This window comes from Caulobacter sp. CCG-8 (assembly GCF_037402475.1).
Taxonomy (GTDB): domain Bacteria; phylum Pseudomonadota; class Alphaproteobacteria; order Caulobacterales; family Caulobacteraceae; genus Caulobacter.
Window position 1 is genome coordinate 1 of the sequence record NZ_JBBEUD010000020.1, and the last position, 54,119, is coordinate 54,119.

Below are 54,119 nucleotides of genomic sequence, written 5' to 3' on the forward strand. Positions count from 1 at the left end.
GGCTTCGGGGCCGGGATCGGCAGGGTCGAGCCCAGGCTGTGCAGGTAGGCGATCATGGCGATCCGGTCTTCCTGCTTCTTCAGGCCGACGAACGTCATCTTGGTGCCCGAGACGTCCTTGCCCGGCGCCTTCAGGAAGGTGTCCAGCTTGTCGTAGTCCCAGACCGGATTCTTGTTGCCGTAATCGACCATGGCCGACGAATAGGCGAAGCCGGCGTGGGTGCCGGGCTTGCGGCCGACGACGCCGAACAGGCCGGGGCCGGTGTGATTCTCGGCGGTGAAGTTGTGGCACGAGGCGCACTTGGCGCTGACGGCCTGGCCGGCGGCGACGTTGGCGGGGGTCAGGACGCTGCCCCAGTCGGGCGCGACCTCGGCGGCGGCGCCGCCTTCACCGGCCTCTTCGGCCACGGCGATCGCGTAGCCCGGCTTTTCCAGCTCGTGCTTGGCGAAAACGATGTCCGAGCCTTCCTTGAGACCGAAAATGATCAGGCCCGTCAGCAGGACGCCGCCGAAGATCTTGTTGAACGTCAGGTCGCTCATCTAAAGCCTTACCAGCCTCTTGGGGGCCGTCCGACGACAGGCCCGAATTCCGCGCCCGGAGGTTTCCCCCGCGCGCTCCATGTTGCGCTCGCGTCTCTTACACGCTACCGCCCGGGGCGCAACCGGGCAGCAACGGTTTTGACCCCGCATCGGCCTCTCATGAACCCCATCGTCGTCATTCCGGCCCGCATGGCGGCCACCCGCCTCCCCGACAAGCCGCTGGCCGACATCGGCGGCGTGTCGATGATCGTGCGCGTGCTGCGCCAGGCCCAGGCCGCGGGAATCGGCCCGGTGGCCGTGGCGGCGGGCGACATCTCGATCGTCCATGCGGTCCGGAAGGCCGGCGGCACGGCGGTCCTGACCGATCCGGGCCTGCCCTCGGGTTCGGACCGCATCCTGGCGGCCCTGGAGGAGCTGGATCCCGAGCGCCGCCACGACGTGGTCATCAACCTGCAGGGCGACATGCCGTTCGTGCAGCCTTCGGTGCTGAGCGCCTGCGCCGACCTGCTGGGCGCCCATCCGGGCTGCGACATCGCCACCGTGGTCGCGCCGGAAGCCTCGCCCGCCGACCGGTCCAATCCCGACGTCGTCAAGGCCGTGCTCGCCATGGAGCAGGACGGCCTGTCGGGTCGGGCCCTCTATTTCACCCGCTCCACCCTCTACGGCGACGCGCCGATCTGGCGGCACATCGGCATCTACGGCTATCGCCGCGCGGCGCTGGAAGCCTTCAACGCCGCCCCGCCCTCGCCGCTGGAGAAGCGCGAGAAGCTGGAGCAGCTGCGCGCCATGGAACTGGGCCTGCAGCTGCGCGCCGCCGTGGCCGCCGAGGCCCCGATCTCCGTCGACAATCCTTCCGACCTTGAAGCGGCCCGCGCCTACGCGGCCGGAAAGTCAGCATGAGCATCCTCAAGAAGATCGCCTTCCAGGGCGAACCCGGCGCCAACAGCCACGAGGCGTGCCGCACCTATTTCCCCGACTACGAGGCCGTGCCCTGCGCCACCTTCGAGGAGGCGTTCGAGGCCATCAAGTCGGGCGCCTGCCAGCTGGGCATGATCCCGATCGAGAACTCGATCGCCGGTCGCGTGGCCGACGTCCACCATCTCTTGCCCGCCTCGGGCCTGAAGATCATCGGCGAGCGCTTCAAGCCGATCCGCTTCCAGCTGATGGCCAACAAGGGCGTGACGCTGGAGACGGTGAAGATCGCCAGCTCGATGCCGATCGCGCTTTCCCAGTGCCGCCAAAGCCTCAAGAAGCTGGGCCTGGCCCACGAGAGCGCCGGCGACACGGCGGGCGCCGCCAAGGCCCTGGCCCTGAAGCCCGACCCGACCCGCGCCGCCGTGGCCCCGGCCCTGGCCGCCGAGATCTACGGCCTGGACATCCTGGCCAAGGACATCGAGGACGAGCGCAACAACACCACGCGCTTCCTGGTGATGACGGCCGACAAGTCGCCGGCCGCGCCGCCGTTCACCCACCGCTGCGTGACCAGCTTCGTGTTCAAGGTCCGCAACCTGCCGGCCGCCCTCTACAAGGCGCTGGGCGGGTTCGCGACCAACGGCGTCAACATGACCAAGCTGGAAAGCTACATGGAGGGCGGGGCCTTCACGGCCACCTTCTTCTACGCCGAGGTCGACGGCCGCCCCGAGGACCGACCCCTGGCCCTGGCCTTCGACGAGCTGAAGTTCTTCTCCGAGAAGTTCGAGGTTCTGGGCGTCTATCCGGCCGACCCTTTCCGGGATCGCGTCTAGGCGGCGTTGCGACCCTCGGCGGTTGTCTCTAGCTTGACCTTGGCGCGGTCGCTTCCGGCCGCGCTCGGGGGACTAGAGTGATGAAGAGCTTGCCGTGGATTCTGGGCCTCGCGGGCGGCGCGGTGCTGGTCGGGGCGATCGGCCTGGCGATCTGGGCGGGCATGCCGGCCAATCCGCTGACCACCTTCGGCCTCCTGGTGATCACGGCCGGCCTGCTGACCAAGATGATCTATCTGGTGTTGATCGGCCTGGGGATCTGGATCGCGGCCCTTGCGGTCGGCAGCCTGACGAAGGCGCGCGCCGACGATCCCTCGGCGCTGTCGATCCTCAGCCTCCTGCCGCCCGGCCTGGGGCTGGTGGCGACGCTGTTCACGATCCTGTCCATCGTCCGGGCCGTGCAGGCCACGCACACCAGCGAGCTGATCGTGATCGCGCCCAGCCTGGCCGAAGCGCTGGCGCCCCTGGGCGTCGGCCTGCTGCTCGGCGCGGTCCCCGCCGCGATCCGGGCGCGCTTCTCGCCCGCGGCCTGATCTCGCCTGATCTCGCCTGACCGGGCCTGACGTCGCGGCAGGCTTCGCCATAACGGCGTTCCGCGACTAACCTCCCCGGCACAAGCAAGAGTTCCGGGGAGGGAACGACAATGAACACCCTGATCGCGCCGGTGATGGCGCTGGTGGCCTGGTCGCTGGTCATCTGGCTGTGGATGTACGTCCAGCGCATGCCAGCCATGAGCAAGGCCGGGATCAAGCCGCAGGACGCGGCCTTTCCGGGCAGCCTGAACGGCCTGCCCGCGCCCGCCCGCCAGGCGGCCGACAACTACAACCACCTGATGGAGCAGCCGACGATCTTCTACGCGGCCGCCCTGGCCATCCAGGTCGCCGGCCACGGCGATCCCCTGGCGGTCAAGCTGGCCTGGGCCTTCGTCGCCCTGCGCGTGCTGCACAGCCTGGTGCAGGTCAGCGTCAACATCGTGCTGGTGCGCTTCCTGCTGTTCTCGCTGTCGACCATCGCCCTGGCGTGGATGGTGGTGCGGGAGCTGCTGGTGCTGTTCGGCTAGAAGATCCTCCCCCCTTGGGGGAGGTGTCGCGGAGCGACGGAGGGGGCTTGCCGAGCCGGCGGGTGAAACCCCCTCCGGCCCTGCGGGCCACCTCCCCCTGAGGGGGAGGATCTAGTCCTCCCCCTCCGCCCAGGCCTTGATCAGCTGGTGCGCGATGGCCAGGGGCGGCGGGGCGAAGAAGCCTTCCAGCTCGCCGCGGATCAGGGCCTTGGCCTCGTCCTTGGTGAACCATTTCACCGCTTCCAGCTCGGTCTGGTCGGGGGCGGCCACGTCGCTGTCGACGTCGGCCATCAGGCCCATCATCAGCGACGAGGGCCACGGCCAGGGCTGGCTGGAGTGGTAGCGGACGGCGACGGCGGTGAGGCCCGCCTCCTCCATCAGCTCGCGGGCGCAGGCCTCCTCGATCGTCTCGCCGGGCTCCACGAAGCCGGCCAGGGCCGAGTACATGCCGGGCGGCCAGCCGGCCTGGCGGCCCAGCAGGCAGCGGCCCTCGTGCAGGGCCAGCATGATCGCCACCGGGTCGGTGCGCGGGAAGTGTTCGGTCTGGCACGAGGAGCACTGCCGCTTCCAGCCGCCGTCGGTGACGTTGGTCTCCTGGCCGCAGTTGCTGCACCACTTGTGCTTGCGCCGCCATTCGAACATCGACTTGGCCGTGGCCAGGATGCCGGCGTCGGGCGGCGGCAGGGTCAGGGCGACGCCGCGCAGCTCCTCGAACCGGCCCAGCCCCTGCAGCGGCCCCTCGGCCGGATCGGCCCCGCCCTCCAGGTCGACGGCGAACACCGCGATGTCCTTCCACAGGCCCAGGAACAGCAGGCGCTCGGGCGTGGCCGACAGGTCCTTGGCCATGTCGGCGCGCAGATAGGCGATCTGGGCCCCGCTGACCTTGCCCTCCTCGTCCGTGATGTCCTCGACCAGCGCCTTGCCGTTCCAGATGGCCACGGCCAGCGAGTGCGGGTCGTCGGCCTTCTCGGCCAGCCAGGCCTCGTCGCCCCGGCGCTCGCTGGCGCGGTCGAGCGGATTGCCGGCGAAGATGTTGGTGATGATCGAAAGAGCCATGACGAATCTCTAACATCCGCGACGAAGAGTCGTCACGGCTCCGGAGCTTGTGACTTGCATCGCGGGCGTTGAGTCGCGATATAGGCCTTGGAGATCGGCGACGGGCGGAGTCCTCGCCAACCTGGTCAGGGCCGAGAGGCAGCAGCCACAACGAGTTTCGCTCCGGGTCGTCTGCCGGTCTCCACCTTTCCCCAAATTCCGACAGCAACAACGCCCCAAGCGCGGCGCGAGCCTTTTGCTGCGCCCTTCCGCACACTACACTCACGCCATGGCCGACCACGACGACCTCACGACCGATTCCGCGCCGCCGTGGGATGAAGAGCCCGCCGAACGCGACGAGAACACCGTCGACATCTTCGGCGGTCCTCCTGCTGACGAGCCGCTGCAAGCCGGTACGCCCGACTCCGCGCCCGCCGCCCCGGCGCCGGCCGCGCCGCCGACGGCCGAGAGCCTCAGCGATCCCGACGCCGCCTACACCGTGCTGGCGCGCAAGTACCGGCCGCGCACCTTCGAGGACCTGATCGGCCAGGAGGCCATGGTCCGCACCCTGGCCAACGCGTTCTCGACCGGCCGCATCGCCCACGCCTTCATGCTCACCGGCGTGCGGGGCGTCGGCAAGACCACGACCGCCCGCCTGCTGGCCCGGGCCCTGAACTACGAGACCGACACCGTCCACGGTCCCTCGGTCGACCTGACCGTCGAAGGACGGCACTGCAAGGCGATCATCGAAGGCCGGCACATGGACGTGCTGGAGCTGGACGCCGCCAGCCGCACCAAGGTCGACGAGATGCGCGAGCTGCTGGACGGGGTGCGCTACGCCCCGGTCGAGGCGCGCTACAAGGTCTACATCATCGACGAAGTGCACATGCTGTCGACGGCGGCGTTCAACGCCCTGCTGAAGACGCTGGAAGAGCCGCCGCCGCACGCCAAGTTCATCTTCGCCACCACCGAGATCCGCAAGGTGCCGGTGACGATCCTGTCGCGCACCCAGCGCTTCGACCTGCGCCGGGTCGAGCCGGACGTGCTGGTCAAGCACTTCGGCCGGATCGCCGCCAAGGAGGGGGCCAAGGTCGAGGAAGACGGCCTGGCCCTGATCGCCCGCGCCGCCGAGGGTTCGGTGCGCGACGGCCTCTCCCTTCTGGACCAGGCCATCGTCCAGGGCGAGCGCGGCTCGACCGTCACGGCCGCCGTGGTCCGCGACATGCTGGGCCTGGCCGACCGCGGCCAGACGATCGCCCTGTTCGAGAACGTCATGAGCGGCAAGCCTGGCGAGTCGCTGAAGGGCTTCCGCGCCCTCTGGGGCTTCGGGGCCGATCCGGCGGTGGTCATGCTCGACCTGCTGGACCACTGCCACGCCGCGTCGGTGGCCAAGGCCCTGGGGCCCGACGCCCTGTCCATGCCCAAGGAGCAGGCCGCCCGCCTGACCGCCATCGGGGCCCAGACCTCGCCGGGGACCCTGGCGCGCCTGTGGCAGATGCTGCTGAAGGCCCATGACGAGGTGCGCCGCGCGCCCGACGCCATGGCCGCGGCCGAGATGGCCATCATCCGCCTGTGCTACGCGGCCGATCTGCCCGGTCCCGAGGAAGCCCTGAAGGCCCTGCGCGACGGCCAGCCGGTCGGCGGCGGTCCGGGCGGCGGTGGTGGCGGCTCGATCGGCGGCGGAGGCGGCGGGGCCGTCAACCCCCAGGCCCGGGTGATGGCCGCGCCGATGGCCCCGGCCGCGCCGGTCCTGGCCTCGTTCGAAGACGTCGTGAAGCTGATCGCCGAGAAGCGCGACATCGGCCTGCGCCTAGACGTCGAGCAATATGTCCGCCCGATCAGCTTCCGTCCCGGGGCGATCACCTTCGAGGCCGCGCCCGGCGCGCCCGGCAACCTGGCCGGACGCCTGGTCCGCGCGCTGAAGGAGTGGACCGGCCAGCCCTGGCTGGTGGCGGCCGAGGGCGGCGGCGGGGCCGAGAGCCTGATGGAGCGCCAGAAGCGCGAGCAGCGCGAGGAGATGGACGCGATCCGCTCGGATCCCTTCGTCGCCTCGGTGCTGGACGCCTTCCCCGGCGCCGAGATCGTCGAGGTCCGCACGATCATGACGCCCGAGGCGCCGCCGATCGAGCCGGACGAACTGGAAGAATGACGCGCGCGCGTCCCCTAGACCTGGAGTGACCCCATGAAAGACCTCGGCGGCCTGATGAAGCAGGCCCAGGCCATGCAGCAGAAGCTGGCCGACGCCCAAGCCAAAATCCTGGAGCTGACGGCCGAAGGCGCCGCCGGCGGCGGCATGGTCACCGTCACCCTCCGGGGCTCGGGCGAGCTGTTGAAGGTCGTCCTGGACGAGGAGCTGATCCAGCCCGGCGAGGGCGAGGTCATCGCCGACCTGGTCGTCGCCGCCCACGCCGTGGCCCTGTCCAAGCTGAACGGCCAGCGCGAGCAGATGCTGCAGGAAGCCGCCGGCCCGATGGCCGGGATGATGGGCGGCCTGCCGGGTATGAAGTTCTAGGCCTTTCCGGTTCGCTCCATACTCCGCTCATCCCGGCGAACGCCGGGACCCAGATCCCAAAGCGGAGAGGTTGACGGGAAGGGTTCCGAGCCCAAGGCGTCAGTCGCACCGCCATTCCATCTGGGTCCCGGCATTCGCCGGGATGAGCGGGATCAAAGAAACCAGGAGATCAAATGCTCCATTTCCGTACCGCCCTGATCGCCCTGGCGCTGACCGTTCCGGGCGGCGCCCTGGCCGCGCCCCTGCCGGCCGACCTGGCCGCGGCGGCGCACGCGTATGACGCGGCCCAGGTGAACGGCGACCGCGCGGCGCTGGAGCGGCTGGTGGCCGACGACTACGTGCTGGTCAACGGCGCGGGCCAGGTCCAGGACAAGGCGCGGCTGATCGCCGACTACGTGGCCCCCGGCTTCAAGCTGGACCCGTTCACGATCGAGGAGCCGGTCGAGAAGGTGTTCGGCGACACCGCCCTGCTGGGCGGCCGGGTCAACATGACCGGGACCGACGGCGGCCAGCGCTTCGCGCTCGTCGTGCGGTTCGTCGACACCTGGGCCAAGCGCGACGGCCAGTGGCGGGTGGTCTATTCGCAGGTCACGCGGGTCGCGAAACCCTGATGGCCGCCTCCGCCGGACCCGAGATCGAGCGCCTGATCGCCCTGCTGTCCAAGCTGCCGGGCCTGGGTCCGCGCTCGGGCCGGCGCGCGGCCCTGGCCCTGCTGAAGAAGCGCGACACCCTGCTGGCGCCGCTGACGGCGGCCATGGTCGAGGCCCAGGCCAAGGTGCGCACCTGCTCGGTGTGCGGCTCGCTCGACACCTCCGACCCCTGCGCCATCTGCTCGGACGCCACCCGCGACAACCGCCTGCTGTGCGTGGTCGAGGAGGTCGGCTCGGTCTGGGCCATGGAGCGCGGCGGCTCGTTCAAGGGCCGCTACCACGTGCTGGGCGGCCTGCTTTCGGCCCTGGACGGCATCGGTCCCGAGGCGCTGCGGGTGGGCGAGCTGCTGGGCCGGGCGAACGCCAGCGAGATCGCCGAGGTGATCCTGGCCCTGCCGGCCACCGTCGACGGCCAGACCACGGCCCACTACCTGGCCGACCGCCTGGCCCCGACGGGCGTGTCGGTGACCATGCTGGCGCGGGGCGTGCCGGTGGGCGGCGACCTGGACTGGCTGGACGACGGGACCATCGCCCAGGCGCTGCGGGCGCGTCGGCCGGCTTAGGTCGGTGGCTCACCCCCTTGCCCCCACCTGACCGCTTCGCGGTCTGTCCGCCCCCGTAGGGGGCGGAGCCTTCGAACCGCCGGCGCCGTGCGGCTCCGCCCCCTACGGGGGCGGACAGGCGACGCAGTCGCCAGGTGGGGGCAAGTAAGTGTGCGACTAACGCTTCAGGGCCTCCGCCACCGCCCCCAGCGCCAGCCCCGGCGTCTTGCGCCGCGCCAGCTCGACCGTCTTCCGCCCCAGCGCCGCATAGAGCTCCGCCAGCCCCGCGTCCCGCGCCGCCAGCGCCTCCACCTGCGCCGCGACCGTCGCCGCATCCCCCCGCGCGATCGGCCCGGTCAGGGCGGCGACCGGGCCCTTGTCCAGGATCGCGTCCAGGGCGTCGCGCAGGATGGGCGACAGGATTTTCAGGGCCGTCTCGCCGTCGATCCCCGCCGCCGCGTGGGCGTCCAGCCCGGCCTGGACCAGCGCCGCCAGGTAGTTCGAGGCGAACACCGTCCCCGCGTGATAGAGCCGCCGGTCGACGCCCTGCGGCAGCACCACCGGTGCGCCGCCGATGGCCGCCACGGCCGGGGCCAGCACCGCCAGGGCCGCCGCATCGCCCTGCAGGGTGCAGACCACGCCGTCGAAGGTGGCGACCTCGCGGGCCGGATCGGCGAAGGCCTTGACCGGATGCAGGGCCGCCACCGCCGCCCCGCGCCGGCGCAGGGGCTCCAGCGGCGCCAGGTCCCGCGCCCCGCTGCAGTGGAAGACGACCAGCCCCGCCGGATCGACGCCGTCGGCCAGGGCGGCGGCGACCGCGTCGATCTCGCCGTCGCGGGTGGAGATCATCACCACGTCGCCGGTCGTGGGCGTGGCCGCGTCCGCCGCCTGGCCGCCGCCGATGAAGGCCCGCGCCGCCTCGGCGCTCGCCCGCGCCCGCCCGACGATCCCGGCGACCGCGAAGACGCCCCGGTCATGGAACAGCCGTCCCAGGGTCCTGCCGACCGCGCCGGGTCCGATGATCCAGAGTCGTGACATGGCCCCTCTCTAGCCGCTCGCCGCCGGGCTTTCGAGCGCGCCCTTCCTGGAACCGGCGACTCCGGCTAAGAACGGAGCATGAACTTCTCCGATCCGTTCCTGATCCTCGCCCTGGTCCTGCTGCTGGCGGCCGTCGCCGCCGGGGCGTTCGCCGTCTGGGCCCTGGGCCGCGCCACCCGGGCCGAGGCCAAGGCCTGGCAACTGAACGAGCAGCTGGTCCAGGCCGGCGAGCGCGCGCGGCTGCTGGAGGACCAGGCCGCCACCCAGGCCGAACTGATCCGCGCCCAGGCCGCCCAGCAGGCGACCATGACCGCCAACACGGTGGCCGAGGCCCTGATCAAGCGCACCGAGGAGAACTTCAAGAGCCGCGAACTGCTCAGCCAGCAGCGCCTGGAGGCCCAGCTCAAGCCCGTGGCCGAGACCCTGGCCAAGTTCGAGGCCCAGGTCACCGCCGTCGAGAAGGCGCGGGCGGAAGAGACCGGCGGCCTCAAGGCCCAGATCGCCGCCCTGATGGAGGCCTCGACCGCCACCCAGTTCGAGGCCCGCAAGCTGTCGGCCGCCCTGCGGCGCGGGGCCGGGGTCCAGGGGCGTTGGGGCGAGCAGACTTTACGTAACGTTCTTGAGGCCGCTGGCCTCAACAGCCGCTTCGACTTCGTCGAGCAGTTCAGCGTCGAGAGCGAGGAGGGCCGTCGCCGCCCCGACGTGAAGGTCAAGATGCCGGGCGGCGGGGTGTTCGTGATCGACGCCAAGTGCTCGCTGAACGCCTTCCTCGAGGCCCAGGAGGCCACCGAGGAGCATCTGCGCGAAAGCGCCCTGGCCCGCCACGCCGCCAGCGTCCGCGCCCACATGCAGGGCCTTTCGGCGAAGGCCTATTGGGACCAGTTCGCCAGCGAGGGCTCGCCCGACTTCGTGGCCATGTTCGTGCCCGGCGACGGCTTCCTCGCGGCCGCGCTGGACCGCCTGCCCGACCTGATGACCGAGGCCATGGACCGCCGGGTGCTGCTGGTCACCCCCACCACCCTGTTCGCCCTGTGCAAGGCCGTCGCCTACGGCTGGCGGGCCGAGGACCAGGCCAAGAACGCCGCCAACATCGTCGCGGTGGGCCGCGAGCTCTACAAGCGCATCGCCGTGATGGGCGCCCACGCCGGCTCGGTGGGCAAGGCGCTGGAGGCGGCCGTGGGCCGCTACAACCAGTTCGTCGGCTCGCTGGAAAGCCAGGTCCTGACCCAGGCCCGCCGCTTCGAGGACCTGTCGGTCGACCACGAGGGCAAGGAGATCAGCGAGCTGACCCCGGTCGAGGGCTCGGTGCGGCCGCTGATCAAGCTGGCGGCGGACGAAACGCCGAAGCTGCAGGCCAAGTCCTAGCGCCCTCCATCTCCGCTCATCCCGGCGAATGCCGGGACCCAGATCCTAAGGCGGAGCGGTTGATTGGAAGGGCGCTGAGGTCGTGGTGTCCGTCCCACCGCCATTCCATCTGGGTCCCGGCATTCGCCGGGATGAGCGGATTTTTGAGGAGGTGCGGCCACGGGCCGCGTCCCTCCGTCGCCTTGACCCCGGGCGGCGCGGCGCTTACCTGACAGTCGTTATGGCCATCCGTCGCATCCTCACCGTCGATAATTCCGCCGATCTGGCGATCCTGAAGCAGGTCTCCAAGGACGTGCCAGCCGTCACCGACGCGCTGCGCGCCCTGATGGATGACATGCTGGAGACCATGTACGACGCCCCGGGCATCGGCCTGGCCGCCGTGCAGGTCGGCGAGCTGGTCAATGTCATCGTCATGGACCTGGCCCGCGAGGGCGAGGAGCCGGCCCCGCGCTACTTCGTCAATCCGAAGATCACCTGGGAGTCCGAGGAGCTGTTCTCGTACGAGGAAGGCTGCCTGTCGGTGCCCGAGGTCTACGACGCCGTCGAGCGCCCGGCCCGCGTGAAGCTGACCTATCTGGACTACCAGGGCCAGCCGATCGAGGAAGAGGCCGACGGCATGTTCGCCGTCTGCATCCAGCACGAGATGGACCACCTGAAGGGCGTGCTGTTCATCGACCACCTGTCGCGCCTGAAGCGCGACCGGGCGATCAGCAAGGTCAAGAAGGCCCGCCGCGCGGCCTAACTCAGCGGACGACGTGGGGGACACACACTCACCCCACGACCGCGCCCAGTCGGCGCAAGCCTTGCCGTGAGTGTGTGTCCCCTTCTTCGCGCGCCGACGCCTACTTCGTCGCCTCGTGGACTTCCTTCTTGGCGTTCGAACCGGCCTTCTTGGCGTCGGCGTTGATGTCGGCCGCGGCTTCCTTGGTTTCCTGACCGGCCTTGGCGCCGGCCTCCTTGGCCTTGTCGACCGCCTCGCCGGCCGCGACCTTGGCGTCGGCGGCGGCTTCCTCGGTGCTTTCCTTCAGAGCCGTGCCGGCTTCCTTGACGTCGGGGTCGTTCTTGATGTCGACGGCGGCCTGCTTGATCTCGGTGCCGGCGGCCTTGGCGCCTTCCTTGATCTGGGTGGCGTGCTCGTCCGAGCAGGCGGCCAGCGACAGGGCGGCCAGGCCGGCGACGGCGAAGAGGGCGATGGAGCGCATGGCGTTTCCTCCTGGAAATGGCGTCGCCCATAGAACGGCGGTCCATGGTCGAGGTTCCGACTCATGTCGCACCCCCCCTCTTCGCGCCAGCCTTTCTAAGAACGCCTGGGCCGTCTAAACGTCCGCCATGCGCCTCGCCTTCCTCGGAACCCCCGATTTCTCCGTCGCCTGCCTGGCCGAACTCGTCGCCGCCGGCCACGAGATCGCCTGCGTCTATTCCCAACCGCCCGCCCCGCGCGGTCGCGGCCAGGACCTGAAGCCCTCGCCGGTCCACGCCTTCGCCGAGAGTCTGGGCCTGCCGGTGCGCACGCCGGTGTCGATGAAGACCCCCGAGGAGATCGCGGCCTTCCAGGCGCTCGACCTGGACGCCGCCGTGGTGGTGGCCTTCGGCCAGATCCTGGTGAAGGCCGTGCTGGAGGCCCCGCGCCTGGGCTGCTTCAACCTGCACGCCAGCCTGCTGCCGCGCTGGCGCGGCGCCGCCCCGATCCAGCGGGCGATCATGGCCGGCGACGCGGTGACCGGCGTCCAGGTGATGCGGATGAGCGAGGGCCTGGACGAAGGCCCGGTGCTGATGGGCGAGCAGGTGCGGATCGACGCCCTGGAGACCGCCGGCAGCCTGCACGACAAGCTGGCCGCCGTCGGCTCGCGCATGCTGCCCGTCGCCCTGGCCGCCATCGAGCGCGGCGCGGCCCGCGAGGTCCCGCAGGCGGAAGAGGGCGTGACCTACGCCAAGAAGATCAAGTCGGCCGAGGCCCGCATCGACTGGACCCGTCCGGCCGCCGAGGTCGACCGCCACATCCGGGGCCTGTCGCCGTTCCCCGGCGCCTGGTTCGAGGCGCCGTCCGACAAGGGCCCTGTCCGCGTGAAGGCCCTGCTGTCGCGCGTCGAGGACGCCGACGGCTCGCCGGGCGCGGTGCTGGACGACGCCCTGCTGATCGCCTGCGGGGAGGGCGCGGTGCGCCTGCTCAAGGCCCAGCGCGAGGGCAAGGGCGTGCAGGAGGCCGAGGTCTTCCTGCGCGGCTTCCCGCTGGCGGCCGGAACGGTCCTGGCCTGATGCCCCGCTACCGCCTGACGATCGAGTATGACGGCCGGCCCTATAACGGCTTCCAGGCCCAGGCCTCGCAGCCGTCGGTGCAGGGGGCGCTGGAGGCGGCGGTGAAGGCCTTCACCGGCCAGGAGATCCGCGTGGCCGCCGCCGGCCGCACCGACACCGGCGTCCACGCGACGGGCCAGGTGGTGCATGTCGATCTCGAGCGCGACTGGCCGGCCGAGACGGTGATGAACGCCCTGAACGCCCACCTGACGCGCGAGGCGGTCAGCGTGTTGGACGCGTCGGTCGCGCCGGAGGGCTGGCACGCCCGGTTCTCGGCCGACGAGCGGCGCTACCTCTACCGCATCCTCAACCGCCGCGCCCCGCCGGCCCTCGACAAGGGCAAGGTCTGGCACATGAAGAAAGCCCTCGACGCCGAGGGCATGCACGCGGCCGCCCAGGCCCTGGTCGGGCTGCACGACTTCACGACCTTCCGCGACATGGCCTGCCAGGCGAAGTCGCCGCTCAAGACCCTGGACGTGGCCCGCGTCAGCCGCGTCGGCGAGGAGGTCCATCTGGTGTTCGAGGCCCGCTCGTTCCTGCACCGACAGGTGCGGTCGATGACCGGCACCCTGGTCGAGGTCGGGGTGGGCCGCTGGACCGCCGACGACCTCAAGGCCGCACTGGAGGCCAGGGACCGCACGGCCTGCGGCCCGGTGGCGCCGTCGGACGGGCTGTACCTGACGGGCGTGGGGTACGAGGGGGAGTAGGGGCGAAGAGCCCAAGCCTCTTTATGCCGACCCCACGGTTGTCATCCCGGAAAGCGCGCAGCGCTTGTCCGGGACCCAGGTGAACCGCACCGTATCAGCCCAGTCCCCTGGGTCCCGGACAGCCTCTACGAGGCTTCCGGGATGACAACGGTTTTGAGCTGATCCCTCGAGCCAATCTCACCGCTTCTTCGCCCGCTCGGCCCGCGCCGTCTGGATCTGGCCGACCGCCAGGGCCAGCATGAAGGCGCCGAAGGCGACGACCACGAGGGTGAGGAAAGGGGGCATGGAAGCTCTCCGTTGGGATGACGGCGAAGCTTCCCCGACGCGCCCGGCGTCGGCCTTGATCCAGCTCAAGACGCGTTACGGCCTACAGCACCGAACAATTCGTCAGCTGGCTGAACCGCTCCAGGGCCACGGTCCCCACCACCGAGGTGCCGAACCGGTCCAGCTCCGGCGACCACACGGCGATCGCCGCCTTGCCCGGCACGATGGCGACGATGCCGCCGCCCACGCCGCTCTTGGCCGGCAGGCCGACGCGGTAGGCGAAGCTGCCGACGCTGTCATAGATGCCGCAGGTCAGCAGCAGGGCGTTCAGGCGGCGCGACAGGCGCTCGGGGAAGATCGTCTCCTCGACGATCGGCGAGAAGCCGCCGGCGGCCAGGGGCAGCATGGCGCGGGCCAGCTGGCGGCAGCTCATGGTCAGGGCGCACTGGCGGCAATAGGCGGCGACCACGGCCTCGGGGTCGTGGTGGATCGTGCCCTTGCCGCGCATCAGGTTGGCGATGGCCCGGTTCTGCCAGGCGTTGGCCAGCTCGGACGCCGCCACCGTCTCGTCGATCTCGACCTTCTCGCCGGCCAGGAAGCCCGCGAAGCCGCGCACCAGGGCCGGCGGGTCCTTGAACACGTCCATCAGCTGGTCGCAGACGGCGATGGCCCCGGCGTTGATGAACGGGTTGCGCGGCACGCCTTCCTCGGATTCCAGCTGGGAGAGGTGGTTGAACGGCGTGCCCGACGGCTCCTTGCCGACCCGGGTCCAGACCTCGTCGCCGAAGCGGTTCAAGGCCAGCCCCAGCGAGAAGACCTTGGTGATGCTCTGGACCGAGAAGCCCTCGTCGGCGTCGCCGATCACCGCCTCCTCGCCCGAGACCAGCCGCACGGCCATGCCGAACTTGGTCGGCGGCACGCAGGCCAGCTGGGGGATGTAGTCGGCGGGGCGGCCCTTGCCGAAGTACGGCTTCACCAGCACGGCCACCTCGGCCAGGACGTCGGCGATCGAAAGCTCGTCCATGCGCGTCCCTAGATCCGAACCGCCACCAGCACCGCCCCCGCCGCGATCAGGGCCACGCCCAGCCAGTTCAGCGGCGACAGCTTCTCGCCCAGGAACACGGCGGCGATGATCGCCACGAACACGACGCTGAGCTTGTCGACCGGCGCGACCTTGGCCGCCTCGCCCAGCTTCAGGGCCCGGAAGTAGCACAGCCACGAGGCCCCGGTGGCCAGGCCCGACAGCACCAGGAACATCCACGAGCGCGGGGCGATCGAGCCGGGGGCGCGCCACTCGCCGGCCACGGTCAGGATCAGGCCGGCGAAGCCCAGGATCACCACCGTGCGGATGAAGGTGGCGAGGTTGGAGCCGACGCCGTCGATCCCGACCTTGGCCAGGATGGCGGTCAGGGCTGCGAAGACCGCCGAGGCGAGCGCCCAGAAGGGCCAGCTAGCCAGGGCGGCGCGGCCCATCAGGCGAAGGCCGCGAAATAACGGCCGATCAGGGCCTGGTAGATGTCGGCCAGGGCCTCGACCTCCTGGACCGGGACCCGCTCGTCGACCTGGTGCATGGTCGAGCCGACCAGGCCGAACTCGACCACCGGGCACAGGCTGCGGATGAACCGCGCGTCGCTGGTGCCGCCGGTGGTGGAGAGCTCGGGCACGCGGCCGGTGGCGTCGCCGACGGCGGCCACGATCACGTCGGTGAAGGCGCCCGGCTCGGTCAGGAAGGCCTCGCCGCTGATCTTGCACAGCGCCTCGACCCGGCCCGAAAAGCCCTCGGCGGCCTCGCGGCACTCCTGCTCGATCCAGGCGGCCAGGTCCTTGCCCTTGTGGGCCGGGTTGAAGCGGATGTTGATCCGGGCCTTGGCCGAGGCGGGGATGACGTTGGTGGCGGTGTTGCCGACGTCCACCGTGGTGACTTCCAGGTTCGAGGGCTGGAAGCCGGTATAGCCGTCGTCCAGCACCCGGCTCTGCAGGCGGGTGAGGATGTCGACCATCACCGGGATCGGGTTGGCGGCGCGGTGCGGATAGGCCACGTGGCCCTGCTTGCCGTCCACGGCGATCCAGGCGTTGATGCTGCCGCGCCGGCCGATCTTGACCATGTCGCCCAGCAGGTTGGCGCTGGTCGGCTCGCCGACGATGCAATGGTCGATGACCTCGCCCTCGGCGGCCAGGGCCTGGACGACCTTGACGGTGCCGTCCTCGGCCACGCCCTCCTCGTCGCCGGTGATCAGGAAGCTCAGCGAACCCGGCAGGTCCTGCGGCAGGCGCGAGACGGCGGCGACGAAGGCGGCGATGGCGCTCTTCATGTCGACCGCGCCCCGGCCGAACAGGACCCCGTCCTTGATCTCGGCCTCGAACGGTCCAGCGGTCCAGGCGGCGTCGTCACCGACGGGCACCACGTCGGTGTGGCCGGCGAAGCAGAGGTTGGGCCGCGCGGTCCCGCGCCGGGCGTAGAGGTTCTCGATCTCGCCGAACTTCATGCGGCGGCAGCTGAAGCCGAGCGCTTCGAGTTGCCGCTGCAGCACGTCCATCGCCCCCTCGTCGGCCGGGGTCACGGACGGACGGCGGATCAGCGCCTGGGCGAGGGCCACGGGATCGAGGGTGGGGGCGAGGCTGTTGTCAGTCATTGTCCTGGCTTTAGGCTTACCTCAGGCCCGACGCAAACCGCGCAAGCTTCTTCCACGGATCGCCATGCCCAAGATCGACATCGAAGCCGCGCCGCTGCGCGTGGGAAGCAACTATCCGCCGCCGCACGACGCGCCGTGCCGCGAGCGTCGCCGCCGGGCTCTCGGCGACGCGGCCGGCCTCGACCAGTTCGGCGTCAACCTGATGCGCCTGCCGCCGGGGCAGTGGAGCAGCCAGCGCCACTGGCACAGCGCCGAGGACGAGTTCGTCTGGGTGGTCGAGGGCGAGGTGGTGCTGGTCGAGGACGGGACCGAGACGGTGCTGCGGGCCGGCGACTGCGCGGGCTTCAAGGCCGGGGTCGCCAACGGCCACCACCTGGAGAACCGCTCGGACCGCGAGGCCGTGCTGCTGGAGATGGGCTCGCGCCGGCCGGAGCAGGACACCTGCACCTACAGTGACATCGACATGGTGGCGCGGGCGGGGGAGGACATCTACCGCCACAGGGACGGGACGCCGTACTAGGCGGGGACGGAGCCGGGGGCATGCCCTCGCGGCGTGTCCCCATCAGCATCCAGCGAGCCAAGCCGTGGGGACACGCCCATGGGCATGTCCCCGTCCGGGGCTCGTCAGGCGGCCAGGACGTCCAGGGCGTGGGCCAGGCTCGGCCGGGCGTGGGGGGCGGGGTTCAGGCAGTCGGCCAGCAGGGTCCGGACGGCGGGCGGGGCGGGCTGCACGGTCCGCTCCAGCAGTTCGCCCAGCAGCCGGCCCCAGGCCAGCACGTCCAGCCGGGCCAGCGGGTCGCCGAGGCCCTCCGGCAGGAACGAGGCGGCGCCGAAGTCGCTGAGCACCGCCGCGCCGGTCGCGCCGTCCCACAGCGTGTTGTGGGCGTAGAGGTCGCCGTGCGACAGGCCGCGCGCGTGCAGGTGCGCCGCGCCGGCCGCGACGTCCCGGGCCAGGCGGAGGGCGACGTCGAGGTCCAGCCGCAGTTCCGGGGCGTAGACGTCGCGGCTGCAGCTGGCCCGGCTGGGCGGCCCGGCCAGGGCCCGCCAGTCCTCCGGCAACAGCGGCATCAGCAGGCCCTGCGCGCCGTGGGGATGATCGGCCAGGCGGCCCAGGGCGCCGGTCAGGTTGGCGTGGACACCGGCGGCCAGGCAGGCGGCGATCTCGCGCTCGGGCAGGCCGTCGCTGGTCATGGCGTCCTTGAACAGCTTGAGGGCCACGGGACGGGCCGCGGCGCCGTCGGTCCACCGGGCCCGATGGACCTCGCCCGAGGCGCCCGCGCCCAGCAGGCGCTCGACGCTCAGGACGGACCAGGCGATCGCCTCGGGGGCGCTGGGCTCGCCCTGGTCGAACGGGTTCCCGGCCCAGGCCAGCCAGGCCAGGCTCGGCGCCTCGGCCAGCCAGGCGGGCAGGGCCTCCAGGCGGTTGGCGGCCAGGCGCAGCAGCTCCAGGTTCGCCGCGCCCGCCAGGGTTTCCGGCAGGGCCGTCAGGCGGTTGCCCGCCAGCAGCAGCTTCTGCAGCGCCGGCCGTTCGCCCAGGGCGTCGGGCAGGGTCTCGACGGCGTTGTCGGTCAGGGTCAGCCAGCGCGTGGCGGGCGGCAGGGCCTCGGCGGGGACTTCCCGCAGGCCGCACCCTCGGAAGCCCAGCTGGCTCAGCGCCGCGCAGTCGCCCAGGCCGGGCGGCAGGCGGTCGAAGCGGTTGTTCGAGCAGAACAGGGCCCGCAGGCGGCCCAGCCGGCCGATGTCGTCGGGAAGGCCGGTCAGGGCGTTGCCGCTGAGGTCCAGCACCTCCAGGGTGTCTGCCAGGTCGAGGATCTCGCGGGGGAACTCGGTCAGGCCCTCGCGCAGCGTCAGCTCGCGCGCGCCCGCCAGCGCGCCGCGACGCAGGGCGTCCAGGGTCTGGATCATGGACGCCCTCGTCTTCGACGCTTAGTCGCGCAACAGGTCGTTGATCGAGGTCTTCGACCGGGTCTTGGCGTCCACGGTCTTGACGATGACGGCGCACGACAGGCTGGGGCCGCCCTTCGGGTCGGGCAGGCTGCCGGGGACGACGACGCTGTAGGGCGGCACCTTGCCGATGTGGACCGCTCCGGTGGCGCGGTCGACGATCTTGGTCGAGGCCGAGATGAACACGCCCATCGACAGGACGCTGCCCTCGCCGACGACGACGCCCTCGACCACTTCCGAACGGGCGCCGATGAAGCAGTCGTCCTCGATGATGGTCGGGTTGGCCTGCAGGGGCTCCAGCACGCCGCCGATGCCCACGCCGCCCGACAGGTGGACGCGCTTGCCGATCTGGGCGCACGAGCCGACCGTCACCCAGGTGTCGACCATGGTGCTGTCGTCCACATAGGCGCCGATGTTCACGAACGACGGCATCAGGATGACGTTCTTGCCGACATAGGCGCCGCGGCGGACGATCGAGCCGGGCACGGCGCGGAAGCCGGCGGCCTCGAACTGCGGGGCGTCCCAGCCGTCGAACTTGTTGGGGACCTTGTCCCACCACGGGCCCACGGCGCCGCCCAGGGTCCCGGCGTGCATGACCTTGTTGGGGTTCAGGCGGAACGACAGCAGCACGGCCTTCTTCAGCCACTGGTGGGTGGTCCACTCGCCGTCGATCTTCTCCGACACCCGGGCCTTGCCGGCGTCGATCAGCAGCAGGGTCTCCTCGACCGCCGTGCGCACCGGGCCGGTGGTGGCGGTGGAGACGCCGTCGCGGGCCTCCCAGGCGGCTTCGACTTCGGCTTGCAAGTCGGCGAGGGTCAGGGCGGTCATGTCAGGCTTCCTTCAGGCGCGCCGAGGTCAGGAACCCGGCGAGGTCGTGCGTGCGGTGATGGACGAAGTCGGCGGTCGAGGCGGCCGCGTGGGCGCCGACCAGGACGGTGGTCATGCCCAGCAGGGCGGCGGGGGCGAGGTTCTTCTCGCTGTCCTCGAAGAAGGCCGTGGCGGGCGGGGCGAAGGCGTGGCGGGCCACCACCTTCTCGAACGTCGCCATGGCGGGCTTGGGGATGTAGTCGGCCGTCTCGATGGCGAAGACGTCCTCGAACAGGTGCGCCAGGCCCAGGTGCGCCAGCACCCGCTCGGCGTGGCCCAGCGAGCCGTTGGTGAACACCAGCCGCCGGCCGGGCAGGGCCGCCACGGCCGCCTGCAGCGCCGGGTCCGGCGTCAGCCGGTCCATCGAGACGTCGTGCACCTCGTCGAGGAACGCCTTGGGCTCCAGGCCGTGATGGGCCATCAGCCCGGCCAGGGTGGTGCCGTGCTCGAGGTAGTAGCGCTTCTGGATCGCCCGGGCCTCTTCGCGGGGCAGGCCGGTGGTCCGCTCCATGAAGTCGGTCATCTTGCCCTCGATCAGGGCCATGAACTCGCATTCGGCCGGATAGAGGGTGTTGTCCAGGTCGAACAGCCAGGTCTCGACATGCGCGAGATCGACCGTCATTTCGAGATCAGCGTACCCGCGCCATGCTCGCTGAACAGTTCGACCAGCATGGCGTGGGGACGGCGCCCGTCCAGGATGACCACGGCCTCGACGCCGCTCTCCACGGCGTGGATGGCGTTCTCCAACTTGGGGATCATGCCGCCGGTGGCGACGCCCGACGTGATCAGCTCGCGGGCCTCGTCCAGCGTCATCTGGCGGATCAGTTCGCCGTTGGCGTCGAGCACGCCCTTGATGTCGGTCAGCATCAGCATCCGCTTGGCCTTCAGGGCGCCCGCCAGGGCGCCGGCCACGGTGTCGGCGTTGATGTTGAAGGTCTCGCCCTGGGCCGAGACGCCGATCGGGGCGATCACCGGGATGTAGTCGGTTTCCGAGGTCAGCAGGGCCTGGATCAGGTGCGGGTCGACCTTGGTCGGCTCGCCCACGAAGCCCAGGTCGACGGCCTGCTCGATGTTGCTGTCCGGATCCTTGCGGGTGCGGGTCACCTTCTCGGCGGTGATCAGGCGGGCGTCCTTGCCCGACAGGCCCACGCCGCGCACGTCGGCCTCGGCGCCGGCCTGGGTGATCCAGCTGGCGATTTCCTTGTTGATGGCGCCCGACAGCACCATCTCGGCCACTTCCATGGTGGCTTCGTCGGTGACGCGCAGCCCGTCCACGAAGGTCGACTTCACGCCGGCCTTGTCGAGCATGCGGCTGATCTGCGGGCCGCCGCCGTGCACCACGACGGGGTGCACGCCCAGCAGCTTGAGCAGCACGACGTCGGCCGCGAACAGCTTGGCCACCTGCTCCTGGCCCATGGCGTGGCCGCCATATTTGATGACCACCGTCTCGCGGTCGTAGATCTGGATATAGGGCAGGGCTTCGGCCAGGGTCTTGGCCGTGGCCCAGCCCGCTTCCTCGGCGACGTCGGTCAAGGCGGCGGTCCTGTAAGGCGAAAGGCGCGCCTCGATAGCGGACCCCGTCCCCCCTGTCACCAAAAACGGCGGCTCAGGGGCGAGGCGCGACCGGGACCAACGGCGGCGGCGGGAGCGGCGTCATCGGCGGCTTGGCCTCGCCGGCCTTGCAGACGCACTCACAGGGCGCCGTGGTCATGACGGGGCTCTGGCCCGTGGGGCAGGCCTTGAAGCTGCATTGGGCCTTCTTGGCGTCGCATTGGAGGGCCTGGATCGCCTCCAGGCTGCCCGGAGCCGGCGACTGCTGCGCCCAGGCCGAAGTCGAGAGGAGCGCGGCCAGGACGGCGGCGCCGGCGAGATGTTTCCGGTTCATGGAAGGCCCCTGGGTGCGAGCGGCTCCCCCGAAAACGGCCGCTGCGATCCGACCCAGCCTCTACTGTCGCGCTTCCCGGATCAAGTAACGTTGTTATCGATCGGAGTCCTTGCGTCCGAACCGCCACTTCAGGGCCAGCACCGCGCCGGACATCAGCAGACAGGCGGTGTTGGAGGCGATCACCGGCCAGGCCTTGATCAGCACGCCGTAGGCAATCCAGCACGCGAAGCCCGTGACGGTGACCAGATAGGTGCGCAGCGACACCGACTCCGCGTCCTTCTCCTTCCAGATCTTGACGATCTGCGGGGCGAAGCTGGTGATCGACAGCAGGGCGGCGGCCGTCCCCACGACCGAGGCGATCAGCGGAACGCCCATCGCCTAGCCGGTGGCGCGGGCCAGGCCCGGCAGGCCCCAACGCTGGGCGTAGGCCGGGGCCAGTTCCAGGCCGACCGGCGGCGGGCCGGGCGCCTGGCCCTCGCGCAGGCAAACCGTCAGATAGGTCAGGGCGGTCTTCACGCCGTGCTCGGAATAGGGCTTGCCGATCACCCCGCAGGCGCCGGCGAAGTCGTCGGGCAGGCGCTTGACGTTGGCGGTCATGAACAGGGCCACGCCGCCGCAGTCGTCGTGGATGGTGCGCGCCACCTCGACGCCGGTCGGACCGTCGCGCAGGTGGACGTCGACCAGGGCCAGGTCGGGGCGCAGGTCGCAGGCCAGGGCCTTGGCCTCGTCCGAGCTCATGGCCAGGCCCACGGCGTGGCAGCCGACCTCCTCGACCAGGAACTCCAGTTCCGTGGCCAGCAGGACCTCGTCTTCCACGATCAAAACGTCGAGCGGACGCTCGGTCATCACCTAATCCAAACCTTGTCTCAGTGATGGACGCCGTTGACCGGCAGGTGCACCACCACGCGGGTTCCGGGATCGGCGGGCGTGGTCTCCGAGCGCGCCTTCAACTGCTGGCACAGCAGCTGGACGATGGTCAGACCGAATCCGCCCGACGACGCGGAATTCTCCACCCCAACGCCGTTGTCGGCGATTTCGATCCGGAATTCGGCGTCCTGGCGGGTGATCCGCACCAGGATCTCACCGGCGCGGCCGTCCACGGCCGCCCCCATGCTCTCTGGCGGGAAGGCGTGGCGCAGGGCGTTGGAGAACAGCTCGCTGATCACCAGGGCCAGGGGCGCGGCCTTGGAGGCGGCGATGTCGATGCGCTCCAGGTCCAGGCTGACCTTGATGTCGTCGCGCCGGGCCGCGCCCATCATGTCGCTGACCAGGTCGCGCACGAAGGCCGAGACGTCGAAGCGCTCGACGTCCTCGCTCTGGAACAGGCGGCGGTGGACGGTGGCGATGGCGCTGACCCGCTCCAGCATGCCGCGCAGGCTGTTCTTGACCCCCGGATCGGTGACCCGGCGGTTCTGCAGCAGCAGCAGGGACGAGATGAGCTGGAGGTTGTTCTTGACCCGGTGGTCGACCTCGTGGAGCAGGGCGGTCTTCTGCTGCAGGGCCTGGGTCAGGTCGGCGGTGCGGGCCGCGACGGCCGCCTCCAGCCGGTCGCGGGTGTCGTCCAGCTCGAACTCCACGCGCTTCTTGTCGCTGACGTTCAGCTGGGAGCCGAAGAAGTAGACGATCTCGCTGTCCTTGCCGCGCACCGGCGACAGGTAGAGGGCGTTCCAGAAGGTGGAGCCGTCCTTGCGGTAGTTGAGGATGTCGATGGCGATATCCTCGCCGTTGGCGACGGCCGCGCTCAGCTTCTCGATCGCGGCCGGATCGGTGTCGGGTCCCTGCAGGAAGCGGCAGTTGCGGCCGATCACCTCGTCGCGATGATAGCCGGTCAGGGCCAGGAAGGCGTTGTTGGCGAAGATGATCGGATGGTCGGGCTGGCGGGCGTCGGTGACGATCATGGCCATGCGGGTGGCGCGGATCGCCGCCGCGAACGGATCGCCGGCCCCATGCTCAGCCGCCAGTTCTTCCGCCGCCCGTTCCGACCGCAATATGTCCGTCATTCGCTGGACGCCCGACCTTTACGACATGCCCCGTGGCTCCCCAGAACGCCGTTTTGGCGGTCGGGTTCCAGACATTGACCCAAAACGCCGTCCCGCGAAACGCAAGACGGCGGAAACCCGAAGGTTCCCGCCGCCAGGGTCTGGAAGGTCGAGGCCGGCTTACCGGGGCTTGTAGATCCGGTCGAAGACGCCGCCGTCGTTGAAGTGGGTGGCCTGGGCCTTCTTCCAGCCGCCGAAGGTGTCGTCGATGGTCACCAGCGGGATCGACTTGAACTTGCCGGCGTACTTGGCGGCCGCCTGGGCGTTGCGCGGGCGGTAGTGGTTCTTGCCGATCAGGTCCTGGGCGATGGGGCTGTAGAGGAAGTTCAGATAGCCCTCGGCCACGACGCGGGTCTTGTGGCGGTCGACGTTCTTGTCGACCAGGGCCACCGGCGGCTCGGCCAGGATCGACAGCGACGGATAGACGATGTCGAACTTGCCCGGCAGTTCCTCCTGGGCGAGGTAGGCCTCGTTCTCCCAGGACAGCAGGACGTCGCCCAGGCCGCGCTGGGTGAAGCTGGTGGTCGCGCCGCGGGCGCCGGTGTCCAGAACGGGCACGTGCTTGAACAGCTCGGTGACGAAGGCCTCGGCCTTGGCGGGGTTGCCGCCCGGCTGCTTCAGGGCCCAGGCCCAGGCGGCCAGGTAGTTCCAGCGCGCGCCGCCCGAGGTCTTCGGGTTGGGGGTGATCACGTCGATGCCCGGCTTGATCAGGTCGCCCCAGTCCTTGATCTTCCACGGGTTGCCCTTGCGGACCAGGAACACGATCGTCGAGGTGTAGGGGGTCGAGTTCTGCGGCAGGCGCGACTGCCAGTTGGCCGGCAGCAGCTTGGCTTTGGCCGAGATCTCGTCGATGTCGTAGGCGAGCGCCAGGGTGACGACGTCGGCCTGCAGGCCGTCGATCACCGAGCGGGCCTGCTTGCCCGAGCCGCCGTGCGACTGGTTGATGGTCAGGTCCTGGCCGACCTTCTCCTTCCAGTACTTGGCGTAGGCGGCGTTGATGTCCTTGTAGAGCTCGCGGGTCGGATCGTAGCTGACGTTCAGCAGGGTCACCGGCTTGGCGCCCTGGGCGTGGGCCGAACCGGCCAGGGCGGCGGGGACGGCCAGGGCCGCGGCGCCGGCGGTGGCCGAGCCCAGGAGGCCGCGACGCGTGGGGGCTTTGAGATCTTTGATCATGGCGATGTTGCTCGCGTGAGAAGGTGGATCTTTTGAACGCTTTGCGACCAGCCTGGCCCGGACTGGCGACGCCGCGGGAGGCGCCGGCCGGCGCCCCCGCGACGCGGGGACGCCGGTTCGCCTATTCCTAGAACGCGTACTGGCTGCGCAGGTTGACGGCCTTGTAGCTCTGGCCGATCTGGGCGCCGCTGGCGTCGCGACGGTCGACGTCGACGTCCAGATAGTCCAGCGAGAACTTGGTCACCGAATTGGGGAACCAGTTCAGGCCGACGGTGGCGATCTCCTGCACGCCGCCGCGCACGCGGTCGGCCGCGACGGTGGCGTATTCGTGGTGGTTGACGTCCAGCACCGAGTAGCGCGCCGCCAGTTCCCAGGCGCCCCACTGGCCCTTCTTCGGATCGAAGGGATTGTCGATGGCCGGGGCGTCGAAGGCGAAGTTGGCGGGATTGTACTTGCGCTGCTCGCCGGTCAGCACCCAGCCGCCTTCAACGTACCAGCCGTAGAACTTCGGATCGGTGACGTTGGCCGGCTTGTTGCGGCGGTCCAGCGCGATGTCGAAGTACTCGCCCTGGATCAGGAAGTTCTTCTTCTGGGCGGCCAGTTCGAAGCCGTAGTGGCGGGCGCCCGACGAGTCGATCGCGCCGGAACTGACCAGGCGGGTGCCGTCGGTGCGCAGCTCGGGACGATCCTCGACCGTGATCGGATAGGCGCCGCCGGCGGCGATCTGGGCGGGCTGGGCGATCTTGCTGGCGTTGACGCCGACATGGGTCAGCCAGTCGTAGCCCTTGAACGGGATGAAGGCGACGCGGCCCACATAGCCCAGCTGCTCGTCGAAGGTGGCTCCGTCGCCGGTCTTGGCCCCGGTCACGGCGCCCGAGACGATCCAGCGCTCGCCGACGGCCTGGGCCTGCAGCGAGATGCGGCGGTCGGCGCCGGCCAGGCCGCGGGCGGCTTCGGCGCCGGCGGGGCGCTCGGGGAACAGCGAGCCGTTGGTCGAGGCGGCGTCCTCCAGGCCCAGGTTCGGCGCGAAGGCCCCGACCTTCACCTTGAACGGCGCGTAGTTGTACTGGAGGTAGATCTCCTGCAGCGCGCCCGGACCGTCGGTGCCCGAACCGCCGAAGTCCAGCAGGATGCCGTAGTCGAAGTTCTTGAAGGCCTTGCCGTCGACGCCCAGGCGGGCGCGGCGGAAGTTGGTGCCGCTGTTCAGGTCGCGGCCCACGGTGTTGGCCGGCAGGTTGCTGTCCTGGTTGTACCAGGTGGCGTCCAGCTGCATCACGGCGTGGATGTTGGCGCTGAAGGCGCCGTCGCCCGAGGCGATGGTGGGCTTGCCGTTGGCGACGCTGACGGTGGTCTGGGACTGGGCGGCGCGCACGTCCTTCAGGCTGGCGGCGGTCGCGGCCTTCAGGTCGGCGATCTGGCCGGACAGGGCCTCGATCTGGGCTTCCAGCGCCTCGATCCGGGCCTGCTGCTGCTCGGGCGTCAGGGTCTGGGCCTGCGCCGCGCCGGTCATGGCGACGAGCGAGGCTCCGCCGATCAGGGCCGCGCGCAGGGCTTTCTGTGTTCTGGTCATGGTCTTCCCCTCTCGACGCCCGGCCGGCGTCGCTGTTGCGGTGGACAAAAGACGATTATTCCTACGTGTTAAATAGAGATAAGGGCGCGGGGCTTTGAGTTTTCCTTCAGGCCCCTCGGCGAGGCCGATGTCGCCGTATGGTCAAGCTACTGGATTCCCGAACGAAAAAAGGCCCGCGCCGAAGCGCGGGCCTATTCGTCAGTGTTCGTCATGTTTGCCCCCGAAGTCCAGGGGGCGGCCCGAAGACTAGAACATCGCACGGCCGGTGAGCTTGAGATTGTAGCGTTTCTGCTTCTTGGCCGCCTCGGCGTTGGCTTCCAGCGCCAGATACGACATCGGCGTGCCGGCCCGCAGGGCGAAGCCCAGGGTGACCGCGCCGTCCTTGTCGTTGGCCGACGCCAGGGTCGCGGTGGGCGCGCCGGCGTAGGTGTAGCTGAAGGTCGTGTCGCCGATCTCGCCGGCCAGCAGCTGGCGATAGCCGACCCGCACTTCCGGACGCCACCACAGGTCGCGGCCGTAGTCGGCGCCGAGCACGATGCCGACGTCGCCGGTCAGGCCGTCGGATTTGCGCTTGTGGACGATCTGGTCGAAGCCGATCCCGCCGCCCGACTCCTTGCGCTCGCCTTCGCTCAGATAGAGGTAGTTCAGATAGCCTTCGGGGCGGACGAAGTAACGGCCGCCGAACTTGGCCTCGTAGGCCGTGCCGGCGAAGGCGTTGAAGGTGTAGCCGTTCCACTTGGCGGTGTTGTGCAGCTGGACGTCGGCCGTGCCGTTGCCGTCCAGGTCGCCGGTGTTGAACGTCCGGTCGCCGTCGTACCAGCCGTAGCCGCCGCCGCCGCCCAGGTTCATGCGCCAGCCGCCGATCGCCCGGCGCCAGTAGGCGCCCAGCTGCAGGTAGTTGCCGGTGGTCTGCTCGCCCACCTTGGCGGCGATGTCGTGCTCTTCGATGCTGACGAAGGCCAGGGTCAGGCCCAGCGCGCCTCCGGCGTCGCCCATGGCCTCGTAGCCGCCGACGAAGCCGAAGGCCTGGGTGTCGGAGCCCATGGAGGCGTCGGTGTCGCGCCGCACCAGGGTGTTGATCTCCTGGACCCACAGGCTGTCGGGCCCGTAGCGGTCGCCCGGATCGGGCCGGAAGGCCGTGGCGGTCGCGATCGCGTGGGTGACGTCCTGCATGGCGGCGAAGAAGCCTTCGCCCTGGTCGGGCATCATCTGGTCGTAGAGGCCCAGATAGCCGTCGTGGGTGGTCTGGGCCAGGTAGGCCTTGGCGATGTTGGCGTCCTTGGTCAGCGCCGCGTTGGTGACGTCGAAGGCCGAGGTCTGGGCCTTGTTCATGCCGATCTCGGCCGCCGTGCGCTGGCGCACGTCCAGATAGACGTTGTTGGTGTCGACGCGGCTGCTGGCCACGTACATGTACGGCGTGCCGCCCAGCAGGTCCTGGTTGATCGTGCCGGCCGTCAGCGTGCCCGCCGTGATGACGGTGTAGCTGGTCGGGGCCGTCAGCAGGCTGTTCAGCCGCAGGCCCAGCTGGGCGCCGGACGCGATGTTGGCCGCGCCCGAGATCACCAGGTGGGTGTTCGTGCCCGACGCCGGGTCGGCGGTGAACAGCAGCTTGCTTTCCGCGCCCAGGGTCAGGCTGGTGGCGTTGATGGTCTCGGCGTTGGCCAGGCCCAGCGAGCCCTTGCCGACATTGATCGCCAGCTGGCCGTCCGAGTCGCGCAGGGCGCCGACCACGGCCGCGCCGCCGCTGATGTTCAGGGCGTCCGCCCCGGCGCCGAAGCTGATGTCGCCGATGACGACGCCGTTCTGGACGTTGAAGGTGTCGGCGCCGGAGCCGAAGTTGATGGCCCCCACGATCGACGGCTCGTCCGCGTCGTCCACGCCGTCGCCGTCCGCGTCGGGGTCGGCCACGCCGTCCTTGCCGTCGTCGCCGTCGTTGACGCCGTTCTGGGTCAGGGTCACGCCGGTGGTGTTGTGGCTGACGTCGATGGCGATCGCCTTGCCGGTGATCACCTCGTTGGTGGCGTCGTTGTCGGCGTCGTCCTTGTCGTCGGCGTCGTCGGTCGCGACGACCGAGGCGCTGATCCGGCCGGTGTTCTCGATGGTGGTCAGCGTGCCGGAATTGTCGATCACGCCGTAGGCGTTGCCCTTTTCGCCGCCCAGGGTGGCCGCGATCGATCCGGCGTTGCGCAGGGTGGTCATGGTCGCGCCGGCGTCGATGGCGACCCCGCGGGCGTCGAAATTGCCTTCCGAGATGCCGAAGACCGAGATCTGGCCCTTGTTCCACAGGGTCGGGACCGACGCGCCGGCCTTGACCTGGAAGGCGGTGGACGTGGCTTCGTAGGCGGTCGCGGTGACCGTGCTGTCGATCCGCGCGCCGCCGGCGAGGGTGGTGGTCTGGCCGGCGTTGCCGCCGATCTGGATCGCGGTGGCCGAGACGCCGTCATAGACGCCGTTGGCCGTGACGCCGCCCTTGCTGACCAGGCCGTAGGCGTTGTCGCCCGTGCCCACCGCGCCGATGGCCACCGAATGGGTGTCCGAGCCGATCAGCAGGGTGGGGGCGGCGCCGTAGCTGACCAGGGCCGCCGTGCCTTCGCTGGCGTCGGCGACGCCGTCGCCGTCCTCGTCGGTCTTGGTCGAGTCGAGGTCCAGCGGCGGGACGTCCAGCAGCACGCCGCCGCTGACATTGGCGGTGACCCGCACGGCCGAACCGCCCTGCAGCAGGTCGTCGGCGTCGAGGATGGCGCGCAGTTCCTTGGTGGACGGGCGCGTGGTGTAGCGGTAGCCGGTCGCGCTCACGCCGCCCTGGACGACGAAGGCGCCGTTGATGTCGCCGTCGATCGCCACGCCGGTGGCGTTCAGGCCCGTCACGCTGGTGGAGCCGTTGATCGAGACCTTGCCGGTCACGGGGGCGGCCACGTGGACGCCGTAGGTGTTGTCGCCGGTGACGGTGATCGCGCCGCCGGTGGTCAGGTTGCCGACCAGGCCGCTCTCCAGCGAGATGCCGGCCGAATTGTTGCCTTCGATCGTGATCGAGCCGGTCGAGCTCTGGACGATGTCGCCGGTGAACACGCCCGGGCCGACCAGGCGGATGCCGTAGCGGTTGGTCCCCTTGGCGAAGGGACCGTCCAGGTCGCCGTCGGGCTTGGCCGCGCCGGAGGCGTCCTTGTCGTCGTCGGTCGGGGTGTAGTCCTCGGTCAGGCTGATGGCGGCGTTGTTGGTCACCGAGCCGGTCGTGCCGCCCTGGATCAGGACGCCCGTCGAGTTGTCGACGCCGACCGAGGTCAGGCCGTTGCCGCCCAGGGTGACCTTGTTGTTGCTGTTCACGGTGACCATCGGGCCGGCCGTGGTCAGGGTGATCCCCCCGCCCGTGTCGACCTTCACGTCGTCGGCCGTATTGGTCGACGAGGCCGTCGCGGTGGCGATCGGCGTCGTGCGGGCCGTTGTGATGACCGTCTCAGCATAAGCGCCGAACGCCATGGCCAGGAGAGGAGCGGTTGCGACTGTCGCGACCAGGACCTTGCGCTGCATTCCGAACGACACCTTAGAGATAAACCCAGACCCCAGATTGCGGCACGTTGCGGCGAAATTGCGGTGCTTTCCGTCAACGTCGCGCTACGAGGCGTTTGACGGTCTATCGCAAGCGTTCACAGGGCGCCATATCTGGATCGCCGAATCCTCCCTTCGCCGTAATCGAGACTGCCGCATGCCGATGGCCTCGCCGTCCTCGTCAGCCCGTTCCGACGGGTCCGCCAGCACGCCCCTGGGCGTCTGGGGCGTTGTCCTGGCCGGGCCCGGGGCCCTTCTGGCCCTGGCGGCGGCGGGCGGCGCCAACACCGCCGCGGCGGTGCCCCTGGCCCTGGCCAGCGGCGTAACCGGCTATGTCCTGGCCCGCCGGGCCCTGAGGCGATCCGCCGACCAGGCCGTCCCGGCGCCCGTTCCGGCCGCGCTGGACCAGCCGCCGCCGTTCGGCCTGATTCTGGAGACCCTGCCCGATCCCCTGATGGTCATCGCCGCCGAGGAGGCCGACGACCTGACCGGCCGGCGGTTCGTGTTCGCCAACGCCGCGGCGCGCGAGCTGTTCAAGCTGCAGCCGCGCGGCGGGCTGCTGGTCTCGGCCCTGCGCAGCCCGCAGGTGCTGGAGGCGGTGGACGAGAGCCTGTTCGGCGGCGTGCGGCGCTCGGTCGACTATGTCGGCGGCGGGGCCCAGGGCCGCGAATGGGCGGCGCACTGCGCGCCGCTGGGCGTGGACGAGCGCGGATCGCGCCTGGCGCTGCTGGTGCTGCGCGACGAGACCGATTCCCGCCGCAGCGAGCGCACCCGGGCCGACTTCCTGGCCAACGCCAGCCACGAGCTGCGCACGCCCCTGGCCTCGCTGTCGGGCTTCATCGAGACCCTGCGAGGCCACGCCAAGGACGACGTCGGCGCGCGCGACCGGTTCCTGGGCATCATGCAGGCCCAGGCCGAGCGGATGGCGCGGCTGATCGACGACCTGATGAGCCTGTCGCGAATCGAGCTCAACGAGCACATCCCGCCGCTGGGCCAGGTGGACCTGGCCATGGCGACGATCGACGTCCTGGACGCCCTGGCCCCCCAGACCAAGGACAAGGCCGTGACCTTCGACCCCGTCCTGCCGCCGCGCGGGGCGGCCGTGGTCGAGGGCGACCGCGACCAGATCGTCCAGGTGATCCAGAACCTGGTCGACAACGCCATCAAGTACACGCCGCGCGAGGGCGTGGTGCGGGTCGAGATCTTCTCGGGCCTGACCGCCGACATGGCCGCCGCGCCGCGCGACCCGGTCGCCGCCCGAATGTCGCTGCTGACCCCCGACCACGCGGTGGAGGAGCGCTACGCCTCCCTGCGGGTCAGCGACCGCGGTCCCGGCATGGCGCGCGAGCACCTGCCGCGCCTGACCGAGCGATTCTACCGGGTCGAGGGCCAGAAGAGCGGCGAGCGGTCCGGCACCGGCCTGGGCCTGGCCATCGTCAAGCACATCATGAACCGCCACCGCGGCGGCATGACGGTGGAGAGCGTCCAGGGCGAAGGGGCGACGTTCGGGGTCTATTTCCCGATGGCCCGGACCTCGTCCGAGCCTTCCGGCGGCCCCTCGGAGACCCCCGCTCCGGACGCCGTCCCGGGCGCTGTCGCAAAACTGTCGTGAAAACGTCGCATAAGGTCGGCGCCCGCCCGGCATAGATCGGCGTGGGCGGTACGGCGCGTCGTGCGCCGTCACCGCATCCCTTGCAAGACCCCGCCGCACGCATGCTGACCTGGCTCTCGCTCCTGTTCCTCGCCCTGTTCTCAGGCGCGGCCTTCATGGCCGGCCGAAGCCGCGCGCTGAAGTCCTCCGGCGGCTCCAAGGCCAAGCTGCACTCGCTGCCGAACTACTACGGCCTGTACGCCGCCCTGTGGGCCGGCGCCCCGGCGGCGCTGCTGCTGCTGCTGGGCGCCACCTTCGGCGGCCGGGTCGAGGACGCCATGCTGCAGGCCCAGCGGCCGGCGGCGGTCCAGGCCCTGACCCCCGACCGCCAGGACGTGTTCTTCAGCGACGTCAACGCCGTGGCCACCGGCCAGGCCGCCAGCGAGGTCAGCTATGACGGTCCGCTGCGGGCCGCCTTCGACGCCAAGGTCGTCGAGGCCAAGCGCATCGACGGCATCGTCAGCTATTCGGTCCTGGGCCTGGCCGGCCTGCTGGCCCTGGCCGGCTTCCTGTTGGCCACCCCGCGCATCAACACCGAGTTCCGCGCCCGCAACCGGGTCGAGGGCTGGATCGCCGGCGTGCTGATCGCCTGCTCGATCGCCGCCGTCCTGACCACGCTCGGCATCGTGATGTCGCTGATCTACGAGAGCTGGCGCTTCTTCGAGAGCGTCTCGCCGCTCAGCTTCCTGTTCGGCACCGAATGGGCCCCGCAGATCGCCATGCGCGCCGATCAGGTGGCCTCGTCGGGCGCCTTCGGAGCCGTGCCGCTGTTCGCCGGCACCTTCCTGGTGATGCTGATCGCCATGCTGGTGGCCGCGCCGATCGGCCTCTACTCGGCGATCTACCTGTCGGAATACGCCGGCCGGAGCATGCGGGCGACCATCAAGCCGCTGCTGGAGATCCTGGCCGGGGTGCCGACCGTGGTCTACGGCTTCTTCGCCGCCCTGACCGTGGGTCCGCTGTTCCGCGCCTTCTTCAACGGCATCGGCGAGCAGATGGCCGGCGGCCCGCTGGACGGGATCGCCCAGTACCTGATGCAGGTCCAGAACCAGATGGCCCTGGTGGCCGGGGTGGTGATGGGCATCATGCTGATCCCCTTCGTCTCCTCGCTGTCGGACGACATCATCAACGCCGTGCCCCAGTCGCTCCGCGACGGCAGCTACGCCATGGGCGCGACCAAGTCCGAGACCGTCAAGAAGGTGGTCCTGCCCGCCGCCCTGCCGGGGATCATGGCCGCCATGCTGCTGGCCGTGTCCCGCGCCGTGGGCGAGACCATGATCGTCACCATGGCCGCCGGCCTGCAGGCCAAGCTGACCGCCAACCCGCTGGACACCGTCACCACCGTGACCGTCCAGATCGTCACCCTGCTGACCGGGGACCAGGAATTCGACAGCCCCAAGACGCTGTCGGCCTTCGGCCTGGGCCTGACCCTGTTCGTGGTCACCCTGGGCCTCAACATCATCGCCCTGCGCATCGTCCAGAAGTACCGGGAACAATATGACTGACGCTTCCCTGTCCCCGTCGGGCATCTCTCCCGGCGCTCCCGCCGCTCGCCCGGCCGAGTCGGCCCGCGACGCGCTGCTCAAGAAGCGCCACCGCTCCGAGAAGCTGTTCCGCGCCCAGGGCATGGCGGCGATCGTCGTCGCCATGATCTTCCTGGTCGTGCTGGTCGGCCGCATCGTGGCCCAGGGCTACTCGACCTTCGAGACCCACACCCTGACGGTGCCGGTCTACCTGAACCCCGAGCGCATCGACGTGAACGCCCTGGAGGGCGTGAACTACGACTACATCGTCGCCGAGGCGATGATGAAGAAGCTGGGCGTTCAGGACGACGACCTGGGCACGACGTCGGGCAAGATCATGGACCTGACCTCGCGCGACTTCGGCAACCAGCTGTTGCAGATGGTCAAGAAGGACCGCTCGCTGATCGGCAAGACGGTCAACGTCACCGGTTCGGTCAAGGCCGACGCCGATCTCTACTACAAGGGCGAGATCAAGCGCTCGACCGCCGAGGAAGACCGCAAGCTCGACAACCAGCAGCTGGACTGGCTGGACCGGCTGAAGAAGGACGGCACCGTCCAGACCGGCTTCAACACCAAGTTCTTCACCAACTCCGACTCGACCGAGCCCGAGCAGGCCGGCGTCTGGGGCGCGGTGATCGGCTCGGCCATGATGCTGTTCATCACCGCCATGATCGCCATCCCGGTGGGCGTGCTGGCCGCGGTCTATCTGGAGGAGTTCGCGCCCAAGAACCGCTGGACCGACATCATCGAGGTCAACATCAACAACCTGGCCGCCGTGCCGTCGATCGTCTACGGCCTGCTGGGCCTGGCCCTGTTCATCAACTGGCTGCACGTGCCGCGCGGCTCGCCGCTGGTGGGCGGCCTGGTGCTGGCCCTGATGGCCCTGCCGACCGTGATCATCGCCACCCGCAGCTCGCTGAAGGCCGTGCCGCCCTCGATCCGCGAAGCCGCCCTGGGCGTCGGCGCCTCCAAGGCCCAGACCGTGTTCCACCACGTGCTGCCGCTGGCCATGCCCGGCGTGATGACCGGCGCCATCCTGTCGCTGGCCCACGCCCTGGGCGAGACCGCCCCGCTGCTGATGATCGGCATGGTCGCCTTCGTGCCCGGCGCCCCGGAGAACTTCGCCAGCTCGGCCACCGTCCTGCCGGTCCAGGTCTTCATCTGGGAGAACGCCTCGGAACGCGCCTTCCACGAACGCACCGCCGCGGCCATCATCGTGCTGCTGGTGTTCATGATCCTGATGAACGCCACCGCCGTGATCCTGCGTCGCCGCTTCGAACGCCGGTGGTAGACCGATGACCTTCCTCAATCCCCTCGCTTCTCCCCTTTCGCTGGGACACGCCATGCCGACCGAAAACCGCGACGACACGATCGCCGCCGCCCAACACTCTGGGGCCCCGACCCTGGCCTCGGCGATCCCCGCCGGCCACGGCCACGCCACGACCAGCGAGTTCAAGATCCGCGCTCGCGACGTCAACGTCTTCTACGGCGAGAAACAGGCGCTGTTCGACGTCAGCCTGGACGTGCCGGCCAAGTCGGTCACCGCCTTCATCGGCCCGTCGGGCTGCGGCAAGTCGACCTTCCTGCGCTGCATCAACCGGATGAACGACACCATCCCGTCGGCCAAGGTGCTGGGCTCGATCGAGATCGACGGCAGCGACGTCAACGCCAAGAGCGTCGATCCGGTGGTGTTGCGCTCGCGCGTGGGCATGGTGTTCCAGAAGCCGAACCCGTTCCCCAAGACGATCTTCGAGAACGTCGCCTACGGCCCCAAGATCCACGGCCTGGCCTCGCGCAAGGACGAGCTGGAAGCCATCGTCGAGAGCAGCCTGAAGAAGGCCGGCCTCTGGAACGAGGTCTCCGACCGCCTGCACCAGCCCGGCACCGGCCTGTCCGGCGGCCAGCAGCAGCGCCTGGTCATCGCCCGCGCCATCGCCGTCAGCCCGGAAGTGATCCTGATGGACGAGCCCTGCTCGGCCCTCGACCCGATCGCCACCGCCAAGATCGAGGAGCTGATCGACGAGCTGCGCAGCCAGTTCTGCATCGTCATCGTCACCCACTCGATGGCCCAGGCCGCCCGCGTGTCGCAGAAGACCGCCTTCTTCCACCTGGGCAAGCTGGTCGAGAGCGGCCCGACCGAGGAGATGTTCACCAATCCTCGCGACACCCGCACGCAAGACTACATCACCGGCCGCTTCGGCTAACCGGCAGGGATCGAGACCAGACATGACCGAGCATACCGTCAAGTCCTACGGCGAAGAGCTGAACCACCTCACGGCCGAGGTCACCCGCATGGGCGGCCTGGCCGAGGCCCAGGTGGCCGACGCCATCGAGTGCATCGCCCGCCGCGACGCGCCCCTGGCCCAGCAGGTGGTGGCCCGCGACGAGCGGCTGGACACCCTGCAGGCCGAGATCGAGCGCAAGGCCTTCAAGCTGATCGCCCTGCGCCAGCCAATGGCCGTGGACCTGCGCCACGCCGTGGCCGCCCTGAAGATCTCGATGAGCCTGGAACGCTGCGGCGACATGGCCAAGAACATCGGCAAGCGCGCCCTGATCCTGACCGAGGCCGACCCGATGAGCGCCCTGACCCGCTCGATCGAGCGCATGGGCCGCCTGGTCCAGGGCCGCCTGAAGGACGTGCTGGACGCCTACACCGCCTCGGACCTGCAGCGCGCCATCGGCGTGTGGGGCCGCGACGAGGAGGTGGACGAGCACTACAACGCCATCTTCCGCGAACTGCTGACCTACATGATGGGCGACCCCCGGACGATCAATCCGTGCGCTCATCTGCTGTTCGTCGCCAAGAACCTCGAGCGCATCGGCGACCACGCCACCAACATCGCCGAGATCATCCATTTCGAGCTGACCGGCGAGGAGATCATCTCCCAGCGTCCCAAGCTCGAGCTGTCGAAGTAACGAAGAGGGCCGGCCGAAGTGACTCCTTACGTTCTGGTGGTCGAAGACGAAGACGCCCTGGCCACCCTGCTGCACTACAACCTCGACAAGGAAGGCTACGTCGTCGGCGTGGCCGGCGACGGCGAGGAAGCCCTGACCATGGCCTCCGAGCGCGCGCCCGACCTGGTGATCCTGGACTGGATGCTGCCCAAGGTCTCGGGAATCGAGGTCTGCCGCCGCCTGCGCGGCCGCTCGGAAACCCGCAACGTGCCGATCATCATGCTGACGGCGCGCGGCGAGGAGAGCGACCGCATCCGGGGCCTGGACACCGGGGCCGACGACTACGTGGTCAAGCCGTTCTCGATGATCGAGCTGACGGCCCGCGTCCGCGCCGTCCTGCGCCGTATCCGCCCGGGCCTGGCCGACGACCGCATCACGGTCGGCGACATCGTCATCGACCGCGTCGCCCATCGCGTGAAGCGCCAGGGCAAGGAGGTCCACCTGGGCCCGACCGAGTTCCGCCTGCTCGACTACCTGATGCAGCACCCGGGCCGGGTGTTCAGCCGCGAACAGCTGCTGGACGCCGTCTGGGGCTCGGACGTCTATGTCGAGGCCCGGACCGTGGACGTGCACATCGGGCGTCTGCGCAAGGCGCTGAACGGCGACGTGGACGGGGATCCGATCCGGACCGTGCGTTCGGCGGGATATTCGCTGGATCTCGACGCGGCGTAAGCTCCCGGTTGCATCGACGCGTCAGCTGTTGTCCCTTGCCCAGTGCTTTGGGGGAACAGATGGCGCGTACGATCCTGAAAACCTTGGTCGGCCTGGCTCTGGCCGCCGCCTGCCATGGCCTGGCCTATGCCGGACCCGTCGAGGACGGGTTGGAGGCGGCCAAGCGGAACGACTACGCGACGGCGCTGAAGCTCTGGACGCCCGCCGCCGAGCAAGGCGATCCCACCGCGCAATCCTATCTGGCCCGCCTCTATCTGATGGGCTGGGGCGTGCCGCAGGACCATGCCAAGGCCGCCGCCTGGTATCGCAAGGCGGCGGAGCAGGGGAACACCGCGGCGCAGAACAATCTTGGGACCCTGTACGAACACGGCGACGGCGTTCCGCAGGACTATGCCCAAGCCCTGGTTTGGTTTCGCAAGGCGGCCGACGCTCATGCGCTGGAGGCCTACATCAACGTCGGCCGGGCGTACGAGGAAGGACGCGGCGTGAAACAGAGCTGCGAGGAAGCCGTGTCCTGGTATCGGCGAGCGGTGCAGGGCGGCTATCCCGAAGCCCGCATCGCCTGGCCCCATTGCTCAAATCCCTGATCACCCTCCTTCGCGGCTGAAGCCGGGGTCCTCGGAACAAGTCCGAGGATGACGGACGATGGGGCGAGCGCGGGCCGGGGACATGCCCTTGGGCGTGTCCCCATCGGCAAGCGCCGCGCCCGGACTTGGGGACACGCCCAAGGGCATGTCCCCGCTCGTAGCCCGCCTCGGCTTTCGCGCCGATGCGCCCACCTGCTACACCCGGCCCATGGCCCAGCTCGACTCCGCCCCCGACGCCTACGACCCCCTGACCCCCGTGCCCGCCGAGCGCCGGGCGCTGGGCGGGCTCGACGCGTTCTCCCTGTGGTTCAGCCTGGGCATCGGCCTGCTGGTCCTGCAGGCCGGCGCGTTCCTGGTCCCGGGGCTGAGCCTGGGCGCGGCCCTGGCGGCGATCGTCGTCGGGTCGGTGCTGGGGGCGCTGCTGCTGGCGGCCGCCGGGGTGGTGGGGGCCGACACCGGGCTTTCGGCCATGGGGTCGCTGCGGCTGGCCCTGGGCGCGCGCGGGGCGGCGGTCCCGGCCGTGCTGAACGCCGTCCAGCTGACCGGCTGGGGCGCGTTCGAGATCATCGCCATGCGCGACTCCGCCGACGCCCTGGTCAAGCAGACCTTCGGCTTTTCCAGCCCCCTGCTGTGGACCCTGGCCTTCGGCGCCCTGGCCACCGGCCTGGCGGTGATGGGGCCGGTGTCGTTCGTGCGGCGGTTCCTCCGGGCCTGGGGCCTGTGGCTGCTGCTGGCGGGCGCGGGCTGGCTGACCTGGCGGCTGCTGGCCGACCATGACCTGGGCGCCCTGATGGCCAGGGCCGGGACGGGCGAGATGGGCTTCGGAGCCGGGGTCGACCTGGTGGTGGCTATGCCGCTGTCGTGGCTGCCGCTGATCGCCGACTACACCCGCTTCGGCCGCTCGCCGCGCGGCATGTTCCGGGGCGCCTTCGTCGGCTACCTGCTGGCCAATGTCTGGTTCATGGGCCTGGGCGCGGCCTACGCCCTGGTCGCCGGGGGCGGCGAAGGGCTGCTGCTGTCGGCCCTGGCGGCCAGCGGCGGCGGGATCGCCCTGCTGCTGATCGTCATCGACGAGACCGACAACACCTTCGCCGACATCCATTCGGCCGCCGTCTCGACCGCCACCCTGGTCCGGGTGGGACCCGCTCGCCTGGCCGTGGGCTTCGGCGTCGTCTGCACGGCCATCGCCCTGCTGGCCCCGATGGCCCGCTACGAGACCTTCCTGCTGCTGATCGGCTCGGTGTTCGCGCCGCTGTTCGGCGTGCTGCTGGCCGACCACTTCATCGTCCGCCGCCGCCGGGCGGAGGCCGCCGGGGCGCTGAACCTGGCCGGCCTCCTGGCCTGGGCGGTCGGCGTCGGCGCCTACCAGGTCCTGACCCGGCAGGCGCCCGACCTGGGCGCCACCCTGCCGTCGTTCGCGACGGCGGCGGGGGTCTATCTGGCGCTGCGGGCCGTGCCCCGCCGCCCCGCCTAGGGCGGGCGCCGGCGATCAGACCGCCACCGGGCCCGGCTCGACGGTCCAGTAGTTGCCGTTCTTCTCGGTGGTGATCCATTCGCCCATGAACCACCGGCTGTCCTGCGTCAGCCGCTGGTCGCGGAAGTGCACGTTGTCGAGATGGATCCGCTCGCCGTAGCGCAGCGGCCCGCCCGGATTGTCCAGCTTGCGGATCACCCAGGTCTGCTTGTCGCGATTGACGCCTTCCAGATACTCGTCGTGGTAGTAGCAGTCGTGGGAGTCGGCCCACGCCCCCAGGATGTTGCGGGCCCCGGGGCCGGGCTCGCGCGACACCAGCAGGACCTTCGAGCCGTTGTGGATCTCGGTCGGCGGATCGGTGGCCTGGGTGACGAACGACACCGGCGCCTTCTTGTCGTCCAGCCGCGGGAAATAGGCGGCGATGTCGTAGGCCACCAGCAGGTCGAGGATCGCCTGGGACAGCACCGAGCCGCCGCCGGCCACCTTCAGCGTGCAGTAGGCGGGCGCCAGGTACTTCCCGTTCTGGTTCTTCAGATGGAAGGTCTGGCCGTAGAGCACCGGCTCGCCGGCGCGGCGCTGGACGTCGACGAACGGCAGGATGGGATCGGTGCGCGGCGTGGTCAGGGTCACCGCGTGGGCGAAGCTGGGGGCGTTCTTGGCCCGCTCGCCGAACTGGGGCACCAGGTCCGGGCGCTTGAGCTTCTCCATCATGGTGGTGATCACCGAGGCGTGGTCGAACGGCGTCTCGGTCTTGGACCGGAACACCGAGCCCTTCTGGACATAGGGCGAGACCACGATGGTCGGCACCCGCGCGCCCAGGCGGTCGAACTTGAACTTGGCGCTGTTCTCGTAGGGCGGCTTGCCCGAGCCCCACGGCGGCTTGACCTTGCCGGCCTTCAGGTCGGCGGTCTGGTGGTCGAACGAGCCCACGAACTCGTCGAAGGTGATCAGCAGCAGGGTCTTTTCCCAGGCCGCCTTGTTGGCGATCAGGCTGGAATAGATCTCCTTCACGAACTGCTCGCCGGCCAGCACGCTGCCGGGCGGGTGGTAGTCGTTGCCCAGGGCCGAGAACAGGTTCTCGTAGCCCTTGTTGTCGACGGTGCTGTGGGCGATCGACCAGAAGGGCTCGATGTAGCTGAACTTCGGCAGCCGGCCCGAGCGCGCCAGGTAGTGGAAGTCGCTGGTCTTGCGGAAGCGCGAGGCCGCGCCGGGGATCTTGTCCTTGATCTGCGGGAACAGCCGCCACGTGTAGCAGGAGTCCAGGTTCCCGGACGTCAGGCTCTTCAGGTAGTCGGTGTAGGGCGACAGGGCGTCAAAGATCTGGCGGATGCCCGGGATGAACCGGGCGATGGTGGTGACCTCGTTCAGCAGGGTCGAGATCTTCTGCGGCAGGTAGCTGGTCTCGTAGAACACGGCCCAGTCGGCCCCGGCCGTGGCCAGGGCGTTGAAGATGGTCGGCGCGTTGACCCGGTCGTCGCCGATCGCCATGCCGACCAGTTCCTGGATCTTCTTGGCGCGGGGATCGGTCTCCAGGTCGCCGTTGTTGATCATGCCGTTCGAGGTGCCGCACATCAGGAACGAGCGGTTGGGATTGGTCTGGGACGGGACCGAGGCGTGCCAGGCGTCGCTGACGGCGTAGTGGCGGGCCAGCTGGTTCAGGACGGGCGCCTGGGCCTGGGTGAAGCTCTGCATCACCATCGGCCCCAGGCGGCGGATGTCGGCGTCGCTGAGCTTGCGGTGCTTGAGCACCTGGACGAAGTCCTCCAGCACCCCCTTCATGCTGGGAAGCGTGTTCGGCGGCGGCGACTGGGTGTTGTAGAACTGGGTCAGGACCTGCTGGAACGACTCGCCGGGCGCGAAGTCGGGCACCGTGAAGCCGGTCACCCCGCGCGTCGGCTTGGCGGAGAGCGTGCCGTTCAGCGCCGTGTTGACGAAGTTGTCGAGATTGACCCCCTGCAGCCCGCGATAGGGCGCGGTGGCCGGCGGGATGAAGGCCGGCGCGTCCCGCTCGTAGGTCCAGCCCAGCAGGCTGTCGAACGTGCGGTTCTCCAGCATCAGCACGACGACGTGTTCGATCTTGTCGAGCGACATGGCGCTTCCCCCGTGACTTATGGTTGTGGCGGAAAGCTGCTCTCGATAAGAGAGTTGTGTCAACCTTCAACTTATGAGCGTCCTTGTCGCCCTCGGTCATCGGCGTCGAGTTCGACCGTCATTCGTCTTGACCGCGCGGCCCGGCCACGCGACACCCCGGCCTCATGGAAAAGCTGAACATCCTCCTCGTCGGGTCCGGCGGGCGCGAGCACGCCCTGGCCTGGAAGATCGCCCAGTCGCCGCTCTGTGGGCGGCTCGTCGCCGCGCCGGGCAATCCCGGCATCGCCCAGGTCGCCGAGCTGAAGCCGGTCAAGGTCACCGACGTGGCGGGCCTGGTCGCCCTGGCGCGGGAGATCGCCGCCGACCTGGTGGTGGTGGGGCCGGAATCGGCGCTGGAGGTCGGCCTGGCCGACAAACTGGCCAAGGTCGGGATCCCCTGCTTCGGCGGCAGCCGAAAGGCCGCCCAGTTGGAGACCTCCAAGGCCTTCACCAAGGACTTCTGCAAGCGTCACGGCCTGCCGACGGCGGCCTACGGCGTGTTCACCGACGCCGCCTCGGCCGGGACCTTCCTCGACACCCTGACCGCCCCGTTCGTGATCAAGGCCGACGGCCTGGCGGCGGGCAAGGGCGTGGTGATCGCCGCCACGCGCGACGAGGCCGACGCCGCCGTACTGGACATGCTGGGCGGCCGCTTCGGCTCGGCCGGCGCCCGGGTGGTGATCGAGGAGTTCATGCACGGCGAGGAGGCCTCGCTGTTCGCGATCTGCGACGGCAAGACGGCGGTGTTCTTCGGCGCGGCCCAGGACCACAAGCGCGCCTATGACGGCGACGAGGGCCCCAACACCGGCGGCATGGGCACGTATTCGCCGCCGCCGGTCCTGACCCAGGCCCTGGTCGACCAGGCCTGGCGCGAGCTGATCGTCCCCACCGTCGAGGGCATGGCCGCCGAGGGCTCGCCCTATGTGGGCGTGCTCTATGCCGGCCTGATGCTGACGCCGCAGGGGCCCAAGCTGGTCGAGTACAACGCCCGCTTCGGCGATCCGGAGTGCCAGACCTTGATGCTGCGCCTGGAGAGCGACATCGTCCCGATCCTGCTGGCGGCGGCGCGAGGTCAGCTGGCCTCGGCCGACAAGCCGGCGTGGCGCGACGAGGCGGCGATCTGCGTGGTGCTGGCGGCGCAGGGCTATCCCGACAAGCCGGTCACCGGCGGCGTCATCCAGGGCGCGGAGTCCGACTACGGCCACGAGGCCGAGATCTTCCACGCCGGCACGGCCCGCGACGCCGAGGGCCGTCTGGTGGCGTCGGGCGGCCGGGTGCTGAACGTCTGCGCCCTGGGCGCCACCCTGCACGAGGCCCGCGACGTGGCCTATGCGGCCCTGGGCACGATCTCGCTGGAAGGCGGGTTCTATCGCAACGACATCGGCTGGCGGGCGCTGAGCCAGCACGGCTGAGGCAATAATCCGTTGTCATCCCGGAAAGCGCGTAGCGCTTGTCCGGGACCCAGGTGAACCGCAAGGCCTTCGCCCAGTCCCCTGGGTCCCGGACAGCCTCTACGAGGCTTCCGGGATGACAACAATGAGAGGTTTACCCCCGGTGCGCCACCTCCACCAGGATGTCGCCCGGCGCGGTCAGGTAGAAGGCGAAGGCCCCGTGCTGCATCGCCGGCGGTTCGACGGCCAGGCCGCCGGCCGCCATGCGGGCCTGGAGGTCGGACACCGCCGCCCGGCTGTCCAGATGGAAGCCGATGTGGAACGGGATCGGCCAGGTCCGGGCCCCGTCGCGGCGCAGGCGGCTGAGCACCAGCACCAGGCCGGCGGGATCGCGCAGGATGGACAGGCCGTCCTGGCCCAGGGTCCGCTCGTGGGTGAAGCCCAGCCAGGTCTGGAAGAAGTCCCGCGTCGCGGCGACGTCGGGCACGGGCAGGTCGATATGGTTCAGGCGCATGGCGCTCTCCTTCGGTTGAGGCGCGGCGCACGGAGGTTCGATCGGGATTGACCAGGACCACGCACGCCGAGCCGGCGGCGCGTGATCGCGCCGTCGTCTCGCCGTGGGTCCCTGCCGTGAGGCGTGGGTACAGGTTCCCCGAAGTTCGGAGCGACCGGGCTTACCTCTTCCGGTCCATGGCCCTTTTTCGACCCGGCTCTTGTACTCGGCTTTGGGCGGGGCGCCGAGAGGGTTGCGTCGCCGTCCGCACGCTCTAATGTCGCTTTCAAACAAGCGTTGGGGAGAAAGCGCATGGCCGCCGCCGAACAGTCCGCCCAGGACCTGAACTCCGGGACCAAGCCCGTCGACCCGCGCCACGCGATCGACGAGGTCAAGCTGGCGGCCTGGCTGGAGGCCCATGTCGAGGGCTATGCCGGCCCGCTGGAGGTGCGCCAGTTCAAGGGCGGCCAGTCGAACCCGACCTACCAGCTGGTCACCCCGGCCAGGAAGTACGTCCTGCGCCGCAAGCCGCCGGGCAAGCTGCTGCCCAGCGCCCACGCCGTGGACCGCGAGTTCAAGGTGATCTCCAGCCTCAACAAGGTGAACTTCCCCGTCGCCAAGGCCTACGCCCTGTGCCTGGACGAGGAGGTGATCGGCACGATCTTCTACGTGATGGACAATGTCGAAGGTCGGATCCTGTGGGACGGGACCCTGCCCGACTACCAGCCGGCCGAGCGCCGGGCGATCTACGAGGCCGAGATCGCCACCCTGGCGGCCCTGCACAACGTCGACTACGCCGCCGTGGGCCTGGCCGACTATGGCAAGCCGGGCAACTACTTCGCCCGCCAGATCGACCGCTGGACCAAGCAGTACAAGGCGTCCGAGACCCGCCAGCTGGAAGACATGGACCGGCTGATGGAGTGGCTGCCCAAGAGCTGTCCGCCCGACGACATGACCTCGATCGTCCATGGCGACTATCGGCTGGACAACATGATCCTGCACGCCACCGAGCCGAAGGTGGTGGCGGTGCTGGACTGGGAGCTGTCGACCCTGGGCAACCCGCTGGCCGACTTCAGCTACTTCCTGATGAACTGGGTGATGCCGTCCGACCAGCGCGGCGGCTTGGCCGAGATCAAGGACCTGAAGGCCTACGGCGTGCCCACCATCGACGAGGCCGTGGCCCAGTACTGCAGGCTGACCGGCCGCGACGGCCTGCCGAACCTGGACTGGTACTTCAGCTACAACCTGTTCCGCCTGGCGGGCATCTGCCAGGGCATCGTCGGCCGGGTGCGGGACGGGACCGCCGCCAGCGCGCATGCCGAGATCATGGAGGCGCGGGTGCCGGTTCTGGCGCGGGGGGCGTGGGAGTTCGCTAGAAAGGCTGGCGCTTAGGCGGCCAATACTTGCCCCCTACGGACCGCTACGCGGTCGTCTTCCCCCTGAGGGGAAGAGCGCGAGGCTCCGCCCCCTGCGGGGGCGGACAGGCGGCATAGCCGCCAGGTGGGGGCAAGTGACTAAAGCCCCGCTGACTCCAGCAATTTGGCCAACGCCCCCTCGTCCTCGAACCGCGCCCGGACCGGCCAAGGCGTCACCTTGTCCCGCCATTCCTGCGGCAGCCGCACCCAGTCCTTTTCGGTCGTGACCAGCCCGGCGCTGTAGGTCGCCGCGCGGTCGGCCAGGAACTGCAGCGTCGCCGCGTCATAGTCGCCGTGGTCGGGATAGGGGGCGAAGTCCACCAGGTGGCAGCCGGCGGCCTTGAGGGCGCGCTCGACCTTCCAGGGCTTGCCGATGCCGGCGAAGCCGACCTGACGGCCCTTGGGCGGCGGGACGGCGGGCTCCAGCCGGGCGATCAGCACCGGGGTGTCGCCGAACAGGGCCAGCAGCTGGGGATCGGCCTCCCGCAGGTCGTCGGGCAGCAGCACGATCACCGCGTCGGTGCGGGCCAGGCTGACGGCCAGCGGCTCGCGCATCGGCCCGGCCGGGAACACCTTGCCGTCGCCGAACGGCCATTCGTCGTCGCGGGTCTCGCCGTCGACCACCACCAGGGACAGGGTCTTGCGCAGGTCGGGGTTCTGGTGGCCGTCGTCCATGACCACCACCTCGGCGCCGTTGGCGGCGGCCTTGCGCGCGCCCAGCACCCGGTCGCGCGACACCCACATCGGGAAGTCCTGGGCCAGCATCAGCGGCTCATCGCCGACGTCCTTGGCGCCGTGGCGGCCGGGATCGACCCGCACCGGCCCCTTCAGCCGTCCGCCGTAGCCGCGCGACAGGCCGTGGGCCCGGCGGCCGCGCTGGGTCAGGGTCAGCAGCAGCTCGCGGACGATCGGCGTCTTGCCCACCCCGCCGACCGTGAAGTTGCCCACGCAGATCACCGCGCAGTCGGCGCCGCGCGGCTGGGTGCGGGCGATGCGGCGGGCGGTCTGGGCGGCCCAGATCCACGACAGCGGCGTCAGCAGGGCGCGGGTGACGGGGCTGGGCGCGCCGTCGCGGCGGTACCACCAGCGGGGCGTGGCCAGCTTCATGCCCCCGTCTCCAAGGGGGAGTCCGCGTCCAGCAGGGCGACGATCCGGTCCAGGCCGGCCCGGGCCTCGGCGTCGCGGCGGGCGACGAAGGCCTGGGCGCGGCCGGCCTGCAGCTTCAGGATTTCCGGCCCGGCCAGCAGGTCGGCCAGGCGGGCGCCCAGCACCGAGGCGTCGGCGAAGGCCACGCCGTCGGCGTCGCGCAGGTCGGCATAGGCGGTCAGCCAGTTCTCGACATGGGGGCCGGAGACGATCGGGCAGTCCACCCGCGCCGGCTCCAGAGGGTTGTGGCCGCCGATCCCGGCCACCAGGCTGCCGGCCACCAGGGCCAGGTCGGCCAGGCGGTACCACAGGCCCAGCTCCCCCAGGGTGTCGGCGACGATGACGTCGGCGCTGTCGTCGGGCTCGCGGCTGCGCAGGGCCACCGTGGCGCCGGTCGTCAGGGACAGGTCGGCGACGACGGGGCCGCGGTCGGGATGGCGGGGGACGATCACCAGGCGGGGGCGGTCCGGCAGGGCGCGCCAGGCCTCCAGCACGATCTCGTCCTCGCCCGGATGGGTGCTGGCGGCCAGCAGCAGCGGCCGGTCGCCCAGGCGCACGCGCAGGCTGGCCAGGGCCGCCGCGTCGACCGGCAGCGCGTCCGAGCCGAACTTCAGGTCGGCCTCGCCGGCCACCGTGCCGCCCAGGTTGGTCAGCCGCTCGGCGGCGCGGCCGTCCTGGGCCAGGATCAGGTCGAAGCCGCTGAACAGCTCCCAGGCCGCGAAGGGCCGGGCCTGCCAGCCGGCGTAGCTCTTGTCCGACAGCTTGGCCGAGACCAGGGCCAGCTTCACCCCACGCGCCTTGGCGGTCAGCAGCAGGTTGGGCCACAGCTCGCTCTCGACGAACACCGCCAGGTCCGGCCGCCAGTGGTCCAGGAACCGCCGGGCGCCGCCGGGCGTGTCGACCGGCAGGAACTGGTGGATCGCGCCCTCCGGCAGGCGGCGGGCCAGGAGCTGCGCCGAGGTGACGGTGCCCGAGGTCACCAGCACGGCCAGCTCGGGACGCTCGGCGCGCAGGCGTTCGACCAGGGGCAGGATCGACAGGCTCTCGCCGACGCTGGCCCCGTGCAGCCAGATCAGCCGCCCGTCGGGACGCGCGGCGACGGGGCGGCCCAGGCGCTCGTGCAGGCGCGCGCGGTCCTCCTTGCCTGCCTTGGCGCGGCGGTCCAGCAGCAGGGGCGCGAACGGCTCCAGCGCGGTCGTCGCCGCGCGGTACAGCGCCAGGGACAGGGGAAGGCTCACACCGCGTCCGCGCCGGCCAGGTGGCAGGTGGCCACGCCGCCCGACTCGACCTGGATGGTGACGTGGCCGATCTTGAACCGCTTGGACATCTCGCCGCAGATGTCGTGCAGGAACCGGTCGTTGTCGGGGTTCTCGGGGCGCACCAGGTGGGCGGTCATGGCCGTCTCGGTGGTGCTCATGGCCCAGATGTGCAGGTCGTGGACCTCGGTCACGCCGGGGCGCTCGGCCAGCCAGGCCTTGACCGCCTTGGGGTCGATGCCGCGCGGGGCGGCGTCCAGGGCCAGGTCCAGGCTGTCGCGCAGCAGGCCCCAGGTGCCCAGCACGATGACCAGCACGATGCCCAAGCTGACCACCGGGTCCAGCCACAGCCAGCCAGTGGCCCACATGGCGGCGGCGGCCACGACGACCCCGGCCGAGATCGCGGCGTCGGCGGCCATGTGCAGGAAGGCCCCGCGGATGTTCAGGTCGTGCTCGGAGCCCTTCATGAACATCAGGGCCGTGGCGGTGTTGATGACGATGCCGATGCCCGCGACGATCATCACCGGGCCGGCCTCGATGGGCTGGGGATGGGCGAAGCGGCGGGCGGCCTCCCAGGCGATGGCCCCGACGGCGACCAGCAGGAAGACGGCGTTGGTCAGCGAGGCCAGGATCGTGCCTTTGCGCAGGCCGTAGGTGTGGCGCCCGCCCGGCGCCTTCTTGGCCAGGATCACCGCGCCCCAGGCCATGAACAGGCCCAGCACGTCGGAAAGATTGTGGCCGGCGTCGGCCAGCAGGGCCAGTGAGTGGGTCATCAGGCCGGCCACGGTCTCGGCCAGCACGAAGCCGATGTTCAACGCCGCCCCGATCGCGAAGGCCTTGCCGAAGTCCTTGGGCGCGTGGTGGTGGTGACCGCCGGGGCCGTGGTGGTGATGGCCGTGATCATGATCGTGATCATGGTGGTCGTGGGCGTGATCGTGGTGATCATGACCGTGATGATCGTGCTTGTGATCGTGAGCGTTCGGCATGGGGTCTACATCCCACCAAGGGGCGGGCCTTTCAACCGTCATGCCCCGAGGCGCACCCACTTGCCCCCACCTGACCGCTTCGCGGTCTGTCCGCCCCCGCAGGGGGCGGAGCGCTCTTCCCCCTGTGGGGGAAGACGACCGCGAAGCGGTCCGTAGGGGGCAAGTGTTCGCCGCCGTGCTGTCGCCGGGGACATGCCCTCGCGGCGTGTCCCCAACAACAGGCTCGGAGTCAGGCCGTGGGGACACGCCGCAAGGGCATGTCCCCGGTCAGCTACCGTCCGGCTCCAGCCCCACCAACGCCTCCGCCCGCCGCGTCACGGCCGACAGCTGAGCCGCCCAGGCCTCGACCAGGGCGTCCGGATCGTCCCCACGCCCGGCGCCGGTGGGCGCGCTCCAGACCATGGCGGCCTTGGCGAAGGGCAGGGGGATCACGGTGCGGTCCCACGAGCCCAGGCGGATGCAGGGCTTGGCGGCCAGGCCGACGAAGATCACCGGGGCGCCGGTCACCCGGGCCAGGGACGACGTGCCCTTCTCCATCCGCTCGGCCGGGCCGCGCGGGCCGTCGGGGGTGATGGCGATGCCGCCGCCGTCCTTGACCCACTTGATCATGTCGCGGAAGGCCTGCTCGCCGTGCTTGTTCTTGGCCGGGTCGGACTTCTTGGTCGACGAGCCGCGGATGGCGGGGAAGCCCAGCTTCTCGACCGTCTGGGCGATGAACTCGCCGTCGGCCGAGCGCGAGATCAGGGCCCGCATGTCCTGGCGCGACGGATCCTGCGGCCAGGTCAGCGGCGACATCGGGATGCGCGCGTGCCAGAAGCACAGGATCGCCCCGGAGCCGGTCTCGCGGCCCTGGGCCCACACCGCCTCGGCGTGCTCCTGGCCCTCGCGGGTCATGCGCAGGGTGTGGAACACCAGCTTGGAATAGCCGGCGAAGATCGACGACACGACCTGGATCACCAGCGGCCAACGCAGGGGCCTCATTCGGCGGCTCCCCGATCTTCAGAAGGGGCGGCGGGGACGTGGTCCAGGTCCTGGGCCTTGGCCAGGCGGGCGTAGAGGCCCTTCTGGCGCACCAGCGAGCCGTGGGTCCCGGTCTCGACCACCCGGCCCCGGTCGATCACGTAGATGCGGTCGGCGCCCTTCACGGTCGACAGGCGGTGGGCGATCAGGATCGTGGTGCGGCCGGCCATCAGCCGTTCCAGCGCCGCCTGGACCTGGGCCTCGCTCTCGGTGTCCAGCGCGCTGGTGGCCTCGTCCAGCAGCAGGATCGGGGCGTCCTTGAGGAAGGCGCGGGCGATGGCGATGCGCTGGCGCTGGCCGCCCGACAGCCGCGTCCCGGCCTCGCCGACGATGGTGTCGTAGCCCAGGGGCAGGTCGCCGATGAACTCGTGCGCCGCCGCCTGGCGGGCCGCGGCCTCGATCTCGTCCTCGGCCGCCGAGGGCCGGGCGTAGGCGATGTTGGCGCGGATGGTGTCGTCGAACAGGAACGGCTCCTGGGTGACCAGGGCGATGCGGTCGCGCAGGGACGCCAGGGTCACCGACCGCACGTCGTGGCCGTCGATGGTCACCGCCCCGCCGGTCACGTCGTAGAAGCGCGGGATCAGGTTGAGGATCGAGCTCTTGCCGCCGCCCGAGGGGCCGACCAGGGCGACCGTCTCGCCGCGGTGGGCGGTCAGGCTGACGTCCGACAGGGCCGGGGCGTCGGCGCCGTAGGCGAAGTCGACATGGTCCAGGGCGATGGCGGCGTCGCCGGCCGGCAGGGCCTTGGCGTCGGCGGGATCGGTGATCGTCGGCTCGACGTCCAGGGCCGCGAACAGCCGGCGGGCGGCGGTGAAGCCCTCGGTGAACACCGTCTGCAGGTTGGCCACCTGGCGCAGCGACTGGGCGGCCATGATCAGGGCGCTGAGGAAGGCGAAGAAGGCGCCGGCCGTCAGGGTCCCGCCCAGCACGCCCGCCCCGCTGGTCGCCCGCCAGCCGGCGTAGACGAAGACGGCGGCGATGATCAGGGTGGTGAACAGCTCGGTGGAGGGCGCGGCCATGGCCTTGGCGTTGCTGCCCTTGATCAGGTGGCGCTGGCGGCGCTCCACCACGGTGGCGACGCGGGCCTCCTCATAGGCCTCGCGGTTCTCCATCTTGACGATCTTGATGCCGTCCAGGCTTTCCATGATCGCGGTCGACAGGTTGGAGGTCTCGCCCATGGCCCCCTTGGCGGCCTTGGTGGTCTTCTTCGAGAACCGGCGGATGATCAGGCTGGACAGCGGGGCGATGACCAGCACGCCGGTCGCCAGGATCGGGTCCAGCTGGAACATCACCACCAGGGCGCCGATCACCGTCAGGAACTCGCGGGTGTAGTTGACCACGCCGCTGGTCGCGGCCTCGCGGATCAGGGTGGCGTCATAGAGCACCGACGAGACGTAGGAGCCGGAGTGGGCGCCGCGCAGGCGGGCCAGGTCCGAGCGCACCAGCTTGCCGAACAGCCGCACCTGCACGTCGCCGACCACGCCGTTGCCGATCCGGTTGATGGCGGTGGCCTGAGCCACCTGGAACAGGGCGCGGGCCCCGGCCAGGGCGGCGATCAGCAGGGGGATGCGCAGCAGGGCCCCGGCCTGGGGATGGGTGATCAGCTGGTCGATGGCCGGCTGGATGATCTTGGTCAGGGCCGCGCTCAGGGCCGCGATGATCGCGGCGCTGACGATCGAGACGGTCAGTCCCTTCCAGCGGGGCTTGAGGTAGTCGCGCCAGATCCGCGCGGCCAGGACGCGGTTGGTGAGCGGAGGCGCGGCGGGGTCGGTCATGCGGCAGGGGTCGGATTTCGCGCGTTGGGTGTCAACGCCCTGTGGCTTGTCATTGCGGCGGGGGTGCGGCGCTGTGGCTTTTGCATTACAGGGCTGTGGCGCCTATCTAGCGCGCTTTCCACGAAGGATATCCGTCTTGCCCGGCTACGACACGACCACCCGCTGGGGACGTTTCAAGACCTACCTCTCGTACCTCTGGCACGATCACGCCTATCTGCGCCTGGGCTTCAAGAACGACCACTGGATCAGCCCCGAGCTGGTCCGCACCAACCAGCCGTGGCCGCACCAGCTGGCCGAGTGGAAGAAGAAGGGCGTCAAGACGATCATCAACCTGCGCGGCGGGTTCGACGGCAGCTTCTACGCCCTGGAGAAGTACGCCTGCGAGAAGGTCGGCCTGAAGATGGTCGACTTCGTGATCACCTCGCGCGAGGTGCCGATCAAGGAGCGGGTGCTGGGCGCGCGCGACCTGTTCGAGAGCATCGAATATCCGGCCCTGATGCACTGCAAGTCCGGCGCGGACCGGGCGGGCATCATGAGCGTGCTCTACTGCCACTACCGCCTGGGCCTGCCGATCGAGGAGGCGATGGAGCAGCTGTCGTTCAAGTACCTGCACATCAAGCAGGGCAAGACCGGCGTGCTGGACTACACCTTCGAGCGCTACCTGAAGGACGCCGCCCCCAAGGGCCTGACCTTCACCCAGTGGGTGGAGAGCCCCGACTACGACCCGGTGAAGATCAAGGCCGACTTCCGGGCCGGGATGATCGGCGGGATCGTGACGGAGGGGATTCTGCGGCGGGAGTAGGGGGGCTTGCCCACTTGCCCCCACCTGGCGGCTTCGCCGCCTGTCCGCCCCCGTAGGGGGCGGAGCCTAAGGCGCGAGGCTCTTCCCCCTCCGGGGGAAGACGACCGCGAAGCGGTCCGTAGGGGGCAAGTGTTCGCCCCAACATCCGTGATCAGTCCAGGCTCGGATCCAGCAGCTTGTGGGCGTGGATGATGAAGTACCGCGCGTGGGCGTTGTCGACCGTGGCCTGGGCCTTGGCCTTCCAGGCGGCGTGGGCGTCGGCGTAGTTGGCGTAGGCGCCGACGAACTCGACCTGGGACAGGTCGCGGAACTCGATATCGGAAACGTTCTTCAGTTCACCGCCGATCACGAGGTGAAGAAGCTGCTTGTCGCTCATGGCGTGGAATTTCCTGCGCGGAAGTTATCGTTGCGGCAGGTCGATATGCCCGACGCGCGACAGGATCAACGGGTGAAGCGCGCGATTGGCGCAAACGACGCTCGGAAGCAGCGGATTTGCCCGATTGTAGGTGAAGGCGCGGCCCTTGTGGTCGGTCAGCAGGGCGCCGGCCTCGGCGCAGATCAGGTCGGCGGCGGCCAGGTCCCACTCGTTCTTGGGCGACAGGGCGACGGCGGCGTCGAAGGCCCCGGCGGCCACCAGGCACAGGCGATAGGCGATCGAATTGCGGCTTTCGACCCGCATCGGCGGCCACGGCTCGCGCCAGGCCGGATGCACGAACATCTTGGCGTCGCCCAGCATGGCGGCGTCCTCGAGGTCGTCGGTGTCGCTGGGGCTGATCGCCGCGCCGTTCAGGAAGGCCCCGCCGCCCAGGGTGGCGACATAGGTCTCGTCCAGCGCCGGGGCGTGGACCACGCCGGCGACCGGGCGGCCGGCCTCGACCACGGCGATCGACACGGCGAACCAGGGCTTGTCCTTCATGAAGGCCTGGGTGCCGTCGATCGGGTCGACCACGAACTGGCGCGGCGTCGCAAGTCGAGCGGGAGCGTCGACCGTCTCCTCCGACAGCCAGCCGTAGTCGGGCCGGGCCTCGCCCAGGGTCTTCTTCAGCAGGGCGTCCACCGCCAAGTCGGCGTCGGTGACCGGCGAGCCGCCGTCCTTGGACCAGACCTTCAGGCCCTGCGCGCGGGCCGAGAGCGCCAGGGCTCCGGCGTCGCGCGCGGCGGCGAGGATCAGGTCCAGGTCCGTGGTCATTTTCCGGCGATCGCCAGGGCGTCCACCAGCAGGGACGGGCTGTTGCTGGCCCCGCGGAGCTCCAGGTCCGAGCCGGGGACCAGGCGGGCGTAGATGTCGATCAGATTGCCGGCCACGGTGATCTCGGTGACGGGGCCGGTCGAGACGCCGTTCTCGAACCAGAAGCCCGAGCAGCCCACCGACCAGTCGCCGGTGTTGCCGTTCAGCGAGGGGCCGAACATCGAGGTCACCAGCAGGCCGGTCCCGGCGTCGGCCATCAGCCCGGCCAGGTCCTTGTCGCCCGGCTGCAGCGTCAGGTTATGGGTCGAGACGCCCGAGGGGCCGGCCAGGCCGCGCGAGGCGTGGCCGGTGCTTTCCAGGCCCAGCTGCTTGGCCGAGCTGATGTTCAGCAGCCAGGTGGTTAGCACGCCGTCGTCGATCAGGGCGCGGGCCTCGCAGGCCACGCCCTCGTCGTCGAACGGGGCCGAGCCCAGGCCGCGCAGGCGGAACGGGTCGTCCAGCAGGTTCACGCCCTTGGCGAAGATCTGCTGGCCCAGCTTGTCCTTCAGGAACGACGTGCCGCGGGCGATCGACGGGCCCGAGATCGCGCCGATCAGCGGGCTGAGCAGCGACATGGCCAGGCGGTTCTCGAAGATCACCGGGGCGGTGGTCGAGTCCAGCTTGCGCGGGTTCAGCTTGGCGACCGCCAGCTCGCCGGCCTTGGCGCCGATGCTGGTCGGGCTGGGCAGGTCGGCGGCGTGGCGGGTGGAACGGCCCTCGCCGCCGCGCTCCATGCCCGCGCCCTCGCCGGCGATGGCCGAGGCCGAGACGCCGAAGCCGCTGGCCTGGTGCGGGCCGGAGAAGCCCTCGCTGGTGACCAGCCGCCAGGTCGAGGCGCTCCACGACGACGAGCCGCCGTCGGAATTGGTCACGCCTTCGACGGCGCGGGCGGCGGCCTCGGCCTCGCGGGCCTGGGCCTCCAGGGTCTCGGCCGAGGGCTCGGTCGGGTCGAAGAGGTCCAGGTCGCGGAAAGGCGCGCGGGCCAGGCGGTCGGCGGGCGCAAGGGCGGCGTAGGGGTCTTCCGGCGCCAGGCGGGCCATGGCCACGGCCCGGTCGATCAGCTTGGCGCGGCCCTCGGCCGAGATGTCCGAGCCCGACACCGTCGCGCTCTGCCGGCCGACGAAGACGCGCAGGCCGATGTCGCGGGACTCCTCGCGCTCGACCTCCTCCAGCTCGCCCAGGCGGACGCTGACGGAAAGGGATTGGCGCTGCGCGAACACGGCCTCGGCGGAGTCGGCGCCGGCGGTCCGCGCGGCGGCGAGCACGTCATGCAACAGGTTTTCGTCCATGCGGTCTTATGGACGAGGGGGGAGGGCCGGGGCAAGGCGGGTTTGACCGACGCCGCCCGCGACCCAGGATCAGGCCGCCGACCGGACCCTTTCGAACGTCGCGATCCAGTTCGCCTCCCACGTCTTGCCGCCGTCGGCCGAGAACGCCTGCTCTAGGGCGAAGGTCCTGTCGGTCACGCCGGAGAAGATGAAGCGGACGAAGATCGACCGGCCGCCCAGGGTCTCCTGGTCGTAGAACTCGCCGCGGCCGTTCCGGAAGCCGCCGATCATCGGCGCGCCCAGGTCGCCGTCCCGGCCGTTGGCGAAGCGGATGGACCACTGGCGGGTCGCCGGATCGTAGAGCCGCAGGCTCAGGCCCTGGATGCGGCCGGCCGGGCCGCTGACGTCGATCTCGCCGAGATTGGCCTGGCCGCCCCAGACCTTCCGGACGATCGAGCTGCCGTCGTACTCGACCCAACTGGTCGAACCGGTCAGGGGATGCTCCAGGCGCCGGATATGGGTGGTCCAGTCGCCGAACTCGAAGTCGAAATCGTGCTGGCCGTCGGGGCGCGGCGCCGGCGCGGCCACGGCGGGGGGCGCGATCTGGGCGAACCCGGCGGCGGGGATCAGGACAAGCGCCAGGCCCAGCAGCAACGGGCTCGCGCGGAAGGGGCGGAAGGCGCGCATCTGGGATCCTTGACGTCCAGGGTGTGGGCTCGAGACATCCCTGCGCGCTTTCTCAGCGCGGGTAGAGGTCCACTTCGCGCGAAAACCGCCTAGCCAATCGCGTAGAACAGCAGGGCCACCGCGCCGAAGATGTAGGCCACCCAGGTGCAGATCATGCCCAGGGCGCGCGGGATCGAGGCGCCGCCGCTGTTGGACAGGCCCACGGCGTGGATCAGGCGGCCGGCGAACAGCACCAGGCCGACCACGTGGATCGC

54 protein-coding genes and 1 other RNA gene (1 of these 55 running past the window's edge) are annotated in these 54,119 nt (G+C 70.2%); 25 read left to right on the plus strand and 30 right to left on the minus strand.

Annotated features, from left to right (window positions below):
• Positions 1–539 (minus strand): cytochrome c family protein (locus WAE60_RS18310; protein WP_337687792.1); only part of this gene is annotated, 539 nt, incomplete at its 3' end.
• A gap of 159 nt (positions 540–698) precedes the next feature.
• On the opposite strand from WAE60_RS18310, the gene WAE60_RS18315 reads away from it, so the two are divergent.
• The 4 genes from WAE60_RS18315 (at position 699) to WAE60_RS18330 (ending at position 3,341) form a co-directional block, all read left to right on the plus strand.
• The gene (locus tag WAE60_RS18315; protein ID WP_337687793.1) at positions 699–1,439 is read left to right on the plus strand and encodes a 3-deoxy-manno-octulosonate cytidylyltransferase; all 741 of its coding nucleotides are present in this window, start codon (positions 699–701) and stop codon (positions 1,437–1,439) included.
• Positions 1,436–2,284, plus strand: a complete 849-nt coding sequence (locus tag WAE60_RS18320) for a prephenate dehydratase (protein ID WP_337687794.1) — start codon at positions 1,436–1,438, stop codon at positions 2,282–2,284. The genes WAE60_RS18315 and WAE60_RS18320 overlap by 4 nt, the downstream gene beginning before the upstream one ends.
• Positions 2,285–2,364: 80 nt before the next feature.
• Positions 2,365–2,814: a hypothetical protein gene (locus WAE60_RS18325; protein WP_337687795.1), complete on the plus strand. Its 450-nt coding sequence runs from the start codon at positions 2,365–2,367 to the stop codon at positions 2,812–2,814.
• Between the two features lie 110 nt (positions 2,815–2,924).
• Entirely contained in the window at positions 2,925–3,341 is a 417-nt protein-coding gene (locus WAE60_RS18330; protein WP_029908874.1) for an MAPEG family protein, read from the plus strand.
• 111 nt (positions 3,342–3,452) lie between these two features.
• On the opposite strand, the gene nudC is transcribed toward WAE60_RS18330, so the two are convergent.
• Entirely contained in the window at positions 3,453–4,397 is a 945-nt protein-coding gene (gene nudC, locus WAE60_RS18335) for an NAD(+) diphosphatase (protein WP_029908872.1), read from the minus strand.
• Between the two features lie 91 nt (positions 4,398–4,488).
• On the opposite strand from nudC, the gene ffs reads away from it, so the two are divergent.
• The 5 genes from ffs (at position 4,489) to recR (ending at position 8,101) form a co-directional block, all read left to right on the plus strand.
• An RNA gene (gene ffs, locus WAE60_RS18340) (signal recognition particle sRNA small type) lies at positions 4,489–4,581 on the plus strand.
• Between the two features lie 84 nt (positions 4,582–4,665).
• On the plus strand, positions 4,666–6,525 hold the full coding sequence (locus tag WAE60_RS18345) for a DNA polymerase III subunit gamma/tau (RefSeq protein ID WP_337687796.1): 1,860 nt from the start codon (positions 4,666–4,668) through the stop codon (positions 6,523–6,525).
• A gap of 33 nt (positions 6,526–6,558) precedes the next feature.
• The gene (locus WAE60_RS18350) at positions 6,559–6,888 is read left to right on the plus strand and encodes a YbaB/EbfC family nucleoid-associated protein (RefSeq protein ID WP_337687797.1); all 330 of its coding nucleotides are present in this window, start codon (positions 6,559–6,561) and stop codon (positions 6,886–6,888) included.
• Between the two features lie 173 nt (positions 6,889–7,061).
• Positions 7,062–7,499 carry a nuclear transport factor 2 family protein gene (locus WAE60_RS18355; RefSeq protein WP_337687798.1) on the plus strand — a complete coding sequence of 146 codons (438 nt, stop codon included), beginning with the start codon at positions 7,062–7,064 and terminating at the stop codon, positions 7,497–7,499.
• A complete protein-coding gene (gene recR, locus WAE60_RS18360) occupies positions 7,499–8,101 on the plus strand; it encodes a recombination mediator RecR (RefSeq protein WP_029908863.1) in 603 nt (200 codons plus the stop codon). Before WAE60_RS18355 ends, recR begins: the two co-directional genes overlap by 1 nt.
• A gap of 156 nt (positions 8,102–8,257) precedes the next feature.
• Here recR and WAE60_RS18365 read toward each other — a convergent pair whose 3' ends face one another.
• Positions 8,258–9,118, minus strand: a complete 861-nt coding sequence (locus WAE60_RS18365; protein ID WP_337687799.1) for a DUF2520 domain-containing protein — start codon at positions 9,116–9,118, stop codon at positions 8,258–8,260.
• 78 nt (positions 9,119–9,196) lie between these two features.
• On the opposite strand from WAE60_RS18365, the gene WAE60_RS18370 reads away from it, so the two are divergent.
• Positions 9,197–10,483 (plus strand): DNA recombination protein RmuC, encoded by a 1,287-nt coding sequence (locus tag WAE60_RS18370; protein ID WP_337687800.1) that lies wholly within the window; start codon positions 9,197–9,199, stop codon positions 10,481–10,483.
• A gap of 220 nt (positions 10,484–10,703) precedes the next feature.
• The gene (gene def / locus WAE60_RS18375; RefSeq protein WP_029908859.1) at positions 10,704–11,225 is read left to right on the plus strand and encodes a peptide deformylase; all 522 of its coding nucleotides are present in this window, start codon (positions 10,704–10,706) and stop codon (positions 11,223–11,225) included.
• Between the two features lie 100 nt (positions 11,226–11,325).
• Here the strand turns inward: def and WAE60_RS18380 are convergent, their stop codons facing one another.
• Positions 11,326–11,685, minus strand: a complete 360-nt coding sequence (locus WAE60_RS18380) for a cell surface protein (protein ID WP_337687801.1) — start codon at positions 11,683–11,685, stop codon at positions 11,326–11,328.
• A gap of 127 nt (positions 11,686–11,812) precedes the next feature.
• On the opposite strand from WAE60_RS18380, the gene fmt reads away from it, so the two are divergent.
• Together fmt and truA are read left to right on the plus strand one after the other, a co-directional pair.
• A complete protein-coding gene (gene fmt / locus WAE60_RS18385; protein WP_337687802.1) occupies positions 11,813–12,739 on the plus strand; it encodes a methionyl-tRNA formyltransferase in 927 nt (308 codons plus the stop codon).
• Positions 12,739–13,485: a tRNA pseudouridine(38-40) synthase TruA gene (gene truA, locus WAE60_RS18390; RefSeq protein WP_029908853.1), complete on the plus strand. Its 747-nt coding sequence runs from the start codon at positions 12,739–12,741 to the stop codon at positions 13,483–13,485. The genes fmt and truA overlap by 1 nt, the downstream gene beginning before the upstream one ends.
• 367 nt (positions 13,486–13,852) lie before the next feature.
• On the opposite strand, the gene WAE60_RS18395 is transcribed toward truA, so the two are convergent.
• Genes WAE60_RS18395 through dapE form a run of 3 tightly spaced genes read right to left on the minus strand, consistent with a single transcriptional unit; the run spans position 13,853 to position 16,382 of the window.
• Positions 13,853–14,773 (minus strand): glutaminase, encoded by a 921-nt coding sequence (locus WAE60_RS18395; protein ID WP_337687803.1) that lies wholly within the window; start codon positions 14,771–14,773, stop codon positions 13,853–13,855.
• A gap of 8 nt (positions 14,774–14,781) precedes the next feature.
• Positions 14,782–15,222 carry an EamA family transporter gene (locus WAE60_RS18400; protein WP_337687804.1) on the minus strand — a complete coding sequence of 147 codons (441 nt, stop codon included), beginning with the start codon at positions 15,220–15,222 and terminating at the stop codon, positions 14,782–14,784.
• The gene (gene dapE / locus WAE60_RS18405) at positions 15,222–16,382 is read right to left on the minus strand and encodes a succinyl-diaminopimelate desuccinylase (protein WP_337687805.1); all 1,161 of its coding nucleotides are present in this window, start codon (positions 16,380–16,382) and stop codon (positions 15,222–15,224) included. The genes WAE60_RS18400 and dapE overlap by 1 nt, the downstream gene beginning before the upstream one ends.
• A gap of 64 nt (positions 16,383–16,446) precedes the next feature.
• Here dapE and WAE60_RS18410 point away from each other — a divergent pair, with 64 nt between their 5' ends.
• The gene (locus WAE60_RS18410; protein ID WP_337687806.1) at positions 16,447–16,902 is read left to right on the plus strand and encodes a cupin domain-containing protein; all 456 of its coding nucleotides are present in this window, start codon (positions 16,447–16,449) and stop codon (positions 16,900–16,902) included.
• A gap of 104 nt (positions 16,903–17,006) precedes the next feature.
• Here WAE60_RS18410 and WAE60_RS18415 read toward each other — a convergent pair whose 3' ends face one another.
• The 11 genes from WAE60_RS18415 to WAE60_RS18465 all read right to left on the minus strand — a co-directional run bounded on the left by WAE60_RS18415 (position 17,007) and on the right by WAE60_RS18465 (position 29,388).
• The gene (locus tag WAE60_RS18415; protein WP_337687807.1) at positions 17,007–18,287 is read right to left on the minus strand and encodes a leucine-rich repeat-containing protein kinase family protein; all 1,281 of its coding nucleotides are present in this window, start codon (positions 18,285–18,287) and stop codon (positions 17,007–17,009) included.
• 21 nt (positions 18,288–18,308) lie between these two features.
• Positions 18,309–19,154 (minus strand): 2,3,4,5-tetrahydropyridine-2,6-dicarboxylate N-succinyltransferase, encoded by an 846-nt coding sequence (dapD, locus tag WAE60_RS18420; protein ID WP_029908841.1) that lies wholly within the window; start codon positions 19,152–19,154, stop codon positions 18,309–18,311.
• Position 19,155: 1 nt separating this feature from the next.
• Positions 19,156–19,815: a pyrimidine 5'-nucleotidase gene (locus tag WAE60_RS18425; protein WP_337687808.1), complete on the minus strand. Its 660-nt coding sequence runs from the start codon at positions 19,813–19,815 to the stop codon at positions 19,156–19,158.
• The gene (gene argB / locus WAE60_RS18430; protein ID WP_029908837.1) at positions 19,812–20,726 is read right to left on the minus strand and encodes an acetylglutamate kinase; all 915 of its coding nucleotides are present in this window, start codon (positions 20,724–20,726) and stop codon (positions 19,812–19,814) included. The genes WAE60_RS18425 and argB overlap by 4 nt, the downstream gene beginning before the upstream one ends.
• Positions 20,727–20,799: 73 nt before the next feature.
• Positions 20,800–21,078: a hypothetical protein gene (locus tag WAE60_RS18435; protein WP_337687809.1), complete on the minus strand. Its 279-nt coding sequence runs from the start codon at positions 21,076–21,078 to the stop codon at positions 20,800–20,802.
• Positions 21,079–21,171: 93 nt separating this feature from the next.
• On the minus strand, positions 21,172–21,453 hold the full coding sequence (locus WAE60_RS18440) for a SemiSWEET transporter (RefSeq protein WP_029908833.1): 282 nt from the start codon (positions 21,451–21,453) through the stop codon (positions 21,172–21,174).
• Between the two features lie 3 nt (positions 21,454–21,456).
• On the minus strand, positions 21,457–21,924 hold the full coding sequence (locus WAE60_RS18445; RefSeq protein WP_029908831.1) for a response regulator: 468 nt from the start codon (positions 21,922–21,924) through the stop codon (positions 21,457–21,459).
• Positions 21,925–21,944: 20 nt separating this feature from the next.
• Positions 21,945–23,078 (minus strand): histidine kinase dimerization/phosphoacceptor domain -containing protein, encoded by a 1,134-nt coding sequence (locus WAE60_RS18450; protein WP_029908829.1) that lies wholly within the window; start codon positions 23,076–23,078, stop codon positions 21,945–21,947.
• Positions 23,079–23,237: 159 nt separating this feature from the next.
• A complete protein-coding gene (locus tag WAE60_RS18455) occupies positions 23,238–24,290 on the minus strand; it encodes a sulfate ABC transporter substrate-binding protein (RefSeq protein WP_029908827.1) in 1,053 nt (350 codons plus the stop codon).
• Between the two features lie 127 nt (positions 24,291–24,417).
• Positions 24,418–25,860, minus strand: coding sequence for a porin (locus WAE60_RS18460; protein ID WP_029908825.1), 1,443 nt, complete (start codon positions 25,858–25,860; stop codon positions 24,418–24,420).
• Positions 25,861–26,106: 246 nt separating this feature from the next.
• The gene (locus WAE60_RS18465) at positions 26,107–29,388 is read right to left on the minus strand and encodes an autotransporter domain-containing protein (RefSeq protein ID WP_337687810.1); all 3,282 of its coding nucleotides are present in this window, start codon (positions 29,386–29,388) and stop codon (positions 26,107–26,109) included.
• Positions 29,389–29,563: 175 nt separating this feature from the next.
• On the opposite strand from WAE60_RS18465, the gene WAE60_RS18470 reads away from it, so the two are divergent.
• The 8 genes from WAE60_RS18470 (at position 29,564) to cytX (ending at position 38,268) form a co-directional block, all read left to right on the plus strand.
• On the plus strand, positions 29,564–31,018 hold the full coding sequence (locus WAE60_RS18470; RefSeq protein ID WP_029908821.1) for an ATP-binding protein: 1,455 nt from the start codon (positions 29,564–29,566) through the stop codon (positions 31,016–31,018).
• 101 nt (positions 31,019–31,119) lie between these two features.
• Positions 31,120–32,562: a phosphate ABC transporter permease subunit PstC gene (pstC, locus tag WAE60_RS18475; protein ID WP_029908819.1), complete on the plus strand. Its 1,443-nt coding sequence runs from the start codon at positions 31,120–31,122 to the stop codon at positions 32,560–32,562.
• The gene (pstA, locus tag WAE60_RS18480) at positions 32,555–33,871 is read left to right on the plus strand and encodes a phosphate ABC transporter permease PstA (RefSeq protein WP_029908817.1); all 1,317 of its coding nucleotides are present in this window, start codon (positions 32,555–32,557) and stop codon (positions 33,869–33,871) included. The genes pstC and pstA overlap by 8 nt, the downstream gene beginning before the upstream one ends.
• A 4-nt stretch (positions 33,872–33,875) precedes the next feature.
• The gene (gene pstB, locus WAE60_RS18485) at positions 33,876–34,784 is read left to right on the plus strand and encodes a phosphate ABC transporter ATP-binding protein PstB (protein ID WP_337687811.1); all 909 of its coding nucleotides are present in this window, start codon (positions 33,876–33,878) and stop codon (positions 34,782–34,784) included.
• A gap of 22 nt (positions 34,785–34,806) precedes the next feature.
• The gene (gene phoU / locus WAE60_RS18490) at positions 34,807–35,496 is read left to right on the plus strand and encodes a phosphate signaling complex protein PhoU (RefSeq protein WP_029908814.1); all 690 of its coding nucleotides are present in this window, start codon (positions 34,807–34,809) and stop codon (positions 35,494–35,496) included.
• An 18-nt stretch (positions 35,497–35,514) separates the two neighbouring features.
• Entirely contained in the window at positions 35,515–36,207 is a 693-nt protein-coding gene (gene phoB, locus WAE60_RS18495) for a phosphate regulon transcriptional regulator PhoB (protein WP_012288542.1), read from the plus strand.
• 59 nt (positions 36,208–36,266) lie between these two features.
• Positions 36,267–36,794 (plus strand): tetratricopeptide repeat protein, encoded by a 528-nt coding sequence (locus WAE60_RS18500; RefSeq protein ID WP_081916563.1) that lies wholly within the window; start codon positions 36,267–36,269, stop codon positions 36,792–36,794.
• A 145-nt stretch (positions 36,795–36,939) separates the two neighbouring features.
• Positions 36,940–38,268 carry a putative hydroxymethylpyrimidine transporter CytX gene (gene cytX / locus WAE60_RS18505; protein ID WP_337687812.1) on the plus strand — a complete coding sequence of 443 codons (1,329 nt, stop codon included), beginning with the start codon at positions 36,940–36,942 and terminating at the stop codon, positions 38,266–38,268.
• 15 nt (positions 38,269–38,283) lie between these two features.
• On the opposite strand, the gene WAE60_RS18510 is transcribed toward cytX, so the two are convergent.
• Positions 38,284–40,359 carry an alkaline phosphatase family protein gene (locus tag WAE60_RS18510; RefSeq protein ID WP_337687813.1) on the minus strand — a complete coding sequence of 692 codons (2,076 nt, stop codon included), beginning with the start codon at positions 40,357–40,359 and terminating at the stop codon, positions 38,284–38,286.
• A 164-nt stretch (positions 40,360–40,523) separates the two neighbouring features.
• On the opposite strand from WAE60_RS18510, the gene purD reads away from it, so the two are divergent.
• On the plus strand, positions 40,524–41,810 hold the full coding sequence (gene purD / locus WAE60_RS18515; protein ID WP_337687814.1) for a phosphoribosylamine--glycine ligase: 1,287 nt from the start codon (positions 40,524–40,526) through the stop codon (positions 41,808–41,810).
• A 133-nt stretch (positions 41,811–41,943) separates the two neighbouring features.
• Here purD and WAE60_RS18520 read toward each other — a convergent pair whose 3' ends face one another.
• Entirely contained in the window at positions 41,944–42,303 is a 360-nt protein-coding gene (locus WAE60_RS18520) for a VOC family protein (protein WP_337687815.1), read from the minus strand.
• 291 nt (positions 42,304–42,594) lie between these two features.
• Between WAE60_RS18520 and WAE60_RS18525 the strand changes: the two genes are divergently transcribed.
• A complete protein-coding gene (locus WAE60_RS18525; RefSeq protein ID WP_337687816.1) occupies positions 42,595–43,674 on the plus strand; it encodes a phosphotransferase family protein in 1,080 nt (359 codons plus the stop codon).
• 122 nt (positions 43,675–43,796) lie between these two features.
• Here WAE60_RS18525 and lpxK read toward each other — a convergent pair whose 3' ends face one another.
• From lpxK to WAE60_RS18550, 5 genes are all read right to left on the minus strand, one after another.
• Entirely contained in the window at positions 43,797–44,804 is a 1,008-nt protein-coding gene (lpxK, locus tag WAE60_RS18530) for a tetraacyldisaccharide 4'-kinase (RefSeq protein WP_337687817.1), read from the minus strand.
• On the minus strand, positions 44,801–46,081 hold the full coding sequence (locus WAE60_RS18535) for a 3-deoxy-D-manno-octulosonic acid transferase (RefSeq protein WP_337687818.1): 1,281 nt from the start codon (positions 46,079–46,081) through the stop codon (positions 44,801–44,803). Before WAE60_RS18535 ends, lpxK begins: the two co-directional genes overlap by 4 nt.
• Complete coding sequence (locus tag WAE60_RS18540) at positions 46,078–47,085, minus strand: cation diffusion facilitator family transporter (protein ID WP_337687819.1); 1,008 nt, start codon at positions 47,083–47,085, stop codon at positions 46,078–46,080. The genes WAE60_RS18535 and WAE60_RS18540 overlap by 4 nt, the downstream gene beginning before the upstream one ends.
• Positions 47,086–47,352: 267 nt before the next feature.
• The gene (locus tag WAE60_RS18545) at positions 47,353–48,066 is read right to left on the minus strand and encodes a lysophospholipid acyltransferase family protein (protein ID WP_337687820.1); all 714 of its coding nucleotides are present in this window, start codon (positions 48,064–48,066) and stop codon (positions 47,353–47,355) included.
• Positions 48,063–49,880 carry an ABC transporter ATP-binding protein gene (locus tag WAE60_RS18550; protein ID WP_337687821.1) on the minus strand — a complete coding sequence of 606 codons (1,818 nt, stop codon included), beginning with the start codon at positions 49,878–49,880 and terminating at the stop codon, positions 48,063–48,065. The genes WAE60_RS18545 and WAE60_RS18550 overlap by 4 nt, the downstream gene beginning before the upstream one ends.
• A gap of 136 nt (positions 49,881–50,016) precedes the next feature.
• Here WAE60_RS18550 and WAE60_RS18555 point away from each other — a divergent pair, with 136 nt between their 5' ends.
• Positions 50,017–50,682, plus strand: a complete 666-nt coding sequence (locus WAE60_RS18555; RefSeq protein WP_337687822.1) for a tyrosine-protein phosphatase — start codon at positions 50,017–50,019, stop codon at positions 50,680–50,682.
• Between the two features lie 151 nt (positions 50,683–50,833).
• On the opposite strand, the gene WAE60_RS18560 is transcribed toward WAE60_RS18555, so the two are convergent.
• The 5 genes from WAE60_RS18560 to WAE60_RS18580 all read right to left on the minus strand — a co-directional run.
• Entirely contained in the window at positions 50,834–51,058 is a 225-nt protein-coding gene (locus WAE60_RS18560) for a DUF4170 domain-containing protein (RefSeq protein WP_029908790.1), read from the minus strand.
• Between the two features lie 24 nt (positions 51,059–51,082).
• The gene (locus WAE60_RS18565; protein ID WP_029908788.1) at positions 51,083–51,871 is read right to left on the minus strand and encodes a 3'(2'),5'-bisphosphate nucleotidase CysQ; all 789 of its coding nucleotides are present in this window, start codon (positions 51,869–51,871) and stop codon (positions 51,083–51,085) included.
• Positions 51,868–53,199 carry a TldD/PmbA family protein gene (locus tag WAE60_RS18570; RefSeq protein ID WP_337687823.1) on the minus strand — a complete coding sequence of 444 codons (1,332 nt, stop codon included), beginning with the start codon at positions 53,197–53,199 and terminating at the stop codon, positions 51,868–51,870. Before WAE60_RS18570 ends, WAE60_RS18565 begins: the two co-directional genes overlap by 4 nt.
• A gap of 69 nt (positions 53,200–53,268) precedes the next feature.
• Positions 53,269–53,865, minus strand: a complete 597-nt coding sequence (locus WAE60_RS18575) for a hypothetical protein (protein ID WP_029908785.1) — start codon at positions 53,863–53,865, stop codon at positions 53,269–53,271.
• Positions 53,866–53,954: 89 nt separating this feature from the next.
• Positions 53,955–54,119 carry the 3' end of an MAPEG family protein gene (locus tag WAE60_RS18580; protein WP_029908783.1) on the minus strand. 237 nt of this gene lie beyond the right edge of the window, so the window shows 165 of its 402 coding nt (coding positions 238–402); the start codon falls outside the window, past its right edge; its stop codon occupies positions 53,955–53,957.

What these genes read in the sequence shown, in the direction of transcription:
- WAE60_RS18560 (WP_029908790.1), bottom strand. Translation starts at nt 51,058, where the DNA reads ATGAGCGACAAGCAGCTTCTTCACCTCGTGATCGGCGGTGAACTGAAG.
- WAE60_RS18500 (WP_081916563.1), top strand. Translation starts at nt 36,267, where the DNA reads ATGGCGCGTACGATCCTGAAAACCTTGGTCGGCCTGGCTCTGGCCGCC.
- pstA (WP_029908817.1), top strand. Translation starts at nt 32,555, where the DNA reads ATGACTGACGCTTCCCTGTCCCCGTCGGGCATCTCTCCCGGCGCTCCC.
- WAE60_RS18445 (WP_029908831.1), bottom strand. Translation starts at nt 21,924, where the DNA reads ATGACCGAGCGTCCGCTCGACGTTTTGATCGTGGAAGACGAGGTCCTG.
- WAE60_RS18320 (WP_337687794.1), top strand. Translation starts at nt 1,436, where the DNA reads ATGAGCATCCTCAAGAAGATCGCCTTCCAGGGCGAACCCGGCGCCAAC.
- recR (WP_029908863.1), top strand. Translation starts at nt 7,499, where the DNA reads ATGGCCGCCTCCGCCGGACCCGAGATCGAGCGCCTGATCGCCCTGCTG.
- dapE (WP_337687805.1), bottom strand. Translation starts at nt 16,382, where the DNA reads ATGACTGACAACAGCCTCGCCCCCACCCTCGATCCCGTGGCCCTCGCC.
- WAE60_RS18455 (WP_029908827.1), bottom strand. Translation starts at nt 24,290, where the DNA reads ATGATCAAAGATCTCAAAGCCCCCACGCGTCGCGGCCTCCTGGGCTCG.
- WAE60_RS18315 (WP_337687793.1), top strand. Translation starts at nt 699, where the DNA reads ATGAACCCCATCGTCGTCATTCCGGCCCGCATGGCGGCCACCCGCCTC.
- truA (WP_029908853.1), top strand. Translation starts at nt 12,739, where the DNA reads ATGCCCCGCTACCGCCTGACGATCGAGTATGACGGCCGGCCCTATAAC.
- WAE60_RS18545 (WP_337687820.1), bottom strand. Translation starts at nt 48,066, where the DNA reads ATGAGGCCCCTGCGTTGGCCGCTGGTGATCCAGGTCGTGTCGTCGATC.
- WAE60_RS18435 (WP_337687809.1), bottom strand. Translation starts at nt 21,078, where the DNA reads ATGAACCGGAAACATCTCGCCGGCGCCGCCGTCCTGGCCGCGCTCCTC.
- purD (WP_337687814.1), top strand. Translation starts at nt 40,524, where the DNA reads ATGGAAAAGCTGAACATCCTCCTCGTCGGGTCCGGCGGGCGCGAGCAC.
- WAE60_RS18450 (WP_029908829.1), bottom strand. Translation starts at nt 23,078, where the DNA reads ATGACGGACATATTGCGGTCGGAACGGGCGGCGGAAGAACTGGCGGCT.
- WAE60_RS18570 (WP_337687823.1), bottom strand. Translation starts at nt 53,199, where the DNA reads ATGGACGAAAACCTGTTGCATGACGTGCTCGCCGCCGCGCGGACCGCC.
- nudC (WP_029908872.1), bottom strand. Translation starts at nt 4,397, where the DNA reads ATGGCTCTTTCGATCATCACCAACATCTTCGCCGGCAATCCGCTCGAC.
- WAE60_RS18440 (WP_029908833.1), bottom strand. Translation starts at nt 21,453, where the DNA reads ATGGGCGTTCCGCTGATCGCCTCGGTCGTGGGGACGGCCGCCGCCCTG.
- WAE60_RS18365 (WP_337687799.1), bottom strand. Translation starts at nt 9,118, where the DNA reads ATGTCACGACTCTGGATCATCGGACCCGGCGCGGTCGGCAGGACCCTG.
- WAE60_RS18520 (WP_337687815.1), bottom strand. Translation starts at nt 42,303, where the DNA reads ATGCGCCTGAACCATATCGACCTGCCCGTGCCCGACGTCGCCGCGACG.
- def (WP_029908859.1), top strand. Translation starts at nt 10,704, where the DNA reads ATGGCCATCCGTCGCATCCTCACCGTCGATAATTCCGCCGATCTGGCG.
- WAE60_RS18525 (WP_337687816.1), top strand. Translation starts at nt 42,595, where the DNA reads ATGGCCGCCGCCGAACAGTCCGCCCAGGACCTGAACTCCGGGACCAAG.
- WAE60_RS18575 (WP_029908785.1), bottom strand. Translation starts at nt 53,865, where the DNA reads ATGCGCGCCTTCCGCCCCTTCCGCGCGAGCCCGTTGCTGCTGGGCCTG.
- WAE60_RS18425 (WP_337687808.1), bottom strand. Translation starts at nt 19,815, where the DNA reads ATGACGGTCGATCTCGCGCATGTCGAGACCTGGCTGTTCGACCTGGAC.
- fmt (WP_337687802.1), top strand. Translation starts at nt 11,813, where the DNA reads ATGCGCCTCGCCTTCCTCGGAACCCCCGATTTCTCCGTCGCCTGCCTG.
- dapD (WP_029908841.1), bottom strand. Translation starts at nt 19,154, where the DNA reads ATGACCGCCCTGACCCTCGCCGACTTGCAAGCCGAAGTCGAAGCCGCC.
- pstB (WP_337687811.1), top strand. Translation starts at nt 33,876, where the DNA reads ATGACCTTCCTCAATCCCCTCGCTTCTCCCCTTTCGCTGGGACACGCC.
- WAE60_RS18510 (WP_337687813.1), bottom strand. Translation starts at nt 40,359, where the DNA reads ATGTCGCTCGACAAGATCGAACACGTCGTCGTGCTGATGCTGGAGAAC.
- WAE60_RS18565 (WP_029908788.1), bottom strand. Translation starts at nt 51,871, where the DNA reads ATGACCACGGACCTGGACCTGATCCTCGCCGCCGCGCGCGACGCCGGA.
- lpxK (WP_337687817.1), bottom strand. Translation starts at nt 44,804, where the DNA reads ATGAAGCTGGCCACGCCCCGCTGGTGGTACCGCCGCGACGGCGCGCCC.
- WAE60_RS18460 (WP_029908825.1), bottom strand. Translation starts at nt 25,860, where the DNA reads ATGACCAGAACACAGAAAGCCCTGCGCGCGGCCCTGATCGGCGGAGCC.
- WAE60_RS18325 (WP_337687795.1), top strand. Translation starts at nt 2,365, where the DNA reads ATGAAGAGCTTGCCGTGGATTCTGGGCCTCGCGGGCGGCGCGGTGCTG.
- WAE60_RS18550 (WP_337687821.1), bottom strand. Translation starts at nt 49,880, where the DNA reads ATGACCGACCCCGCCGCGCCTCCGCTCACCAACCGCGTCCTGGCCGCG.
- WAE60_RS18415 (WP_337687807.1), bottom strand. Translation starts at nt 18,287, where the DNA reads ATGATCCAGACCCTGGACGCCCTGCGTCGCGGCGCGCTGGCGGGCGCG.
- WAE60_RS18400 (WP_337687804.1), bottom strand. Translation starts at nt 15,222, where the DNA reads ATGGGCCGCGCCGCCCTGGCTAGCTGGCCCTTCTGGGCGCTCGCCTCG.
- WAE60_RS18345 (WP_337687796.1), top strand. Translation starts at nt 4,666, where the DNA reads ATGGCCGACCACGACGACCTCACGACCGATTCCGCGCCGCCGTGGGAT.
- WAE60_RS18470 (WP_029908821.1), top strand. Translation starts at nt 29,564, where the DNA reads ATGCCGATGGCCTCGCCGTCCTCGTCAGCCCGTTCCGACGGGTCCGCC.
- WAE60_RS18395 (WP_337687803.1), bottom strand. Translation starts at nt 14,773, where the DNA reads ATGGACGAGCTTTCGATCGCCGACGTCCTGGCCGAGGTGGCCGTGCTG.
- WAE60_RS18370 (WP_337687800.1), top strand. Translation starts at nt 9,197, where the DNA reads ATGAACTTCTCCGATCCGTTCCTGATCCTCGCCCTGGTCCTGCTGCTG.
- WAE60_RS18380 (WP_337687801.1), bottom strand. Translation starts at nt 11,685, where the DNA reads ATGCGCTCCATCGCCCTCTTCGCCGTCGCCGGCCTGGCCGCCCTGTCG.
- WAE60_RS18350 (WP_337687797.1), top strand. Translation starts at nt 6,559, where the DNA reads ATGAAAGACCTCGGCGGCCTGATGAAGCAGGCCCAGGCCATGCAGCAG.
- WAE60_RS18540 (WP_337687819.1), bottom strand. Translation starts at nt 47,085, where the DNA reads ATGCCGAACGCTCACGATCACAAGCACGATCATCACGGTCATGATCAC.
- WAE60_RS18355 (WP_337687798.1), top strand. Translation starts at nt 7,062, where the DNA reads ATGCTCCATTTCCGTACCGCCCTGATCGCCCTGGCGCTGACCGTTCCG.
- WAE60_RS18465 (WP_337687810.1), bottom strand. Translation starts at nt 29,388, where the DNA reads ATGCAGCGCAAGGTCCTGGTCGCGACAGTCGCAACCGCTCCTCTCCTG.
- cytX (WP_337687812.1), top strand. Translation starts at nt 36,940, where the DNA reads ATGTCCCCGCTCGTAGCCCGCCTCGGCTTTCGCGCCGATGCGCCCACC.
- phoU (WP_029908814.1), top strand. Translation starts at nt 34,807, where the DNA reads ATGACCGAGCATACCGTCAAGTCCTACGGCGAAGAGCTGAACCACCTC.
- WAE60_RS18330 (WP_029908874.1), top strand. Translation starts at nt 2,925, where the DNA reads ATGAACACCCTGATCGCGCCGGTGATGGCGCTGGTGGCCTGGTCGCTG.
- pstC (WP_029908819.1), top strand. Translation starts at nt 31,120, where the DNA reads ATGCTGACCTGGCTCTCGCTCCTGTTCCTCGCCCTGTTCTCAGGCGCG.
- WAE60_RS18410 (WP_337687806.1), top strand. Translation starts at nt 16,447, where the DNA reads ATGCCCAAGATCGACATCGAAGCCGCGCCGCTGCGCGTGGGAAGCAAC.